Here is a 49,170-nt window from a genome sequence, read left to right as displayed (position 1 = left end):
CGGGCTCGATGACGAGCGGCGATGGGACGATATCGAGGCAGCGCTCGGGGCGATCCCCGACGAGGGCCACGAATGGGATGACGATCCCGGTGAATGGGTCCGCCGCCAACGCTCCGACCGGCGTCGCGTCGGCTGACGTGGGAAGGATACTGCTCGACTCGACCGTCCTTATCGACGCTCTACGTGGCCGTCCGGCGGGCGAGCGCCTACGCGCTCTGCGTCGCCAAGGTGACGAACCCTGGACTTGTGCGATCTCGATCGAGGAGATCTGGCGCGGACTGCTTCCCGGCGAAGAAGCCATAGCACACCGACTGATGCGGGGCTTACGGTGTGCACCGTTGGGTCCGTCGGAAGGAATTCGCGCTGGGCGGTGGCGCCGCCAGTTCGCCGGACGAGGGATCACACTTCACCAGGCCGACTGCCTGATTGCCGCGGCCACCGCTGGCATCGATGCTCGCTTGGCGACGGGCAACCCTGCCGATTTCCCCATGGACGACATCACAGTCGAGCACTGGCCCGTCGGGCGCTGAAGCGTATTCGCTAACGACAGGACTGCGGCACCCGACATATGTGCACTGGCATGAGCCTGCGCTGGCAGACGCAGCGCGCAGGTTGGCCCGCGTCGTCACGAATTCGTAGCAGCCATATCGAAGGGCCCTCGCAGTCACGGCAGGCGGCTTCAGCGGCTACCGATTGTTAGCTGAGTCGAACCGGTGTTCGCCCTACAGCGCCGCATAGTTAGCCGCGACTTGTGACAATCCGTGACAATTTCAATGTCGACGCAGAAAGCCGCGGCTCGACCAAAAATTACCGTCTGAACTCTGGTGGCAGGTACAGGATTCGAACCTGTGTAGGCGTAAGCCGACGGATTTACAGTCCGCTCCCATTGGCCGCTCGGGCAACCTGCCGCCAGACAGGTTACAACGAACGGGTAGACAAGGCACAAACGGCTAGCACCCAGAGGAAGGGACGGATCGGATGGCTGACTCATCGTTCGACATCGTCAGCAAGGTGGATCGGCAGGAGGTCGACAACGCGCTCAACCAGGCCGCAAAGGAGCTGGCCACGCGTTTCGACTTTCGCGGCACCGACACCAAGATCACATGGAAAGGCGACGAGGCCATCGAGCTGACCTCGTCGACGGAGGAGCGCGTCAAGGCCGCCGTCGACGTCTTCAAGGAGAAGCTGATCCGCCGCGACATCTCGATGAAGGCGTTCGACGCCGGCGAGCCGCAACCGTCCGGCAAGACCTACAGGGTCACCGGCACCCTGAAGCAGGGCATCAGCAGCGAGAACGCCAAGAAGATCACCAAGCTGATCCGCGACGAAGGACCCAAGAACGTCAAGACGCAGATCCAGGGCGACGAGGTGCGCGTCACCAGCAAGAGCCGCGACGACCTGCAGGCCGTCATCGCGATGCTCAAGCAGGCCGACCTTGACGTCGCGCTGCAGTTCGTCAACTACCGGTAGCTGGAAGCGAGGTTCTCTGATGACGCTGATTCCGCAGCAGGACGGCCACTTCGACGTCATCATCGTCGGCGCCGGCATCTCCGGCATCGACGCCGCCTACCGGATCGCCGAGCGCAACCCCGGCCTGACCTACACCATCCTGGAGCGGCGCGCGCAGATCGGCGGCACGTGGGACCTGTTCCGCTACCCCGGTGTTCGCTCCGACAGCAGCATCTTCACGCTCTCGTTCCCGTTCGAGCCCTGGACCCGGAAGGAAGGCATAGCCGACGGCGTTCACATCCGTGAGTACCTCACCGCCACGGCCCGCAAGTACGGCATCGACCGCCACATCCGGTTCAACAGCCACGTCCGGACGGCGGATTGGGATTCGTCCACCGACACCTGGACGGTCACCGTCGAAGAGGACGGCGCCGAGAAGCAGTACCGCGGCCGGTTCCTGTTCTTCGGCAGCGGCTACTACAGCTACGACGAGGGCTACACCCCCGACTTCCCCGGCATCGAACGGTTCGAGGGCACCGTCGTGCACCCCCAGCAGTGGCCCGAGGATTTGGACTACACCGGCAAGAGGATCGTCGTGATCGGCAGCGGTGCCACGGCCGTCACGCTTCTGCCGTCGCTGGCCGAGCGCGCCGAAAAGGTGACCATGCTGCAGCGCTCGCCGACGTATCTGATCTCGGCGTCCAAGTACGGCAAGGTCGCCGCCTTTGCCCGAAAACTGTTGCCGCGCAAGGCTGCTCACCTTGCGATCCGGATGTACAGCGCGTTGACCGAGGCGGTGTTCTTCTTCTTTTCCCGCACGGCACCGGGTTTGGTGAGGCGGCTGCTGCGTCAGCTCGCGATCAAGAACCTGCCCGCCGGCTATGACGTCGACGTCCACTTCAAGCCGCGGTACAACCCATGGGACCAGCGGATGTGCCTGATCCCCGACGCCGACCTCTACAACGCCGTCAGTGGCGGTCGCGCCGAGGTGGTGACCGACCACATCGATCGCTTCGACGCCACCGGCATCGTGCTCGAATCCGGCAAGCACCTCGATGCCGACATCATCGTCACCGCGACCGGCCTGCAGCTGCAGGCGCTGGGTGGGGCCGCGATCAGCCTGGACGGCGTCGCGATCGATCACCGCGACCGCTTCGTCTACAAGGCGCACATGCTCGAGGATGTGCCCAACCTGTTCTGGTGTGTGGGGTACACGAACGCGTCCTGGACGTTGCGGGCCGACATCACCGCGCGGGCCACGGCAAAACTGTTGGCACACATGGCGTCCCACGGCTACACGCACGCCTACCCGCACCTGGGCAATGAGCCGATGGACGTCAAGCCCTCGTGGGACATTCAGGCCAACTACGTGAAGCGGTCGGTTGACGCGCTGCCCAAGTCGGGCACCAAGCGGCCGTGGAATGTGCGCCAGAACTATCTCGCCGATGCGATCGACTACCGGTTCGACCGCATCGAGGAGGCGATGGTGTTCGGCCGCGTGGCCGACCGCGCAGCGCTGGCCGGGTAACCGGCGTCAGCTGCTTCGCTTGACCTCCACCGCCGACTCGGCGACGGGGATCCGCGTCCCGCAATTCGGGCAGAACTTTTCGGCGGGATGGTGTTCAGCCCCGCAGCTCGAACAGAAGTGCGGCTCGGCGGGCACCTCTTGGGTGTCTTCGGGCGCGGCCTCCGCAGCGGCCTGCCGGCGCGGGAAGGGCCGGAAGCCCGCCACCCTGGCCGGTGTCAGGAGGGGCCAACGCTTCCTCACGACCAGGAACGTGAAGGCCGCGCCCGCGGCAAGAACGACGGCGACGCCACCCGCGATATACCACACCAGGTTTGCGCCACTGAGCGCCGAGAAATCGCCGTTCTGCTGCCGCAGGTTGGCCGCGCTCGTCCTCAGGTCGACCAGCCCGGGATAATCCGGTGACATCGACAAGGTCTGGTCGAAATCGCCGATCGCTTCGGTGTATTGGCCCGCGTAGTAGTGCTTGAGCCCCTTGCGGTAGTACACGTCGGCGGGTCCCAGCGTCGCCTTGACGCCCTTGCTCGCCAATATCGCGGACAGGCCGTCGGCCGGTGCGACGAAGTTGAAGGGCTGCGGTTCGCCGACGGGGGCGAAGCTGTTCACGCCGATCACCTTGCCGTTGAGCTCGACGGTCGGGCCACCGCTCATGCCCTCGGATACCGCGGCGTCGATCTCATACTCGGCGGCCGAGCCCATCGTCGACTTCTTGCTGACCTTGCCGCTCTTGTTCGTCGGGTCCAGCGTGGGGCCGGTGACGTTCTCGGTGCTCTGCGAGAAGCCCACCGCGAGAACCGATGTGCCGATGCTGACGTCGGCGTCGGTGGCCAGCTCCGACGACGGCAGGTTGTGCTTGTCCACCTTGAGGAGCGCGACGTCGCCCTTGCCGATGGGCCGGAAATCCACGACGTTGGCCGCGGCCTTCCCGGCGACCTTGGTGCCGGTGCCGTATGTCAGCGCGAGGCCGACTTCGGGGCCCTTGTCGGGAGTGTCGCCTTCGACCTTCGCGTTCTTCTGCAGCCACTCCAGCGCCGCGGCCGGGTCGCGCGCTTCCGGCGCGTCGGGAAACTGCGTCATGTATTCCCTGGCGGCTCGTTTGAGGATCAGCAACTTGGCGCTGTCGGGATCGACGCAGTGACCGGCCGTCGCGACCCAGCCCTCGGGATTGATGACGAAGGCGGTGCACGCCCAAGTCGCGATGAACGGCATCGTCGTGCCCGGGCCGAACTGGGACAGGAGCTGGCCGTCGGGCAGCCGGACCGCGCCGTAACTCTGACCGGCCAGGTACATGACGGCCGGCCGTATCATGGCCGCCGCCTTTTCCTCCGGGTTGACCTGTGGGCGACCGCCGTCGGCGACGGCGATGCCTGGGGACCCTAGCGAAACCGCGAGAGCGGCCGCGGCCAGCGACGCCAATACACGGCCCCGGCGAGCGCGTCCGGGCATGAAACCTCCCTCGTGGCAGAACTGCACCTTGACGATCCGGCAGATCGGGCTGTGGAGGTAGGGGCGGAAGTCCCCTGCGCTGAGGCCGTTGGTTGCGTTACCGAGGTGAACTGCTTCTAAATCTCGGATGTCGGCAATACGCTGATCGCCATGGCAGCTGACAAGCGCGAACCCAACGTCGTTGTCTTCGGTGGGGGTTCCTGGGGAACGACCGTCGCGTCCATCTGCGCGCGCCGCGGGCCGACGCTGCAATGGGTGCGTTCCGAGGAGACCGCCAAGGACATCAACGAGGATCACCGCAACAGCCGCTATCTCGGCAACGACGTCATTCTGAGCGACACCCTTCGCGCCACCACCGACTTCGCGGAGGCCGCCAACTGCGCCGACGTCGTGGTCATGGGCGTGCCCTCGCACGGCTTCCGCGGCGTGCTGACCGAGCTGGCCAGGGAGCTGCGACCGTGGGTTCCGGTGGTGTCGCTGGTCAAGGGGCTCGAGCAGGGCACCAACATGCGGATGTCGCAGATCATCGAGGAGGTGCTGCCCGGTCATCCGGCGGGCATCCTGGCCGGCCCGAACATCGCGCGCGAGGTGGGCGAGGGCTACGCCGCCGCGGCGGTGCTGGCCATGCCCGACCAGCACCTGGCCACCCGGCTGTCGGGACTGTTCCGCACCCGGCGCTTCCGCGTGTACACCACCGACGACGTCGTCGGGGTCGAGATGGCCGGCGCGCTGAAGAACGTCTACGCCATTTCCGTCGGGATGGGCTATTCGCTGGGCATCGGGGAAAACACCCGCGCGCTGGTGATCGCGCGCGCGTTGCGGGAGATGACGAAGCTCGGCGTGGCGATGGGCGGTGACCCCGACACCTTCCCCGGGCTGGCTGGCCTGGGTGACCTGATCGTGACCTGCACCAGCCAGCGCAGCCGCAACCGCCACGTCGGCGAACAACTGGGCGCCGGCAAGCCGATCGACGAGATCATCGCCTCGATGAACCAGGTCGCCGAGGGCGTCAAGGCAGCCAGCGTGATCATGGAGTTCGCCGATGAATTTGGCCTGAACATGCCGATTGCGCGCGAGGTCGACGCCGTGATCAACCACGGCTCCACCGTCGAGCAGGCCTACCGTGGCCTGATGGTCGAGGTTCCCGGGCACGAGGTGCACGGCTCGGGCTTCTGAGCCGTCAACCAAACAACTCGTAAAGAAATATTTGCATTCGATATGGGCAAAGCCCGTCGCCTTGACCGGCGCTTTGCCCGCCCCCTACCGTCGGACCAGGTGGCCAGCCGTGGCCTGCCGATTCGCGCAGTCGTAATCCACTGTGCGCCAACAAGCTACGCCGACGTAGCGAAGTCCCCCGCTCACACTTGACGACGGAAGCGACCGATGCAAAACATCGAACGATCACGACGTGACCGGATACGATCGGTTGTCCGGCACGACTTGCCGTCGTCACTCGTGGTTTTCCTGGTCGCACTCCCGTTGTCACTGGGGATCGCGATCGCGTCGAACGCCCCGGTGCTCGCGGGCCTGATCGCCGCGATCGTCGGGGGAATCATCGTCGGAGCCATCGGCGGCTCACCGCTACAGGTCAGCGGCCCGGCCGCCGGGCTGACGGTGGTGGTCGCCGATCTGGTGTCCGATTTCGGTTGGGGCGTAACGTGTTTGATCACCCTCGCCGCGGGTGTCCTGCAGGTTCTGCTGGGGCTGAGCCGCGTCGCGCGGGCGGCGCTGGCGATCTCGCCCGTCGTGGTGCACGCCATGCTGGCCGGCATCGGGATCACGATCGCGTTGCAGCAGGCGCACGTCTTGCTGGGCGGAAAATCCAAAAGCTCGGCCTGGCACAACCTCATTGGCCTGCCGGGTCAGATCATCGACTCGCACCGGCCCGGAGTGCTGCTGGGTGCGCTGGTGATCGTCATCCTGGTCGGCTGGCGCTGGGCTCCGGCCCGGTTGCGCTTCGTCCCGGGCCCACTGGTCGCCATCGTGGCGGTGACGATCATCTCGGTGGTGTTCCCGTTTCACGTGCGACGGATCGACCTCGACGGGTCGCCGCTGGACGCGCTGCAGCTGCCCGACATTCCGCACGGCAACTGGGGCGCGGTGGCGATCGGCGTCATCACGGTCGCGCTGATCGCCAGCGTTGAGAGCCTGCTGTCGGCGGTGTCGGTCGACAGGATGCACAACGGGCCGCGCACCGACTTCAACCGCGAGTTAATCGGGCAGGGCACCGCCAATGTTGTGTCGGGCGCGATCGGCGGGCTGCCGGTCACCGGCGTAATCGTCCGCAGCTCAACCAATGTCAACGCGGGCGCGCGGTCACGCGCCTCGTCGCTTTTGCACGGTGTGTGGATCCTGTTGTTCACGGTTCCCTTCGCGGAGTTGGTCGAAGAGATCCCGACCGCGGCGCTGGCCGGCCTGCTGATCGTCATCGGCATCCAGCTGCTGAAGCCCGCACACATCGAAACGGCAATGAAGCACGGAGATCTCGCGGTCTACGTAGTGACCGCCGTCAGCGTCATCTTCCTCAACCTGCTGCACGGCGTGCTGATCGGACTCGCCCTGGCCATCGCGTTGACCGGATGGCGGGTGATCCGGGCCAGGGTCGAAGCCAAGCCCGTCGGGCGGGAATGGCAGGTGCTGATCGAGGGGCCGGCGTGCACCTTCCTGGCCCTGCCGCGGCTGACGCGCGTGCTGGCGTCGCTTCCCGCCGGCGCTGTTGTCACGGTTGACCTTTCGGTCAACTACCTCGATCACGCGGCGCAGCAGGCGATCAGCGACTGGCAACGCCAGTTCGAGGCCACCGGCGGCGCCGTCCGGATCCGGGGCATGCTCGAGACGGGGCACCTCGCGAGCCGGGGCGCGATTGACGATCGACGTGCGGCTTAATCGAAGCCGGACAGCCCGAAAGTGCTGCTCGGAGCACGCCCGCTGAGCTTTTGGACGATCCACTGGTTCATCGAGACGCCCTGCTCGATGGCCTCCAGCGCCAGCCGGGCATGCAGCTCCGGTGAGGTCCTGACGCTGAACGTCCCGCTATAGCTGCGTTCGGAAAGCGGCGCGGGGATCGGATCCCCGCATGCGCGCAGGGTGTGCAGGTGTTCCACGAGCGCCTCCTGGATGGCGGCGACGGCCTCCGGGGCGGTCGGCGCCTCGCGCCTCAAGTAAGGCAGTTCGACGCACACGCCGACGTACTCGTTGTAATGGGGCGACCATTCCGCGCGGTAGGTGTAGCGGTCCACGCGGGATTTGGTAGCACATGCGCAACCGGATTCGCGAGTCACCCATCCCCAGGGAGAGCGGCGCCTCTCCAGACCATATGACTCCCACCAGATTCGGTAGCACATGCGCTACCAAGTTGGGCAGTCACCACTCTCAGTCGACGTCGATCCTGATGTGCAACCGCTTGCCGCAGACCTGCGCAAGGCGTTCGAGCTCGTCCACGCGCGGCACCTCGGTGCCGCTCTCCCAGGCCGCAACCGCCGCCCGGCTGGTGCCCAGCGCTTCGGCCAGTTGGGCCTGGTTCATCCCCGCACCGACACGGGTCTCGAAGATCAAATCGGGCAGGTCGAGTGACAGTCCGGCTTCGTGAATGTCCATCAAATTTGATGGTACGTACGGTTCCGGCCGGGTGCATGCGGGCGCGGTACCGCGGCCGGATCAGCCCCGCGCCATCTCCTCCAGCCGGCGGATGCGGTCCTCGATCGGCGGGTGCGTCGAGAACAGCGAACCGATCCGCTCGCCCGCGCGGAACGGGTTGGCGATCATCAGGTGCGCCTGGCTGGCCAGCTGCGGCTCCGGGGGCAGCGGCGCGACCTGAACCCCGGCGGAGATCTTGCGCAGCGCCGACGCCAGGGCCAGCGGCTCGCCGGTCAGCACGGCGCCCGACTCGTCCGCCTGGTACTCCCGCGACCGGGACACGGCCAGCCGGACCACCGTCGCGGCGATCGGCCCGAGCATCGAAACCAGCAGCATCGCAAAGGGGTTGCCGCCCTCTCGGTTTCCGCCGCCGAAAAACATCGCCATGTAGGACAGCGCGGTGATCACCGACGCCATGGCCCCGGCGATGCAGGAGATCAGGATGTCGCGGTTGTAGACGTGTGAAAGCTCATGGCCCAGCACGGCGCGCAGCTCGTGCTCGTTGAGGATCCCCAGGATGCCCGTGGTGCAGCACACCGCCGCGTTGCGCGGGTTGCGTCCGGTGGCGAACGCGTTGGGCGCGTTGGTGTCGCTGATGTACAGCCTGGGCATCGGCTGGTGCGCGGCGGTGGCCAGCTCGCGCACGATCCGGTACATCACCGGTGCCTGCAGTTCGGAAACCGGTTGCGCATGCATCGCCCGCAGCGCCAGCTTGTCGCTGTTGAAGTAGGTGTAGGCGTTCATGCCGATGGCGAACAGCACCGCCACCCACATCGCCGTCCGGCCGAACAGCGAGCCGACGAACACGATCAACGCGGACATACCGACCAGCAGGGCGAAGGTCTTCAGCCTGTTGGCATGCGGATGCCAGGTCATCGGTGTCCTTTCCTCTCTTGGATCCTCTCTTGGAGCATCAACTACTGCCCATTGAACGCCTGAAACGGCCGTCGAGGTTCCGGGACGCGCTAACCCTGCCGGCTCACCGTGTAGTCGACCAGCGTCTCCAGCGCGCGCCTGCCCGGGACCTCGGGCAAAAGGTCCAGCTCCTGGCGCGCCCGCGCCGCATACTGCGCCAGGAAGTGCTTCGCCCTGGCCATGCCGGGTGACGCACGCAACAGCGCCAAAGCCTCGTCCACCGCCGCGTCGTCGTCGACCGGCCCGGACAGCAGCTCGCGCAGCCGCACGGCCTCGGGGCCCGGCTCGCGCAGCGCGTAGACCATCGGCAGGGTGTGCACCCCTTCGCGGATGTCGGTCCCGGGCAGCTTGCCGGACTCGCGCGAGTCGCTGTCGATGTCGATGATGTCGTCCGAGATCTGGAACGCGGTGCCCACGATGCCGCCCAGGCGGCTCAGCCGCTCCACCTGATCGCCGTCGGTGCCCGAGAACATCGCGCCGAACCGGCCCGCCGCGGAGATCAGGCACGCCGTCTTCTCGTACACCACCTTCAGGTAGTGCTCGACCGGATCCGCCCCCTCGGCGGCACCCCGGCCCTCGCGCATCTGCCCGGTCACCAGTTGCGCGAACGTCTCGGCGATGAGCCGCACCGCCTCGGGTCCCAGCCGCGACACCAGCCGCGACGCCGTCGCGAACAGATAGTCCCCGGCCAGGATCGCGACGTTGTTGCCCCAGCGCACGTTGGCGGTGGGCGTGCCGCGGCGGACCTCGGCCTCGTCCATCACGTCATCGTGATAAAGCGTGGCCAGGTGGACCAGTTCGATGACCGCGCCGGCGATCGTCACCTCCCCCGCGTCCGGGTTCGGCCCGATCTGCGCGGACAACACGGTGAACAGCGGCCGGAACCGCTTGCCGCCGGCCTCGAATAGGTACATCAGCGAGTCGGTCATCACCGCGTCCGCGCCGCGCAGCTCGGTGTCCATGAGCTGCTCGATCCGGCCCACACCGTCCCGCACGGTCGCGGCGAATTCGGCATCCCCGAAGTCAATGCCCGCCACCACCGTCTCCGGAGTCCTCACCCGACCAAACATACTGGTGGGCATGGAGACGAGAGCTATCGGAGCCGACCTGGTGGTCGTGGGCGCGGGACCGGCCGGTTCGGCGGCGGCCGCCTGGGCCGCCCGCGCCGGCTGCGACGTCCTGGTCATCGACTCCGCCGGCTTCCCCCGCGACAAGCCGTGCGGGGACGGGCTGACCCCGCGCGCCGTCGCCGAGCTCGAACGGCTCGGGCTCGGCGACTGGCTCGACACGCGCATCCGGCACCGCGGACTGCGGATGAGCGGGTTCGGCGGCGAGGTGGAAATCGACTGGCCGGGCCCGTCGTTCCCGTCGACCAGCAGCGCGGTGGCCCGCCTCGAACTCGACGACCGGATCCGCAAATGCGCCGAGGATTCCGGGGCCCGGATGTTGCTCGGGACCAAAGTGGTTGCCGCGCATCATGACTCGTCGCGACGCGTGATATCGCTGACGTTGGCCGACGGCACCGAGGCGGGGTGTGGCCGGTTGATCGTCGCCGACGGGGCCCGCTCGTCGCTGGGCCGCAAGCTCGGCCGGCGCTGGCATCAGGAGACGGTGTACGGCGTGGCCGCGCGGGGCTACCTGACCACCCCCCGCGCCGATGACCCCTGGCTGACCTCGCATCTGGAACTGCGCTCCCCCGACGGCGCCGTGTTGCCCGGCTACGGCTGGATCTTCCCGCTGGGCAACGGCGAGGTGAATATCGGCGTCGGAGCCCTGTCGACGTCGAGACGGCCGGCGGAGCTGGCGCTGCGACCCCTGATCTCCTACTACACCGACCTGCGCCGCGACGAGTGGGGCTTCACCGGCGACCCGCGGGCCGTGTCGTCGGCGCTGCTGCCGATGGGTGGCGCGGTCTCCGGGGTCGCCGGGCCCAACTGGGTGCTGATCGGCGACGCCGCGGCCTGCGTCAACCCGCTCAACGGCGAAGGCATCGACTACGGCCTGGAGACCGGGCGGCTGGCCGCCGAGCTGCTGGACTGCCGCGACTTGTCGTGCGTGTGGCCGTCGCTGCTGCAGCAACACTACGGCCGTGGATTCTCGGTCGCCCGCAGGCTCGCCTTGCTGCTGACCTTCCAGCGGTTCCTGCCCGCGACGGGCCCCGTCGCGATGCGCTCGACGCGGCTGATGACCATCGCCGTGCGGGTGATGGCCAACCTGGTCACCGACGAGGACGCCGACTGGGTTGCGCGGGCCTGGCGGGGCGGCGGGCGCCTGTCGCGGCTGGTCGATCGCCGAACACCGTTCAGCTGAGCCAACTTTGGCTAGCGCGACGATGCGCGAGTGCCACCCGGCTCGAGGTATCAACCCCGTTGACATATATCAGCAGGGTTGATATATCTGGAGCATGACTCAACCACTGGATTTCGAATTCGAGACCGCCTACCGCGGTGAATCCGCGCACTTTGGTGAGGGCACCCGCCCGCCCTGGAGCATCGGCGCCCCGCAGCCCGAGCTGGCCGCCCTGATCGAGCAGGGCAAGTTCCACGGCGACGTCCTCGACGTGGGCTGCGGGGAAGCGGCCATCTCGCTGACCCTGGCCGCCCGCGGGCACACGACGGTGGGGCTGGACCTCTCACCCACCGCGATCGCCCTGGCCCGGCGCGAGGCCGAGAAGAGGGGTCTGATTACCGCCACCTTCGAGGTGGCCGACATCAGCTCGTTCACCGGCTATGACGGCCGGTTCGGCACCATCGTCGACTCGACCCTGTTCCACTCGATCCCGGTCGAGGCCCGCGAGGGCTACCAGCAATCGATCAAGCGGGCCGCCGCACCCGGCGCCTCGTACTTCGCGTTGGTCTTCGACAAGGCCGCGGTGTCCGAGGGCCCGATCAACGCGGTCACCGCCGACGAACTGCGCGCGGTGGTGTCCGGGCACTGGGTCGTCGACGAAATCCGGCCGGCCCGCATCTACGCCAAGCTGCCCGACGGGCCGTTCGACGCGCCGTTCGGCGACGTCCGCGACGAGCCCGACGGCCTCAAGTCGGTCGGCGCCTGGCTGCTATCCGCGCACCTGGACTGAGGCGTATAGTCCGGCTAATGAAGGGCACGAGACTGGCTTCTCTGATCGCCATGGCGGGCGCCGCTGTCGCAGTGGCGGCGCCCGCGCAGGCCGACGATTACGACTACACGTTCAAGCAGACCGTCAACCACTTCGGCGTGTTCGGCCCGCAGGACCAGCTCGCGTGGCTGGCCAAGATCTCGTGTGACCGGATCGGCAAAGGCGTGGACGGCGACCCGTACAAGTCGGCGACGTTCATCCAGCGCAACCTGCCGCTGGGCACCACCGAGGGCCAGGCGTTCCAGTTCCTGGGCGCCGCGATCGACCACTACTGCCCCGACCAGGTCGGCTTCATCCAGCGGGCCGGCCGCTAGGTCTGCATCAGGCCTTGGGCTTGTAGCCGGCGTGCAGCGCCACGATCCCGCCGGTCAGGTTGCGCCAGCGCACCGCCGACCAGCCGGCCGCTGAAATCCGGTGCGCCAGCGTGGGCTGGTCGGGCCAGGCCCTGATCGACTCGGCGAGGTAGACGTAGGCGTCGGGGTTGCTCGACACCGCCCGCGCCACCCGCGGCAGGGCCCGCATCAGGTATTCCTTGTAGACGGTCGCGAACAGCGCGTTGGTGGGTGTAGAGAATTCGCACACCACCAGCCGGCCGCCCGGCCGGGTGACGCGGAACATCTCGCGCAGCGCCGCCTGCTGGTCGGCCACGTTGCGCAACCCGAAACTGATGGTGACCGCATCGAACACCCGGTCGCCGAAGGGCAGCTTGGTGGCGTCGCCGGCGACCTTCGGCACGTCGCGGCCGGCGCCCGCCGCAAGCATCCCGACCGAGAAATCGGCGGCCACACACCACGCCCCGGACTTGCGCAGCTCGACGGTCGACACCGCGGTGCCCGCGGCCAAGTCCAGCACCCTCTGACCCGGCCCGGTGGCCAGCGCCGAGCGGGTCGCCCGCCGCCAGTACCGGTCCTGCCCCAGCGACAGCACGGTGTTGGTCACGTCATACCGGCGGGCGACACCGTCGAACATCGACGCAACGTCCCGGGGATTCTTGTCCAAAGCCGCGCGACTCACGACGTCGACGCTACCGCCCGCCCGGCGACGATGCGGCCCGCGCAGCGGGGTGCGGAGAAGGCGCGGGAATGCGGTGGCCCTATCGGCGTTGCAACACTGCGTGACTGAAAAGGTTTGGTTTATCACCGGCACATCAAGGGGCTTCGGACGGGAATGGGCGATAGCCGCGCTGGAGCGCGGCGACAAGGTCGCCGCCACGGCACGCAACACGGCATCGCTGGACGACCTGGCCGAGAAATACGGCGACGCGCTGCTGCCGATTCGGTTGGACGTCACCGACCGCGCGGCCGATTTCGCAGCGGTCAAGCAGGCGCACGACCATTTCGGCCGCCTGGACATCGTGGTGAACAACGCCGGATACGGGCACTTCGGGTTCGTCGAGGAGCTCTCCGAGCAAGACGCGCGCGATCAGATCGAGACCAATGTGTTTGGCGCGCTGTGGGTTACGCAAGCCGCGTTGCCGTACCTGCGCGAGCAGCGCAGCGGCCACATCATTCAGGTGTCCTCGATCGGCGGCATCACCGCATTTCCGTTGGTCGGCATCTACCACGCGTCGAAGTGGGCGCTGGAGGGCTTCTCGCAGACGCTGGCCCAGGAGGTCGCGTCTTTCGGTGTGCACGTCACGCTGATCGAACCGGGCGGCTTCGACACCGACTGGAGCGGCGCGTCGGCCAAGCACTCCGATCCCCTGCCCGCATACGACGAGGTGCGCGCCGCGGTTCAGGCCGAACGCAGTAAGCGATGGGCCAGCCCGGGCGACCCGTCAGCGTCGGCGGCCGCGCTGCTGAAGGTGGTAGACGCGCAGGAGCCCCCGCTGCGGGTGTTCTTCGGCGCCTCCCCGCTGCAAACGGCCAGGGCCGACTACGAGAGCCGGTTACGCAACTGGGAGGAATGGCAGCCCGTCGCGGAGCTGGCGCAGGGGTGACCGCCCGGCGTCACTCGCCCTGGGCGTATCGCTTGGCGAACATTCGCCGCCGGGAAAAGGGCGGCAGCACCGCCTCGTAGTGACCGAGCAGCTCGTCGCAGATGACCGGCCAGCTGCGGCCGAGCACGCTGCGCCGGGCGGCCGGCGCGTAGCGGTGCCGCTCCGCGAGCAGGTGCGCGACCGCCTCCGGGAGCCGCGCCTCGAACTCGTTGACTTCCAAGAGCAGTCCGGTGCGGTACGGGGCCACCAGGTCTCGTGGGCCGCCGGCGTCGGGGGCGATCACCGGCAGCCCCGACGCCAGCGCTTCCTGCACGACTTGGCAAAACGTCTCGTGCTCACCGGGATGCACGAAGACGTCCATGCTGGCATACGCGGCGGCGAGCTCCTCGCCGTACAGCGCACCGGTGAAAACCGCTGCGGGCATGGCCGACTGGAGCTTCCGCTGATCGACGCCGTCGCCGACGATGACGAGCTGCACGGAATCGTTGGCGTGCAGCCCGATCAGCCGTTCGACGTGTTTCTCCGGCGCGAGCCGGCCCACGAACCCGACGATCGGCTTGCCGTCCGGCGACCACCGCCGCCTGAGCTCATCACTGCGGGCCGACGGCGCGAACCGCAGCACGTCTACCCCGCGCGCCCACCGGTGTACGCGCGGGAATCGTTGGTTGACAAGCGATTCCATTGTCACGCTGGAGGGCGCCAGGGTCCGGTCGGCCAGGGTGTGCAGGTGGCGGAACCACGCCCACGCCGCGCGCGTCGTCATCGGAATGCCGTAGCTGGCCGCGAAACCGGGGACGTCGGTTTGATACACCGCAACCGTCGGCACCCCGAGCCAGCGGGCGGCTTTCACGCCGCCGTATCCGAGCAACGCCGGCGACGCCAGGTGCACGACGTCGGGGTCGAATCCGCGTAGCACGCTGACCATCCGGGGCATGGGGAGCCCGAGCGGCAGCGTGGTCACCTTGGGGAACATCCGCGACGGCACCCGGTGCACCCGGATGCCGTCGTGAATCCGATCCGCGCGCGGCTGGCCCGGCGGGTTGTCGGGGGCGATGACGAGGGCTTCGTGGCCGGTGCGCCGCAGATGCTCGAGGACGCGCAGCACCGAGTTGCTGACACCGTTGACATTGGGGAGGAAGGATTCGGCGACGATGGCAACGCGCACAACACCACCATGTCAGCGTCGGCTGTCGGAAAGGTTGCCTACGGGCATACGTCATGCGAAATCTGCTGGTCGGACGCCTTGGCGCGGCGATCGAGCCACCTGTCCAGCAGCGCCAGGCCGATCAGGGCCGCCGCCGCGACCAGCCAGGCCACCACCGCGATGGAACCCGCCGGAATGATCGCCAGTCCGGCGTTGCGATGCTGCACCCGAACCAGGTTCGGGTCGTTCTTGTTGTATTCCACGTAGATCCGCATGCCCGTCGCCAGCTCGGACGGATACAGCACGCCGAGCTCGGGCCGGTAGGTGACGCGCTCGGGTGTGACGAATTCGATGGTGGAGCGCCGCGGCCCGGCGCTGAGCACCTCGGCCTGCGCCACGCCCATGTGGTGCCGGATCGCGAGGTCGTCGCGCCAGGCGCCGGCCACCAGCAGCACCGACTGCAGAGTGACGAGGCCGGCCAGGATCAACACGGCAATCCGCAACCACCGCAACGCAATCCTGGCCCGAGTCGTCGGCGGCTCGTCGCTGCGGCCATGAAGCAGGATGCGCAACAACGTTTTTGGCGATGTCACGGTGTTCGAATTTTCATAAAGCGGCCTTGATGGCGGCATGCAGCTGTCGCAGCGAGGAGCGGTCCGCCTTGACCTCCAGCACCCGCATGCCGGTCCCCGGTTCGTCGAGGGCCGCGTTGAGCTCGTCGACCTCGATCTGCCGGCTCTCCACGTGGTAGGCGCGGCACAGCGCGCCGACGTCGACATCGTGCGGGGTGCCGAAGATCCGCGAGGACACGTCGGAGAACCGTGGGTCGCCCTGCTCGAGCAGTTCGAAGATGCCGCCGCCGTTGTCGTTGGACACGACGATCGTCAGCCGCTGCGGCGTCGGTTCGGTGGGGCCGATCAGCAGTCCCGAGCTGTCGTGCACGAACGTCAGGTCGCCGATCAGCGCGACGGTGCGCCCCTCATGTGCCAAAGCGGCGCCGATCGCGGTGGACACCGTGCCGTCGATGCCGGCGACCCCGCGGTTGGACCGGACTGTGATCTGTCCGCGATGCCTCGCGGACCCGAGACCGACCAGTGCCGCGTCGCGGACCGGGTTGGACGCCCCGAGCACCAGCTGATCGCCCGGCCGCAGCGCGTCGGCCACGGCGGCGGCGACGTGCAGCCCGGTGGTCAGCGGGTGCGTTGCTAGCTGGCCGCGGACCGCGGAGACCGCGTGCCGGTTCATCTCCGCGCAGCGGTGCAGCCACGCCGGGTGGGGCTCCCCGCTGGTGACCGCCCGCGTGCCGGTGGCCTGCGAGTTGCCCGAGACGTCCGGCCACCGGGGCCCGGTGGTCAGCGCGTATACCGGCACGTTCGGGTCGGCCAGCAACGCCGACACCGGGCGGTGCAGCGTCGGGCGGCCCAACATGATCACCTGCTTCGGGCGCAGCAGCGGCAGCGCCAGCGGGTGCAGCGGGTTGGCCGGGGCCGGCGCCGTGGGCTCCGCGACGGTGGGCAGCCGCTCCAGGTTGGGCTGGGCGCCCGCGCCGTGTCCGGCGATGACGACCGTGTCCGGCGTCAGGTCGATGTCCAGCGGTTGGTCGAAGGTGACCGGCGGCGTGTACGTCCACGGCCTGCCGCCGGGCCGGCCCTGCGGGGTCGCGGCGCCGTGGGGTTCGCGATCGGGCACCAGCGGTTCGCGCAGCGGGATGTCGAACTGCACCGGGCCGGCGTTGGCCGTGCGCGATCCCGTCGCGGCCGCCAGCACGCGGCAGGTGGCCGACCGCCAGGTGGCGTTGAGCGAATCCAGCCGCTCGGGCCCGTCCTCGGCGAGGCCCAGGCTGATGGCGGCGCGGACCTGGGTGCCGAAGTAGCCCAGCTGCTCCATGGTCTGGTTGGCCCCGGTGCCCAGCAGCTCGTAGGGCCGGTTGGCCGACAGCACGATCAGCGGCACCCGCGCGTAGTTGGCCTCGACCACCGCCGGGCCCAGGTTGGCCACGGCGGTGCCCGACGTCATCGCGACACACACCGGCGCGCCGGCGCCGATCGCCAGCCCGATGGCCAGGTAGCCCGCGGTGCGCTCGTCGATGCGCACGTGCAGCCGGATCCTGCCGGACCGGTCCGCGTCCTGCAGCGCGAAGGCCAGCGGCGCGTTCCGTGACCCGGGGCACAGCACCACGTCGCGCACGCCGCCGCGAATCAGCTCGTCGACGACGACGCCGGCCTGTGTCGTCGAGGGGTTCACCACTACAGCGTGTCACAACCCACTGAATCAGGTCCCGGCGAAGAACTGCAGCGCCGCGGCGTTGACGGCCTGGGGGCGTTCCAGGAACCCGAGATGACCGGCGTCGGGTATTTGCAGGTACCGGCCGTTGGGGATCGCGTCGGCGACCTCCCGTCCCAGGTAGGCCGGCGTCACGATGTCGTCGGCGAAGCCGAGCACCAGCACCGGTGCGGCGATGCTGCGGTATGCGGCCAACCGATTGGTCTGCGGGGAGACATACATTTGGCAGCGCAGCCCCGGGGTCTGCTTGACCGGCCAGGTGGTGAACATCGCGATCCAGTCGTCGACGGCCGCGTCGTCGTTGAGCGTCTTGCGCGAAAAGCTTTCCAGCAGGCGGTTTCTCGCGTCCAGCATGGGCGGCACCTGGACCCCGGAGGCATGCAGCTCGACCTCGGCGTCGTGGAAGAACTGGCGGGCGCGGTCCAGCCGGCCCCGGGTGGCCATCAGCACCGCCGATTTGACCAGCTCGGGCCGCGCCACCATGAGTTCCTGCGCGATGAACCCGCCCATGGACACCCCGACGACCCGCGCCGGGGCGGCCCCCAGCGACTCGATCAGCGCGGCCGTGTCGGCGACCATGGTTTGCGTCGTGAATCCGTCGGCGTTTTCGGTGTCGCCGATCCCGCGGTTGTCGAAGGTGATGCAGCGGTACCCCGCGGCCAGGAAGGCCGGGACCTGATGCGGGTGCCAGGTGCGCCCGGCACCGCCGCGACCGGCGATGAAAACGACGGGCTCGCCCGACCCGCGATCGTCGTATGCCAGGTTGATCACCCGGACGACGGTACAAGGAGCGGATGGCAGGCCTTGATCCGGTCGATCCACCACTGCCGCCGCCCGGGTGGCGCGGCCAAGGCCCGCAGCCGCGCCGGGTCGGGCGTCACGGGCCCGACCGGAAGGAAGCCGTCGTGCGGCGCGCCGAAGTCTGCAACGTCTTCTAAGAACAGCCCCCCGGTGCCCAGCCCGCAGGCGTGCCGGAGCTGCGGCAGGGCGGCCGCGGCGGTCAGCCCGGCGGCGATGCCCACCGCCGAATCGAGCGCGCTGGAGACCACGACGGGGACGTCGATCTGGGCGGCGATGGCGAGCAGGGCCGAAATCCCGCCCAGCGGGGCGACTTTCAGCACGGCGATGTCGGCGGCGCGGGCGCGGACCACCGCGAGCGGGTCGTCGGCCTTGCGGATGCTTTCGTCGGCCGCGATCGGCACGTCGACCCGGGCGCGCAGCGCGGCGAGTTCGTTGACGGTCGCGCAGGGCTGTTCGAGGTACTCCAGCGGGCCGTCGGCGGTCAGGGCGGCCGCCGCGCGCGCCGCCTGCTCGACGGTCCAGCCGCCGTTGGCGTCCACCCGCACGGTCGGCACGAGTGCGCGGACGGCGTTGACCCGGTCGACGTCGTCCGCCAGGGTCTGCCCGGGCTCGGCGACCTTCACCTTGGCCGTGCGCGCGCCGGGGAACCGGGACAGCACCTCGCTCACCTGGGCGGCGGGAACGGCGGGCACGGTGGCGTTGATCGGGACGCGCTGGCGCAGCACCGGCGGCGGCGGCCGGTAGGCGCCCTCGATGGCCGACGCCAGCCAGTGCGCGGCCTCGGGCGGGCCGTATTCGAGGAACGCCCCGAATTCGCCCCAGCCGGCCGGGCCCTCGATCAGCGCGAGTTCGCGGGTGGTGATGCCGCGGAAGCGCAGCCGCATCGGCAGCGCCACCACGTGCACGCGGTCCAGCAGATCCTGGAGGGCCGGCCTCACTGGCCGTGAACCTGGCGGCCCGCCAGAAACGTCGCGCGCACCTCGAGGTCGGCGATGCGCTCCGGCGGGACGGTCCGGGGATCGGCCGACAGCACCACCATGTCGGCGTACTTGCCGACCTGTAGCGAGCCGATCACGTCGTCGGAGAACAGCTGCCAGGCGGCGTCGATGGTCTGCGCGCGGATCGCCTGGTCGACGGTCAACCGCTCCTCGGGCGCCAGCACGCGGCCGCTGGGCGCCGTGCGGGTCACGGCCACGCTGATGTTGCGCAGCGGCTCCTCGGGCGTGACCGGCGGGTCGTTGTGCAACGAGATCCGCATGCCGGTTGCCACCGCGGAACCCGCCGGCATCCAACGGGATCCGCGCTCGGGTCCGAACAGGCCGTCGACGATGATGTCACCCCAGTAGTGGATCTGGTCGACGAAGATGCTGCAGGTGACGCCCAGGTCGGCGGCCCTTCGCAGTTGGTCGGGCCGAATCGCGCCGACGTGCTCGAGGCGCAGCCGGTGGTCTCGACGAGGAAAGCGCCGCAGTGCTTCCTGGTAGACATCGAGGATGGTGTCGACGCCGGCGTCGCCCTGCACGTGGCACGCCATCGGCCAGCCCAGCGGGAAGTAGGCGCCGACGATCTCGGCGAGCTGCTCGCGCGTGTAGTTCGCGTGCCCGCACGAACCGGGCGGCACCCCGATGGCGCGGGTGGCTTCGGTGTCCAGGTACGGGAACGACAACGCGATGTTGCCCACCCACGGCGAGCCGTCCACCCAGATCTTGATGCCGACCTGGCGCAGCATGTCGTCACCCTGGCCGGGGGTGGCGTCGCTGCGCATCTGCGGGTTGGAGATCTCGTAGGTGCGCAGCCGTACCGTCAGCTCGTCGCGCAGCTGCTCGACCAGCGGCCGAAACGCCGGGTCGAAGGCCATTTCCGAGCAGGTGGTCAGCCCCGCGCGATTGAGCCGGACGCACTCGGCGCGCAGCATCGCCGGGTAGTCGCCGGGCTCGATGGCCCCGGCTAGCAGCGGGAACACCGCGCCCGTCTCCTCGGCGGTGCCGTCGAGTTCGCCGTGCGCGTCGCGGCCGAACCGGGCGCCCTTGGGGTCGGGGGTGTCCCGGGTCAGGCCGGCGCGCCGGGCGGCGTGGGAGTTGAAATACGCCTTGTGCCCGGAGTTGTGGATGATTACCAGCGGCCCGTCCGGCGCGACCCCGTCGAGCCACGCCAGCGTGGCGTCGGGAAGTCCGCGCTGCAGCAACGGATCCCAGCCGTTGAGGTAGGCGCCGGCGGCTCCCCGCGCTTTGACCTCGCGCCTCACCGCCGCCACGACGTCGTCGGCGCGGGGCAGCGTGACCGGGCGGATGTCGACGATGCGGTCCGACAGCGCCAAGGCCTCCATCAGCGGATGACCGTGCGCCTCAACGAATCCCGGCATGACGCAGCCTCCACCTAACGAGCCCACGTCGATGGTCCGGGTGCCGGCGCCGATGAGGTCGGCGACGTCGGATCGGGTGCCGACGGCGACGATGCGCCCATCGGCCACGGCGAGCGCCTCGGCCGTCGGGCGCGCCTCGTCGACGGTTAGTACGGTCCCGGTGACGACGAGATCGGCGGCGGCCATGTGCAGATGGTAATTCCGATCGCCCTCAATGCCGCATCACGGGCGTTCCAAATAGGACTGCAGCTTGAGGGCCTTCCACGGCCGCCGGCCGCCGACGATCATCAGCCCCCGTCGCGCGGCCGTGAGCGGCCCGATGCGCTGGTAAATCATGTCGCATAGCGTCGACGCGGGCATCCGCAGGACGGCATCCGGGCGATCGGCCGGCCGGCGCTCACGCATCTCCGCGGCGCCGTCGTGAATGTGTATCAGGTACGGGCGCGCGCCAGGGAGCTGGAACGCGATGCAGACGTCGGTGCCGGGCGGCAGCCCCGCGCGCAGGTAACCCGGCCCCTCGCCGTACTGCATGAGACCCCGTGCGATAAGCAGCATGTCGCGTTCGTCGATCTGCCAGGGCGCCCTGATCGCTCGCGCGACGTCCCTCCCGTGGAGAATCAACTCGCCCAGCCAGTTCGTCTGCCCCGCGATGCCGTCCAATAAGGCACCGCAATGGGCCTCGTACACACGGTCGTTCGAGCCGGCGTCGAAAAGTGCATCCATTACGGGTGCGAGGTCGTTGATTTGATCTGCGATCTCGGGGATGGGCGCCATCAGCGCCTCGAGCTCTGTGCGGTTTATTTCGTCCAACTCTCGCGCATATGTGGCGCGGCGGAAGTACCGCCCCTCCGCCAACGCCTGATAACAGTGCGCCATGGACAGCATGTGGGCGACGACCTGGTGAACGGTCCAGTCCAACCCGGGCACGCGCGCCTGCGGGTCGGCGGTGCGGATCAACCGGTCAAAGCGATGCCGCGCCCGCCCGATGCGATCCCGCAGTTCATCCCTGCCGGTGTCGACAAGCGCGACGTACTCGGTGTCGTTCACGATGCACCTCCCATACTCCAGTTTGGAGGTAAAATACTCCAGGATTGAGTATTGTCAAGGGATGGCCTCCCGACCGACCACCACATCTTTCGCGCTTCTCGGCTTGCTCGGCATCAAATCGTGGACGGCGTACGAGATCGTCGCGCAGATCAAACGCGGCGTGCATTTCTTCTGGCCGCGGTCGGAGGCCCACCTGTACGCGGAGCTCAAGCGGCTCGTCGAGCGCGGACACGCCACCGCCGAGACCGTCGACGGACCCCGCCGTCAGCGCACCCGTTACACCATCACCGCCGAAGGCCGTGCGGCACTTGAGGAATGGTTTGGCAGCGCGCCGGCCGCGCCCGTCATCGAAGCCGAGGGATTCCTGCGAATGTTCCTCGGGGACCAGGCGACAAAGGAAGATCTGCGCGACGCCCTGGAAGCCACCGCGAGCGAGGCTCGCGAGCTGCATGCCAAGGGCAGGGCGCTCATCGACGAGCTGCTGCACACCGGTGGTCCTTTCCCGGAGCGGCTGCACCTCGTCGAGCCCCTTGCCACGTTCATCGCCGAGTTCTACCGGAATCTCGTCGAATGGTGCCAGGAGACCCTCGCCGAAATCGAGGATTGGCCCGACACCCGTGGCATCGGCCTCACGCCGCGAGGGCGTGAGCGATGGGAGCGGATACTGGCCGAGCCCGACCCCTGAGCTTTCGCCGTGTTCTCGCCGAGGGTCCGCCTGACCGGAATTGCAACACGTTCTAGCCTTGCCCCATGACGGACGAGCTGTTGCGCAACCCGACCCATAACGGCCACATGTTGGTGGGCGCGCTCAAGCGCCACAAGAACAAGCCGGTGCTCTTCCTCGGCGACACCACGCTGACCGGCGGCCAGATGGCCGACAAGATCAGCCAGTACATCCAGGCGTTCGAGGCGCTGGGCGCGGGCACGGGCGTTGCCGTCGGCCTGCTGTCACTCAACCGGCCGGAGGTGCTGATGATCATCGGCGCCGGCCAGACGCAGGGCTACCGGCGCACCGCGCTGCACCCGCTCGGCTCGCTGGACGACCACGCCTACGTGCTGTCCGACGCCGGCATCAGTTCGCTGATCATCGACCCCAACCCGATGTTCGTGGAGCGTGCGCTGGGGCTGCTGGAAAAGGTGCCGTCGCTCAAGCAGATCCTCACCATCGGCCCGGTGCCCGAGGCGCTCAGGGGCGTGGCCGTGGATCTGTCGGCCGAAGCCGCGAAGTACGACCCACAGCCGCTGGCCGCCAAGGAGCTGCCGCCCGACCAGGTCATCGGCCTGACCTACACCGGTGGCACCACCGGCAAGCCCAAGGGCGTGATGGGCACCGCGCAGTCGATCTCGACCATGACGATGATCCAGCTCGCCGAATGGGAATGGCCGGAGGAGCCGCGGTTCTTGATGATCACGCCGCTGTCGCATGCCGGGGCGGCGTATTTCCTGCCCACCCTGGTCAAGGGCGGCCAGATGTATGTGCTTCCCAAGTTCGATCCCGCCGAGGTCCTGAAAACCATTGAGGAGAAGCGGATTACGGCCACGTTCGTGGTGCCGTCGATGCTGTACGCGCTGATGGACCACCCGGACTCGCACACCCGGGACCTCTCGTCGCTGGAGACCGTCTATTACGGCGCCTCGGCGATCAACCCGGTGCGGCTGGCCGAGGCGATCAGCCGGTTCGGCAAGATCTTCGCCCAGAACTACGGGCAGTCCGAGGCGCCGATGGCGATCACCTACCTGGCCAAGACGGACCACGACGAAAAGCGCCTCAACTCGTGCGGGCGGCCGACGCTGTTCGCCCGCGTGGCGCTGCTGGGCGAGGACGGCAAGCCGGTGCCGCAGGGCGAGCCGGGCGAGATCTGCGTCAGCGGGCCGCTGTTGGCCGGGGGTTACTGGAACCTGCCCGAAGAGACAGCCAAGACGTTCAAGGACGGCTGGCTGCACACCGGCGACATGGCCCGCGAGGACGAGGACGGCTTCTACTACATCGTCGACCGGGTCAAGGACATGATCGTTACCGGCGGCTTCAACGTGTTCCCCCGCGAGGTGGAGGACGTCGTCGCCGAGCACGTGGCCGTCGCGCAGGTGTGCGTGGTCGGGGCGCCGGACGAGAAGTGGGGCGAGGCCGTCACCGCGGTGGTGGTGCTGCGCGCCGACGCGCCGCGCGACGAAGCCGCGATCGAGGCCATGACCGCTGAGATCCAGGCCGCGGTCAAGGAGCGCAAGGGTTCGGTGCAGTCGCCTAAGCGGGTGGTGGTCGTCGACTCGCTGCCGCTGACCGGCCTGGGCAAGCCCGACAAGAAGTCGGTGCGGGCGCAGTTCTGGGAGGGTGCCAGCCGCGCGGTCGGCTAGTTGGCTCTCGGCGCCCGCTACTGTGGCAGGCGTGGGCAGTGACAAACCGGTCCGGCCGCCGTGGTGGCTGAAGCCGGCCAACCAGGTCTTCATCCAGATGTCGCGGCTCGGAATGAGTTTCGGTGGCGAGAGCCCGGTCGTGCTGACGGTGAAAGGGCGCAAGTCCGGACGCGACCGGTCGACGCCGGTGACCCCCATGACGGTCGACGGGGAACAGTTCGTCGTCGCCGGGTTTCCCGGTGCCGACTGGGTGGCCAACGTGCGCGCGGCCGAACAGGCGACGGTCGCCCGCGGCCGCCACGTCCAGAAGGTGCGGATGGTGGAGCTGTCGCCCGACGACGCGCGGCCGATTCTGCGGGCCTTCCCGACCGAGGTGCCTACGGGCGTCGGCTTCATGAAGCGGGCGGGACTGATCACCGACGGTCGCCCGGAGGAGTTCGAAGCCCTGGCCGGCCGCTGCGCGGTGTTCCGACTGGATCCGGTGTAGTCGCGATGCGGCGCGTGGTGCTGGCGGTGACGGTGCTCGTGGCCGTTTTGAGTGTTCCCCCGGCGCGCTCCTTCGCCACGACGGGCTGCGCGCCCGGCGGCACCCCTCCCCCCGCCGGCTCGGCCCAGCGGAAGGTCGGTGACCTCGACTGGGACGGTCAGCCGGACACGTTGTGGCTCGGGCAGTTTCGCGACGGCAGCGGACGCACCGATCGGGTCGTCGGCATCACGACGGCCAGCGGCGCCAACTCCGACGTGCAGGTGATGTCGGCTAGCCCAATACCGTTGAGCGCCTTGGCAATCGACGCTCAGCAGGACGGGCAGCACCAGATCATCGTCAGCGACGGCCGCAGCGCCCACCTGTACGTGTTCGCCGACTGCCGGCTACAGACCGTCGCCGACAATCAGGGCGCGCCGTTCCTGTTCGACCTGCAGGACTTGCGCGGCAACGGCACCGGAATCGGTTGCAGCAACCTCGGCCCGCCCTCGTCCGGTCGGCACCTGGTCGGGTTGCGGGCGTCGAACCAGGATGGCCAGTGGACGTTGCGCCGCACCGAGATCGACCTCAACGGCACGCTGGCTACCATCGGACAGTCCGACACCCTGACGGCCACCTCCGCGGACGACCCCGCGGTTGTCTCCGCGCGGACGATCAGCTGCGGCGACCTCACCATCACCAAGGACGGAGTTCAACAGCCTTGAGTGCCAACCCCTTTGATGCCCAGGCCTGGCGCCCCGTCGACGGATTCGGCGACCTGACCGACATCACCTACCACCGCCACGTCGAAGACGCCACTGTGCGGGTGGCGTTCGACCGTCCCGAGGTGCGCAACGCGTTTCGGCCGCACACTGTCGACGAGCTGTACCGGGCGCTGGATCACGCCCGGATGTCGCCCGATGTGGGCGTGGTGCTGCTGACCGGCAACGGCCCGTCGCCGAAGGACGGCGGCTGGGCGTTCTGCTCCGGCGGCGATCAGCGCATCCGCGGCCGGTCCGGCTATCAATATGCGAGCGGAGACACCGCGGACACCGTCGATGCCGCGCGCGCCGGGCGGCTGCACATCCTCGAGGTGCAACGGCTGATCCGGTTCATGCCCAAGGTGGTGATCTGCCTGGTCAACGGCTGGGCCGCCGGCGGTGGTCACAGCCTGCACGTGGTGTGCGATCTCACCCTGGCCAGTCGCGAGCACGCGCGCTTCAAGCAGACCGACGCCGACGTCGGCAGCTTCGACGGCGGTTACGGCAGCGCCTATTTGGCCCGGCAGGTGGGCCAGAAGTTCGCCCGCGAGATCTTCTTCCTGGGCCGGGAATACACGGCCGAGCAGATGCACCGCATGGGTGCGGTCAACGAGGTCGTGCAGCACGCCGATCTGGAGCGGGTTGGTGTCCAATGGGCGGCCGACATCAACGCGAAATCCCCTCAGGCGCAACGCATGCTGAAGTTTGCGTTCAACCTCCTCGACGACGGGCTGGTGGGCCAGCAGTTGTTCGCGGGGGAGGCCACCCGGCTGGCCTACATGACCGACGAGGCCGTGGAGGGCCGCGACGCGTTCCTGGAGAAGAGGCCGCCGGACTTCAGCCCCTTCCCCCGCTATTTCTGAGCGGCCGGCCTCCCGGGCGTCACGCCAGCGTGACCGCGGCCGGCTGGCGTCACGCTGGCGTGACGCTCGAGGGGCTAAGGCCCCGCCTAGACTCCCCCCGTGAGCAAGAGTCCCCTCAGCAGGTTCCGAGACCAGCTCGTGCTGGCGACCATGCGACCGCCCATGTCGCCGCAAATCCTGGTCAACCGGCCCGCGATCAAGCCGGTCGAACTCGACGGCAAGCGGATCCTGCTGACCGGGGCGTCGTCGGGCATCGGCGAGGCCGGGGCCGAGCAGCTGGCCCGCGAAGGCGCGACGGTGGTCGTCGTCGCCCGGCGCCGGGACCTGCTCGACGCCCTGGCGGACCGGATCACCAAGGCCGGCGGGGCCGCGATCTCGATCCCGTGCGACATCTCGGACATGGCCGCCGTCGACGCGCTGGTGGACGACGTCGAAAAGCGCCTCGGCGGCGTCGACATCCTGATCAACAACGCGGGCCGGTCCATCCGCCGGCCGCTGACCGAGTCGCTGGAACGCTGGCACGATGTCGAACGGACCATGGTGCTCAACTACTACGCGCCGCTGCGGCTGATCCGCGGGTTCGCGCCCGGGATGCTCGAGCGCGGCGACGGCCACATCATCAACGTCTCGACGTGGGGTGTGCTGTCCGAGGCTTCCCCGCTGTTCTCGGTGTACAACGCTTCGAAGGCCGCGCTGTCGACGGTGAGCCGGGTCATCGAAACCGAGTGGGGCCGCAGGGGCGTGCATTCGACGACGCTGTATTACCCGCTGGTGGCCACGCCGATGATCGCGCCGACGAAGGCCTACGACGGGATGCCCGCGCTGACGTCACGGGAGGCCGCCGAGTGGATGGTCACCGCGGCGCGCACCCGACCGGTGCGGATTGCACCGAGGATGGCGATCGCGGCCAAGGCGCTGGACACCTTCGGGCCCCGCTGGGTCAACACGCTCATGCAGCGGCAGACGATCCAGCCGAACCAGGAAGCCGGTGCCTGAGCCGGAACCCGCCGGCGACGTGATAGACACGACGCTATGGAGATCCTGGCCAGCCGGATGCTGCTCCGGCCGGCGGACTATCAGCGGTCGTTGAGCTTCTACCGCGACGAGATCGGCCTGGCGATAGCCCGCGAATACGGCGCGGGCACGGTGTTTTTCGCGGGCCAGTCGTTGCTGGAGCTGGCCGGTTACGGCTCCCCGGACCATTCCCGGGGGCCCTTCCCGGGTGCGCTGTGGCTGCAGGTCCGCGACGTCGCCGCGACCCAGGCCGAGCTGGAGGGCCGGGGGGTCCCGATCGCGCGCGAGGCGCGCCGCGAACCATGGGGCCTGCGCGAAATGCACGTGACCGATCCTGACGGCATCACGCTCATTTTCGTCGAGATCCCGGGGGATCATCCGCTGCGCCGCGACACCCGCGGAGATTGAGGGGAACGCCGGGTTAACGAGCGGCTAACATCTGACGACAAGTCAAGGTACACCTGCGGTTCGGCTATCCCTGCATTCGACAATTTAAGCCCCCTACTACGAGAATCAGGCGCTGTGAACATCGATTTGTTCCTCCTCATCATTGTCGTAATCACGGCACTCGCTTTCGATTTCACCAACGGCTTCCACGACACCGGCAACGCGATGGCGACGTCCATTGCCAGCGGCGCGCTGGCGCCCAAGGCCGCCGTGGCACTGTCCGCGGTGCTGAACCTGGTGGGCGCGTTCATGTCGACCGCCGTCGCGGCGACCATCGCCAAGGGCCTGATCGACGGGCACATCGTGACGCTCCAACTGGTGTTCGCCGGCCTGGTCGGCGGCATCGTCTGGAACCTGCTCACCTGGCTCCTCGGCATCCCCTCGAGCTCGTCGCACGCGCTGATCGGCGGCATCGTCGGCGCCACGCTCGCCGCCGTAGGTGCCCACGGGGTGATCTGGAAGGGCCTGGTGTCCAAGGTGCTGATCCCGGCCGTCGTCGCCGCGATCCTGGCCATCGCCGTCGGGGCGATCGCGACGTGGCTGGTCTACCGGATCACCCGCGGCATCCCGACCAAGCGCACCGAGGCCGGGTTCCGGTACGGGCAGTGGGGCTCGGCGTCGCTGGTCTCCCTGGCGCACGGCACGGGCGACGCGCAGAAGACGATGGGCATCATCTTCCTCGGGCTGATGTCCTACGGAGCGGTCAGCAAGTCCGATGCGTCGCCGCCGCTGTGGGTCATCGTCTGTTGTGCCCTGGCCATGGCGGCGGGCACCTACCTCGGCGGCTGGCGCATCATCCGCACCCTGGGCAAGGGTCTGGTCGAGATCAAGTCCCCGCAAGGCATGGCCGCGGAATCGTCCTCGGCGGCAGTCATTCTGCTGTCCACCCACTTCGGCTACGCGCTGTCGACGACGCAGGTCTGCACCGGTTCGGTGATGGGCAGCGGGCTGGGCAAGCCCGGCGGCGAGGTGCGCTGGGGTGTGGCAGGCCGGATGGGCGTCGCGTGGCTGATCACGCTTCCGTCGGCCGGGTTGGTCGGGGCGATCACCTACTGGATCGTGCACGTCATCGGCGGCTACCCCGGCGCGATCATCGGCTTCGGCCTGCTGGTCGCCGTCTCCGCGGCCATCTACATCCGGTCGCGGCGAGTCAAGGTCGACCACAAGAACGTCAACGCCGAATGGGAGGGCAGCCTCACCGCCGGTCTGGGAGGCTCGGGCGAACATCCGCCCTCTGATACCGGGCCCACCGTCGGCACCGGGGCCTCGCCCCGGTCCGGCTCGGGCCCCGACTCTCAAGACACGGTGAGCGCGGGGAACCCCTCATGAGCCACGTCAGCGACTGGTTCAACTACGAGGCCTCCCTGAAGATCCTGGTGTTCAGCATGCTGGCCGGTGCCGCGTTGCCGGCGCTGTTCGCCCTCGGGCTGCGGTGCCAGGCCGTCGGCAGCGGACAGGTCAGCACCGACGGCAGCCCGCCGCACAAGAATCCGGTGATGCTGGGCATCGCCTGGCTGATCTATGCGCTGGTGCTGGCCGTCATCCTCTTCGCGCTGCTGTACATCTCCCGCGACTTCATCGCGCACCAGATCAACCAGCCCTTTCTGGGCGCCAAGCCACCTCACAAGTAGCATCGAATCGTCCACCCAGCCGAACCCCCGCGCGGAGGGATAGCGACGTGAACGGATTCCTGAATTCGATCGTCTCGTGGCTGCGCGCGGGGTACCCGGAGGGCGTCCCGCCGACCGACACCTTCCCGGTGCTGGCGCTGCTGACCCGCCGTTTGGGCCATGACGAGGTCGTCGCCGTGGCGCACGAGCTCATGGCGCGCGGCGATTTCGACGACATCGACATCGGTGTGGCGATCACCCAGATCACCGACGAGCTGCCGTCGCAGGAAGACGTCGAGCGCGTGCGGGCGCGGCTGGCCGCCCACGGCTGGCCGTTCGACGAGCCACGCGACGCCGAGGACCCCGCATAGCCGTCCTGCGTGCGCTCGGCGTCCCGCCGGGTTCCGCCGCCGCGGTGTTGTTGCCCGCCCTGGAAGGGGTGCTGGACGGCCGTGATCCGGCGCTGGTCGCGGTGCCGGCCCACGACGACGGCACGCCGGGGGCCGTACGAGTAGGCGAAGAGATCGACGACGACGTGGCCCTAGTGGTGACCACGTCGGGAACCACGGGCGCGCCCAAGGGCGCGCTGCTGACTGCCGCTGCGCTGACTGCCGGCGCGGAGGCCACCCACGAGCGCCTCGGCGGCCCCGGCGCCTGGCTGCTGGCCGTGCCGCCCTATCACATCGCCGGGCTGCAGGTGCTGGTGCGCAGCGTGCTGGCCGGCTCGGCGCCGGTCGAGCTGGACGTCTCCCGGGGGTTCGATGTCGATGCATTGCCCGGCGCGATAAGGCGATTGGGGCCCGGCCGGCGCTACACGTCGCTGGTCGCCGCGCAGCTGGCCAAGGCGCTGGCCGAGCCGGCCGCGGCGGCCGCGCTCGGCGAACTGGACGCCGTGCTGCTCGGTGGCGGTCCGGCGCCGCGGCCGGTCCTGGACGCCGCGGCGGCGGCGGGCATCGCGGTGGTCCGCACCTACGGGATGAGCGAAACCGCGGGCGGCTGCGTATACGACGGCGTCCCGCTGGGCGGGGTGGCGCTGCGGGTGGGGGCCGACGGGCGCATCGTCATCGGCGGCACGACGCTGGCGAAGGGCTACCGGAACCCGGTCGATCCCGACCCGTTCGCCGACCCGGGCTGGTTTCGCACCGACGACCTGGGCAGCCTCGACGAGGCGGGCGTGCTGACCGTGCTGGGCCGCGCCGACGACGCGATCAGCACGGGCGGGTTGACCGTGCTCCCCCAGCCGGTCGAGGCCGCGCTGTGTACCCATCCCGCGGTCGGCGACTGCGCGGTGTTCGGTCTCCCCGACGACCGGCTGGGACAGCGGGTGGCCGCCGCGGTCGTGGTGCGCGATGCCAGCGCGGCGCCGACGTTGGAGGCGCTGCGCAGTTACGTGACCCGCACCCTGGACGCCACCGCCGCCCCGCGCGAGCTGCACATCGTCGAGGCGCTGCCGCGACGCGGCATCGGCAAGGTCGACCGGGCCGCCCTGGTGCGCCGGTTCGCCGGTACGGGCGAGCAATAGGCTGGTCGATCGTGAGCGTCGCGCGGCGGGAGTTGTCAGCCGTCGCGGTCGGGATCGCCCTCGTGGTGGCGGCGTTCGTGCTGCCGCATCTGAACTGGGGCGTGCGGCCACGCACGGACATCGGCCCCGAGCCACTCGCCACGCACGCCGGCTCCCCGCCGATCTTCGGGGCGTGGGAGGTCCACGCCAGCTGGGGCACCGGGCCCGCCATCCTCATCGCGGTGGCGGCGGTGATCTGGGGGCCGACCGTTGCCCGTCGGCTGTCGTGGCGGGCGCTAACGCTGGGCACCTGGGCCACCGCCTGCGCGTGGGCGTTCGCGCTGGCGATGATCGACGGCTGGCAACGCGGCTTCGCCGGGCGATTGACCACCCGCGACGAGTACCTGTCGCAGGTGTCGACCATCACCGACATCCCGGCCGCCGTCCGGACGTTCTCGAGCCGGATCCTCGACTACCAGCCCAACTCGTGGACCACCCACGTCTCGGGACATCCACCGGGCGCGCTCCTGACCTTCGTGTGGCTGGACCGGCTCGGGCTGCACGGCGGCGCCTGGGCGGGTCTGCTGTGCCTGCTGGCCGGATCCAGCGCGGCGGCGGCCGTGGTGATCGCCGTGCGCGCGCTCGCCGACGAACGGACGGCGCGCCGGGCCGCGCCGTTCGTAGCGGTCGCGCCGACGGCGATCTGGGTGGCGGTCTCGGCCGACGGTTACTTCGCCGGGGTCGCGGCGTGGGGCCTCGCGCTGCTGGCCATGGCGGTGCACCGTCCCGTGCGGTTCCCCGCGCTGGTCGCGGCCGGGGCGGGCCTGTTGCTGGGCTGGTGCGTCTTCCTCAGCTACGGCCTGGTCTTGCTGGGGCTGCCGGCATTGGCGGTGCTGGTCTCGGCCTCCGACTGGCGCGCGGTGCTGCGCGCGCTGGGCCCCGCGGCCCTGACCTCGCTGGCGGTGGCGGTGACGTTCGCCGTGGCCGGATTCTACTGGTTCGACGGCTATACCCTTGTGCAGCAACGCTATTGGCAGGGGATCGCCAAGGACCGACCCTTCACGTACTGGGGCTGGGCCAATCTGGCGTGCGTGGTGTGCGCGATCGGACTGGGCAGCGTCGCCGGGATCAGCCGGGTGTTCGACTTTCGGGCCATCCGTCGCCGCTCCGGTTTCCACCTGGTGCTGCTGGCGATGCTGGCCGCCATCGTCTGCGCGGACCTGAGCATCCTCAGCAAGGCCGAGGTCGAACGCATCTGGCTGCCTTTCACCGTGTGGCTCACCGCGGCGCCCGCGCTGCTGCCGGTCCCCTCACACCGTTGGTGGCTGGCGGTCAACGCCGCCGGGGCTTTGCTGATCAACACCGTGATGGTCACCAACTGGTAACGGTTGGCTCAGAGCCCGGCCGCGCGGGTGACCCGCGCGAAGCGGCTCGCCGGGCCGCACGCGTCGCGGACCGCGGCGACGTCGTCGACGACGTCGATGTCGGCCAGGCGCTGCACCGCCGTCACACCAATGCCGTTGTCGCGCAACGCCTTCAGCGTGAGCTTCCCGGTGTCTGGCTGTGACATCGGCACCGCGCGCAGGCATTCGGCCATCGTCGGCGCCCCCACGCCGAGCACCCACCAGCCGCCGTCGTGGGCCAAGCCGAGGATCGCCGGCGCATCCAGCAGCCGCCGCGCGCACTCGGTCAACAGCTCGGCGGTCACCTGCGGGGTGTCCATCCCGATCTGCAGGATCGGATAACCGTCAGCCGAGTCCGCGTGGGCGTTGGCCAGCCGGTCGGCGAAGTCGGCGCCGCGCTGCGGTATCACGGCGAAGGACTCGAGCCGGTGCCGGATCTCGGCGGCGCGGGCCGCGGCGTCGAGGTCGCCGGTGAGGGCCACCACCCGCGCCACCACCGGCGCGGCGGCCACCGCGTCCAGCGTGTCCAGCAGCGCGGCGGCCGCGATGTCGGCGGCGACCCGGTCCCCGACCGTGGCCGCCAGCCGCGTCTTGGCGCGGCCGGGTTCCGGCGCCTTCGCGACCACCAGCACGGTCACCGGCAGCACGCTCACGAGATCACCTTCCAGAAGTCCAGGATCGCCGTGATGCTGCCCCGCAGCGAGCCGCTGACCTTCGACTTGCCGCCCGTGCGGGGCCCGTAGCTGACGTCGAGTTCGACCACGCGCCAACCCGCGGCCGCCGCCCGCACCAACAGTTCCAGCGGGTAACCCGAACGCCGGTCGGCGACACCGAGATTCAGCAGCGCGTCCCGGCGCGCGACCCGCATGGGCGCGATGTCGTGCACCGGCAGGCCGTGGCGGGTGCGCAGCCGCCAGCTCATCACCACGGTCCCCACCCGGGCGACCCACGGCCAGTGCAACCCGGGCACCGGTCGGCGCCGGCCGGTCACCAGGTCGGCGCCCCGGTCGAGCGCCTCGACCAGGCGGGGCAGGTCGCCGGGGTCCATCGAGCCGTCGGCGTCGATGACCGCCACGATCGGGGTCGTCGCGGCCGCCACGCCCGCGTGCACTGCCGACCCATAGCCGGCGCGCGGTTCCGCGACCACCCGGGCGCCGTGCCGGGCCGCCACCGCCGCGGTGGCATCGGTGCTGTTGTTGTCGACCACCAGCGCCCGATAGCCGGCCGGAATGGCGGCCAGCACCGCCGGCAGCGACTCCTCCTCGTTGAGACACGGCAGCACGACCGTGACCGCGTCCTGGAGCATCGGGGGCAGGCTCAGTGCTGGGTATGGGGCAGTAGCGGTTTCAGCGGTTGCTGCGGGGTAACCGGCTGCTGCGTGTGGGGCTGCGTCGGAATCGATTGCGTTTGCGTGTGCGGCGCCTGCGTCGTCGGCGGCGCCTGCGTCGTCGGCGCCTGCGTGGTGGTGTGCGGCGCCTGCGTCGTGGTCGGTGCCTGCGTCGTCGTCGGCGGGGTGGTCGGCGGCGTCGTGGGCGGGGTGGTCGGCGGGGTCGTCGGCGGCGTGGTCGGCGGGGTCGTGGGCGGCGTGGTCGGCGGGGTCGTGGGCGGCGTCGTGGAAGGCGGATACGGGTTCGGGTATGGGTACGGGGGCCGCCAGCCCGGGTACGGGACGATGATCGGCACCGGGACCGGCACAGCCGGGTTCGGATTCGGCACGAAACCGGGCACGCCCGGTGCCGGATTGACCGGGGCAGGACCGCCCCCGCCGGGCGACATCAGCTGGGGCGGAATGTAGCCGTTGGAGTCCGGGATGACGCCGCCCTGGAAGCCGGCGTTGGGCTGATCGGGTGGCGGCGGTGGTACCGGGGCCTGCTGCTGCGTCGGCAACAGCGGCATGAATTTGCCCGGGGCGGCGTTCTGGTGGCCCACCACGGGTTGCTGGCTCGCGGTGGGCCGAATGGCGATGGCCACCGCGGCGGCCAGCGACGCGAACCCGATGACGGCGAAGGCGATGACGGCGTTGCCGAGCACCAATGACCGCCTGCTCAACGGCGCCCGGCCGGTCGCGGTTTCGTCTTCACCGGAGTCACCGAAATCTTCGTATTCGGGCCCGAACTCGTCCATCCCGAGCGGCTCGCCCTCGTCGGCCATCGAATAGGCCAACTGCGGCTCCTCCGCGGCCGCGGGCGCGAACGCCGTCTCGTCCCCGGCAAGCCCGGCCGCCGGCGCCATCGCGGTGGCATCCCCAGCCGCGGGCGCGACGGGCAGCGCGGCCATCGCCGCGCCGCGGGCGAGCGCAAACGTGGGGTCCTCGGGAACCTCCACCCGCATGGTCGACGTGTCGCGGAGCCGGTCGGCGACCCCGGCCAGGTTCGACGACGCGCCGACGAGATAGAGCTCGGTCGGGGCGCCGGGCTGGTCGCTGAGCCGGGCCATCATCGTGTCCAACGCGGTAGTGGCCTCGGGGCCCGAGCCGCCCGTCAGGGGCTGCGTCGCCAGCATGGTCGGCGGCGCGTCCGGTTCTCCGTCCGAGTCCACGAGCGACAGCGTCGCCGTCTCGTCGTCAACCACGAGCACACCGCCGGCGCGCCCCGCCGCGCGCATCAACGCCGTCACCGCCTGCGACTGCGAGAGCACCGCGACGTTGTGCACGCCGGAGTCTTCGAGCGCCCGGCGCAGCCGGTCGGCCTGGGCGGCGTCGGGCCAGCACAGCCGTGTGGCGACCAGCCGGTGGTTCTCGTCGGCCAGCAGCCGATCCGTCCCGACGACGGTCTGGGTCAGGGTGCCGACCGGGTGGTCAGCCAGGTCGACGACGGATTGGTCGAGCACGTCCGAACCTTGCGCGCCCGACCCGACAAGCGCCAGGCGGGCAAAGGGGCCCGTGACCGCGATCCCCAAAACGACGTCCATCCAGGCTCTCCTTCGGCTGGCCACCCCGCAACCAGCATGTCCCGGCATCATTACACTGCGATACCGTCGGCAGTAACAGTAATTCGGGCGACACGTTCGCCTGTGAGCGCAGCGTAACCGGGTTGGCAAACCGCGAAACCGCACTCGTTCTCAGCACTGCCGCGTCGTCCGAACGGAGATTATGTTTCCAAGTGAGCAACGAAGTCGGCGCGGCAGGGGGTTCCCCCGCCCCGCAAAGCACGTTGCGCCGCAAGTGACCGTCCTCGACAGCCGGGGGGAACCGTGAGTCAGATCGGCGACGACGCCCCCACCGGCCCCATCCGCGGGCAGCTCCGGCCGCCGCCCCCGGGCCGCCGCCGGTCCGCGGCCGGCGATGTCGGGGCGCCGACGCGGCGGTGGAGCATCGCCGGCGACCTGATCGCGGCCGCCCTGCTCGTCGTCGCGCTGCTGTTCCCGTGGAACCTGTATTTCGGTGTGGGAATCCCCGGCAGCAACATGCCGCTGCTGGGGGTGCTGTTCGCCGTGACGCTGCTGTCCCTCCTTTCGATCGCGCTGGCCGGTTCCTGGAGGTCGCAGAGCGCGCGGTTCAACGCCGCGCTGGCCGGGCGGCTTCGGCGGGCGCTCAACCTCCCCTACGCGCTGCTCGTCCTCGGGTTCGTCGCGTTCGACGTGTTCGAGACCGTCCGTTTCGGTGGCACCGTGAACGTCCCGGGCGGCGTCGGGCCGGGCGCGTGGCTGGGCATCGCCGGCGCACTGCTGAGCGCGCGACCGGTGACACCGGCGCAGGACGCGGGTGATCATGTCAGGTCCGTGCGCATCATCGGCTACGCCTCGATGGTGGGTGCGGCGCTGAGCTTCGCGTTCAACCTGTTCTGGCGGGTGCGATACGCGCTGCAGAGCTCGGGCGGTTCGGACTTCGGCAAGCAGAACGTCGCGGTCATCGCGACGGCGGTGGTGTACGGCGTGGTGGCGTTGGTCGCCGTCGTGGTGGGGTCGCGGTGGCTGCTGCGCAGCACCAGGGCCGCTCGGCTGGCGACCGTGGCGCTCGGGGTGTCGACGCTGGTCGCCGGGAGCCTCGTGTGGATCCTTCCGGTGGGTCGTGACATCGACGCCTTCCACGGCATAGCGCAGAACACGTCGACGGCGGGGGTCGGGTTCGAGGGCTATCTGGCGTGGGCGGCCGCCGCGGCGATCGTCGCGCCAGCCACACTGTTGGCCCGGCGGGATCCGTCGGCGACCGAGGAGAACGCGTGGCGGGCGGCGGCGCGAAATGGCTTGCTGCTCATCATCATTTGGTGCCTGGGATCGATGGTCATGAGGATCACCGACCTGGTCGTCGGCGTGAGCCTCAACTACCCCTTCTCGCGCTACGACAGCATGGTGCTGGCCGCCTTCGACCTCGTCACCGCGCTGCTGGCGGTCTGGCTGCGCATCAACCTCGGCAACGACGCGGTGTCGGCCCGGCTGATCTCGTCGCTGTGCGGACTCGTCGCCACCCTGAGCGTCTCCCGCGTCGTCGTGGGCGTCGCGCTGGCGCCACGGTTCGAGGAGTCGCCCAACGCGCCGGCGCCAAACCCGGTGTACGGCAACAACCTTGCCCAGCAGATCACCAGCACCTTCGACGTCGTGTTGTGCGTGTTGGCCTTGTGCATCCTCGCGGCGGCGATCATCACCGGGCACCTCAGCGTGCGACGGCTGCGACGCCGGCGGCGCCCCGCCGCCCACAAGCGGGGCGCTCCCCCGGGCTCGGCGGCGCCGACGACGCGAATCCCCGTCGGCCACGCCGGCCCGCCGTCGGCCGCGGCGACGACGCGGATTCCGACCCACGGCGGGGAAGCCCCCACCACCGCGATGCCGCAGCTCGCCCGCTCGCCGCGGATCTTCCGGGGGGACGACTCGGCCACCCGGCAGATCCCCACCCAGAAGCCCAGGATCTTCCGGCCTCCGCAGGATTCGCGTTAACGCAAAGGGGCGAAGGCGAATTCGCGCAAGCCCTGCAGCGGATCGACGGCCGCGCGGAAGCCCAGCACCTCGGCGGCGCGGGCGGGATCGGCCACGATATGCCGCACGTCCCCGCTGCGGGACTGCCCGGTGACCACCGGGGAGACCGAACCGTCTCGGGCGTCGCACAGCGCGGCGGCGACCTCCAGGATCGAGATCGGCCGCCCGGAGCAGACGTTGAACGCCGAGAAGCCGTCGGCCACCGCGGACGCGGCGGCGAGGTTGGCCGCGGCCACGTCGTCGACGTGGACGAAATCGCGCATCTGGCCGCCGTCCTCGAAAACCCTTGGCGGCTCGCCCTTTTCCAGTGACGAGCGGAATATCGCCGCCACCCCGGAGTATGGCGTGTCGCGGGGCATCCCGGGGCCGTAGACGTTGTGGTAGCGCAGCGCCACCACCGAGCCGGCCGTCGCCTCCGACCACGCCAGCGCGTAGTGCTCCTGCGCGGTCTTGCTGGCCGCGTACAGGCTGCGCGGTCGCAGGGCGGCATCCTCGTTGACCGACCGCCACGTCACGCCGAGTCCGCATCGCGGGCAACGGTGTTCGAACACCCGGGCGTCCAGGTCGGCGCGGCGTCGTGGCGGCGGGTCGATGAGTCCGTGGTCGGGGCAGGCATAGTGGCCCTGCCCGTAGACCACCATCGACGACGCCAGCACAAAACGGCGTACCCCCGCGGCGAACATCCGCGCCAGCAACACCGTGGTGGCGAAGTCGTTGTGGCTGCCGTAGGCGGGCGCGTCGGCGGCGTCGACGCCGGCACCGACCATCGCCGCCTGGTGACAGACGACGTCCACGCCGTCCAGCAGCGGGGCCAGCGCATCGCCATCGCGGACGTCCACCCGTCGGCATCCCGGCGGCAGCGTCGCATTCGGGCCGTGCGCGGCGGGCAGCAGCGCGTCGACGGCGAGCACGTCGTGACCCGCGGCACGCAGCGCCGCATCCACCCGCGAGCCGATGAAGCCGGCCGCACCGGTGAGCAACACCCTCATGGCAGCTCCACCGGCAGGGTGACGCCGGTGTGCGGTTGGCAGCGGGTGCACGTGTGCTCGACGGCGACGCGGCCGATCGCCGCGCGCACCAGCTCCTTGAAAAGCTCCATATTCCTTTCGAACTGCGCGAACACGTCGACGGTCTTCACTCCCTGGCCGGCTTCGACTCCAGCGTCCAGGTCCGTCACTAAAGCGATTGCCGCGTAACACATTTCGAGCTCACGCGCCAACACGGCCTCCGGGTAGCCGGTCATGTTGACCAGGCTGAAGCCGGCCGAGGCGAACCACTGGCTTTCCGCCCGGGTGGAAAAGCGCGGCCCCTGGATCACCACCATGGTGCCGCCGTCGACCACATTGGGCTGGCCGGCGGCCGCCGCCCGCAGAGTCGGGCAGTACGGATCGGCGAAGTCGACGTGGATGGCGCCGGAGTCGAAGTAAGTGTCGGCGCGGCCACTGGTGCGATCCACCAGCTGGTCGGGCACCACCACCGCGCCCGGGCCGTTGTTGAGGTTCAGACTGCCGGCGGCGCACGGGCCGAAGACTTGCCGCACGCCGAGCTTGCGCAGCGCCCACATGTTCGCCCGATACGGCACCGTGTGCGCCGAGAATTGGTGGGTTGGGCCGTGCCGGGGCAGGAAGGCGACCTCGTGGTCGCCGACGCGGCCCACCGTGACCGGGGCGCTCGGCGGCCCATAGGGGGTGTCGACGTCGATGTTGCGGACGGACGATTCGAAGAAGGTGTAGAAGCCGCTGCCGCCGATGACTCCGAGCATCCACCCATTCTGGCCCATAAGGCAGGATGCCCTCGTGGCCAGTTTCGCGCAGTGGGTCGAAGGCGCCCGGCCCAGGACGCTGCCCAACGCGGTGGCGCCGGTCGTGGCGGGCACCGGCGCCGCCGCATGGCTGCACTCCGCGGTGTGGTGGAAGGCGCTGCTGGCGCTGGCCGTCGCGGTGGCGCTGATCGTCGGCGTCAACTACGCCAACGACTACTCCGACGGGATCCGCGGCACCGACGACGACCGCGCCGGCCCCGTGCGGCTGGTGGGCTCGCGGCTGGCCAGCCCGCGGTCGGTGCTGACCGCGGCGGTGACGAGCCTGTCGGTGGCCGCGGTGGCCGGGCTGGCGCTGGCGCTGCTGAGCGCGCCGTGGCTGATCGCGGTCGGCGCGGCCTGCATCGCCGGGGCTTGGCTGTACACCGGCGGGTCAAAACCGTACGGCTACGCGGGTTTTGGCGAGGTGGCGGTGTTCGTGTTCTTCGGCCTGGTCGCCGTGCTGGGCACCGAGTACACCCAGGCGCTGCGGGTGGACTGGGTCGGGTTGGTGCTGGCGGTGTCGATCGGCGCGCTGTCGTCGTCGGTGCTGGTGGCCAACAACCTGCGAGACATCCCGACCGACGCGCAGTCTCACAAGATGACGTTGGCGGTGCGGCTGGGCGATGCCCGCACCCGGGTGCTCTACCAGGTGCTGCTGGTGACCGCCGCGCTGCTGACCCTGGTGCTCATGGCGGCGACCCCGTGGTGCGCCGTGGGACTGGTGGCCACCCCGCTGGCGCTACGCGCGCTCGCGCCCGTGCGCTCCGGCCGCGGCGGGCGCGAATTGATCCCGGTGCTGCGGGACACCGGGCTGGCGATGATCGTGTGGGCGGTCGCGGTCGCGGCCGCGCTGGCGCTCGCGAGCTGAACGGCTTTGACTGTGCGCTGAGGGCTTTTGACCGTGCTCTGAGGGCGGCCGCTGTCGGCGTGTCGGCGCCGTGACTGCACACGGCGCGGAGAGCTACGCGTCGGGCTCCTCACCCGGCGGCTGCTCCCCGCGCAGCCGGGCCTGCAATTGTTCGCGTTCCCGGCGCCGCCGTTCGGCGGCGATGGCCAGCCCGGCGGTGGCGCGCCGGCGCAGCGGGGCAAACAGCCAGATGCCCAAAGGCATCGCGATGATCAGAGCGAACAACGCCGCCACGATGACGGGGAACTGGGTGATCCCCAGCAGTCGCGCGACCCCGTAGATCGCGCCGCTGAGCGCGACCACCAGCACCAACCGCGCCGCCGCGTAGAGCAAAACGTCGCCGGCTGTGCTAGTCCGCGGATGCCCGCGTGCCTGCTCCCCAGTGGCGTTGTCGCCGGGCTCTTCTGACACAGGTCGAGCCTACGGGGCGCGTATATTCGCTCGAAGGAGGTGTTGAGTGCTCTACCTGCTGCTCGTCCTGATCCTGGGGACGCTGATCTATGTTGGCTGGCGTGCGGCGCGGTCACAGGCCCACCGGCCCAAGACGCGCGTCATCGGACCCGACGACGATCCGGACTTCCTCCGGCGGCTAGGTCACGGGGACAACAACCCCCGCTAAGCGACACCCGGGTTGCGCTGATCGCCGGGGAACCCGTCGGCCACGACGGCCGCCAGTTCGGTGAGCGCCTCGCGTGTCCCGCGCCGCAACCGATCCAGCTCGATCTCGGCGCCCTCCTCCAGGTGAGGGTCGAACGGGATCAGGCGCACGGCGCGGCAGCGGCGCGAGAAGTGATCGATCACCTTGTTCATGTCGACCTTGCCGGGGCGCGGCCGCACGGCGTTGATGACCGCGATCGAGTTGCGCACCAGCTCCTGGTGTCCGTGCGCGTCCAGCCAGTCCAGCGTCGCCGACGCGCTGCGCGCGCCGTCGATGGACCCCGAGGCGACCACCAGCAACACGTCGGCCTTGTCCAGCACCGACGACATCACCGAGTGCAGCAGCCCGGGGCCGCAGTCGGTGAGCACCAGGCCGTAGAACCGCTCCAGGATGTCCAGGACGCGGGCGTAGTCGTCGGCGCCGAACGCCTCGGAGACGGCCGGGTCGGTTTCCGACGCCAGGACCTCCAGCCCGCTCGGGCCCTTCGATGTGTAGCGGCGCACGTCGCTGTAGCGCTCGATGGTCGCGGCGTCGTGCAGCAGCTGACGCACCGTCGCCGCCGTCTCCAACGGGATCTTCTGGCTCAGGGTGCCGCGGTCGGGGTTGGCGTCGACCGCCACCACCCGGTCGCCGCGGATGGAGGAGAAGGTCGAGCCCAGCATCGCGGTGATCGTGGTCTTCCCGACGCCACCCTTCAGCGACAGCAGGGCGATCCGGTAGCTGCCCCGCAGCGGCCGGTTGACCTGGGCCACCAGGTTGTTGTGGCGCAAGGCGCGGGGGCTCTCGCCCAGGTTGATCAGGTGACCGGACAGGTCGTAGACCAACCGGCGCCAACCCTCCGATGGCGGGGGCTTGACCGGTCGCAACAGCATGCCGGTGGACAGCTCCGGGTAGGGCGTGTGCGGCAGGTACTCGGGCCGGTACGGGGGCGGCTGGCCTTCCGGGGTTCCAGTGGGAGGCGCTTCGGCCGGCCCGTTGTAGTAGGCGCCGTAGGCGGTCGGGTCGACGCGGGGGATGCCCGTGACCGGGGTGGAATCCCAGGGCGGCATTCCCGCGCGCGCCGGTGCGGGTCCGGGTGCGGTGGGCGGTGCCGCCTCCCGCCTCTCGGGTGCGGGAGCCCGCCGCTCGGTGCGGAATCCGGCGAAGGCGCGGGTCGGCGCGTCGCCCTCCGGCTCCGCCGGTTCGTTGGACTGGTGCTGCGGGGGCATCTCCGTGGTCTGTGGCTCCTTGGGCGCACCCACGCCCGTCGTTGGATGGTCGGACACCTGTGCTCCCCCTCGTTGCGATTACTTAGGTCGGTTGCTCATTGTCATCCCACGCCCGCATACGAATGCAGGCCCACGGTCACCAGGTTAACGAAGAACAAGTTGAAGACCATGGCCACGAACCCCACGACGTTGATCCACGCCGACTTCCTGTCCCGCCAGCCCGCGGTTGACCTGGCATGCAGATAGGCGGCATATACCACCCACGCGATGAACGAAACGGTCTCCTTGGGATCCCAGCCCCAGTACCGGCCCCAGGCTTCCTCGGCCCAGATGGCGCCGAAGATCACCCCGAAACCGAACACGGGAAACGCGAAGATCGTGGTGCGGTAGGCGACGCGGTCCAGGGTCTGCGCGTCGGGCAGGCGCTGCACCATCCCGGCCGGCGCGCCGTCGGCGGCGTCATCACTCAGCCGCGACGTGCGCAGCAGGAACAGGATGCTGGCGATGCCGGCGACCATGAATACCCCGGAACCAAGGCTCACCACCGACACGTGGATGGGCAGCCAGTAGGACTGCAGCGCGGGCATCACCGGCGCGGCGTTGGCGTAGAGCCAGCGCCCGGAAACCGTGAGCAGGATCAGCACCGGCACCAGCAGGAACACCCATAGGGGGCGGTATTGGGGCCGGCGCAACACGATCGCGCCGGCGACCAGGCCACAGAAGCAGGTCAGGTTGATGAACTCGTACATGTTGCCCCACGGCACCCGCAGGGTCGCCAGGCCGCGCAGCACGATGCAGGCCGCCAGTAGCCCGATGCCGAGATAGACCACGGCCAGCCCGGCCCGGCCGACGCGCTCGTCGAAGGGGCGCTGGTCCGTGTCCTCCACGATGCCGGGGACGGCGCTGTCGGGGGCGACCGAGCCGGCCGGGACGCGCCGGTCCACGCGGCGGCCCCCGACGTAGGCCAGCTCGAAGGCCAGCAGCAACATGGCCACCACCAGGGCCACCACCGCCGAGGTGAACGCCCAGTCGGAGCAGCGCGCCAGCCCGATGTTGACGTGCAGGGTATTCATGTGACGTCCACCTGAGAACTCCTTCTGGACGCGGCGGGTTTGCCCAGTCCGTCGAGCAAGCGCTCGGTCAGCCGCTCGAACTCGTCGCCCCACCCGGAGTTGTCGGTGCGCGCCAGCCCGCCCAGTTCGACGTTCACCGTACCGGCCCCGGGAATCAGCCGGACCCACACCCTGCGGCGGCGCACCAGCAGCGACACCAGCAGCCCGGCCATCATCGTGACGGCGAAGACGAGCACCCAGGTCTGGCCCGGGTCGCGGGAGACCTGCAGGTTGACGAACGGCACGGCCCCGTCGAAGCGGACGACGGTGCCGGCGGCCGGACCCTGCTCGAGCCGCACCTGTTGCCCGGCGCGCAGGTTGACCCGCTTCTCCCTGGTCAGCCGGCCCTGCTCGATCAGCCGGGGATCCAGCGTGAACAACGACTGCGGCCGCCCGGTGTCCAGGCCGGTGTCGCCGCGGTAGATGTCGACGGCCACCGCGGGGGCGTTGAGCGCGGGGAAGCGGGACGACAACAGGGTCCCGTCGAGTTGCTCGGTGGGCGCCAGCAGGCCCTGGATCGCGATCTCGTGCTGGCGGCGCTCGGCCGCGTTGGGATAGCTGCCGGCGGGCGGGTCGATCCGCGCCACTCCCGAACTGAGCAGGGTCTGCGGGTTGTCGGGCCGCCATTGCACGGTCGAGGTGCGCGTCTGTCCGTCCGGGAAGGTCACGGTGAACGTGGGCGCGTAGCCGTGGCCCTGTAGGTACACCCGGTCGCCGCCGACCCGCAGCGGGTGGTTGACCTCCAGCAGGTAGTGCCGCCAGCTATTGGCGGCCAGGTCGCGACCGGCCTGGTAATCGATGTCCGCAGCGAACGAGGTGGCCTGCCCCGACGGTAGGTAGTGGGCCTGAAAGTCGTTGACCCGGACGCAGATCGGGTGCAGCGACGTGCCGTCGACGGTGTTGCCGGCGCGGAACGAATCGAAGGCGGCCGGCGACGCCGAGCAGAAGCCGGGGCCGCCGTCGGCGATGACGATGACGTTGCCCTCGTAGCCGAACAGCTTGCCGACGGCCACCGCGACCAGCAGCCCCAGCAACGAGAAGTGGAAGACGATGTTGCCGAATTCGCGCAGGTAGCCCTTCTCGGCCGAGACCTCCACGGCTTGGCCTTCATGCCGGATGGCCGTGCGCCAGCCGCGGAGCCGGCCGGCGATCGTGTTCGCGAGGGCGTTCAGCTCCGCGGCGTCGCCGGGCAGCTGGGCGCTGGCGTGCTTGGGCAGCCGGGCCAGGTTCCGCGGAGCGGGCACCGGGGTGGCGCGCAGGCTGCGCGCGTGTTCGATCATCCGCGGGGTCAGGCAGCCGACCAGGGAGACGAACAGCAGCACGTAGATGGCGGTGAACCAGAAGCTGGAGAACACGTCGAACGCCTGCAGCCGGTTCAGCCAGGGGCCGATCACGCGATGGCCGGCCAGGTACTCGTCGACCTTGCCGGCGTTGAGGCTGCGCTGCGGCAGCAGCGCGCCGGGTATCGCGCCCAGCGCGAGCAGGAACAACAGCACCAGCGCGGTCCCCATCGAGGTCAGCGCGCGCCAGGTGTTGCGCCCCTTTTGCGCGAGCCACATCAAATCGGCAGCCTCACGTCGGACACGAACGCGTCGCGCAGCCAGGAGATGAAGTCGTTCCACATCCCGGTGACCAGCAGGGCACCGACCGCGATCAGCAGCGCGCCGCCGAACACCTGGATGGCCCGGGTGTGCCGCCGCAGCCAGCCCAGGGCCCCCACCGCGCCCGCCGAGCCGAACGCCAGCAACACGAACGGGATGCCCAGCCCCAGGCAGTAGGCGATCACCAGCGCGACGCCGCGCGCGACGTTGGCGCCCTCGGTGGCCGACGCGACGGTGATCACCCCGGTCAGCGTCGGCCCCAGGCACGGCGTCCAGCCGAGCGCGAACACCGCGCCCAGCACCGGCGCGCCCGCGACCGTGGTCAGCTGTCGCGGGCTGAACCGCGCCTGCCGCTGCAGCGCCGGGATGAGGCCCACGAACACCAGCCCCATCACTATGGTCAGCACGCCCCCCACCCGCTGCAGGGCCAACTGGTTGGTGATCAGCGTGGTGGTCATGCCGAGAACGGCAACGGTGCCGAGGACGAACACCGTGGTGAACCCGGCGACGAACAACGCCGCCGACCCCGCGACCCGCCACCGGGCCGAACTCGCGGGGCGCCAGAAGGCACCGTGCGCGCCCGGGGGCGGCTGCTCGTCCACCCCGACGACCGCGGCCAGATAGGACAGGTAGCCGGGCACCAGCGGCACCACGCACGGGGAGGCGAACGACACCAGCCCGGCCAGCAGGCACACCCCCAGCGCCACCAACAGCGGTCCGGCGGCGGCGATCTCGGTGAAGCCGGTCACTCGCGGGCCACCCGCTGCACCACCGGCTGCAGGTCCGGGGCCAGCAGCTCGCGCAGGAAGACGGCCGCGACCCGGTGCTGGCGGTCCAGCACCAGCGTGGACGGGATGACGGTGGTGGGGTACTTTCCACCGAACGCGATCAGGGTGCGCATCGCCGGATCGTAAAGGGACGGGTAGCTCACGTGGTGATCGTCGACGAAGTCCAGGGCAGCCTGGCGGTTGTTGTCCCGGACGTCGATGCCGAGAAAAGACACCCCGGCGCCGCGGGTGGCGTCGTAGACCTGCTGCAGCTGGCCGACCTCGGCGCGGCACGGCCCACACCATTGTCCCCAGATGTTGACGACGACGACCTGGCCGTCGAAGTCGTCGAGCGATCGGGTGTGCGCGGGGTCGGCCAGGTCCGGTCCGGACAGCGGACCGGGCCGGCCGCGGCTGGCGGGCGGGTCGTAGTAGATGTCGGTTTTGCCGCCGGGCGAGACGAATTCGAAGGTGCCGCCCTGGGCCACCGCGTCGCGACCGGAACAGCCGACGAGAACGGTCGTCAGCACCACCCCGGCGATCGCCAGCCGCCGCATGCTCAGGCGCCCGCCGGTTGGGAGTACTCGATGTCGACCAGGCGGTCGCCGTCGTAGATCAGGGTGGTGACCGAGCACAACCCGCATTCGCGCCGGCGCGGGTCATGCCAGAGCCGCCTGCCGCTGAGGTGCAGCCGCAGCGTCCACACCGGCAGTTGGTGGCTGACGCACACCACCTCTTGGCCGGTACCCCGGGCGCGCGCCTTGTCCACGGCGGTCGTCATCCGGTCCGCGATCTCGGCGTAGGGCTCGCCCCACGAGGGGGTGAACGGGTTGCGCAGCTGCCACCAGAACCGCGGGTCGCGCCACGCGCCGTCGCCGGGGCCGACGCGGCGGCCCTCGAAGAAGTTGGCCGACTCGATCAGGTCGGGGTCGGTGTCCACGGCCAGGTCGTGCTTGGCGGCGATGGGCGCGGCGGTCTCCTGGGCGCGCTGCAACGGGGAGGCGATGACGGCGACGATGTCGCGGCCCGCCAGCGCCTCGGCGACCGCATCCGCCTGCGCCCTGCCCTTCTCGGACAGGTGGAATCCGGGCAGCCGCCCGTACAGGACGCCGCTGGGGTTGTGCACCTCGCCGTGGCGCACCACGTGGACCCTGGTCTCGTTGGCCATCACGGCTTGTCCTCCCGGGCGGCCGCGGCGGCCCGACGGGCCGCATCGGGCAGCGCCTCGGCGACCCGGGCGAACGCGTCGTCGTCCAGGGCGGTCGAGACGAACCACGCCTCGAAGGCGCTGCACGGCGGGTAGACGCCCGCGTCCAGCAGGGCGTGAAAAAACGGTGGGTAGCGCCAGGTCGCACTCGCCCGGGCCGACGCGAAGTCGGTCACCGGAGTCTCGGAGAAGAACACGCTGAGCATGTTTCCGGCCCGCGGGATCTGATGGGGCACACCGGCTTTCGTCAGCGCCTCGGATAGCAGCCCGGCCAGGCCGTCCGCGTTGGCGTCCAGCGCCGCGTAGGCGACGTCGTCGGCCGCGCGCAGCGTGGCCAGCCCGGCGGCCACCGCCACCGGGTTCCCCGACAACGTCCCGGCCTGATAGACCGGCCCCAGCGGCGCCAGCCGCTCCATCACGTCGGCCCGCCCGCCGAACGCGGCGGCCGGCAACCCTCCACTCATCACCTTGCCGAAGGTGAACAGGTCGGCGGCGACCGGATCGATTCCGTACCAACCGCTTCGGCTGACCCGGAAGCCCGTCATCACCTCGTCGACGATCAGCAGCGCGCCGTGCTCGGCGGTGATCGCGCGCAGCCCCTGGTTGTAGCCCGGCGCGGGCGGGACGACTCCCATGTTTCCCGGGCTGGCTTCGGTGATCACCGCGGCGATCTGGTCGCCGAAGCTCGCGAAAGTCTGGCGCACGGCCTCGACGTCGTTGTAGGGCAACACGATTGTGTCTGCCGCGGCCGCACCGGTCACGCCCGGCGAGGACGGCAGGCCCAGGGTCGCTACGCCGGAGCCCGCGTCGGCGAGCAACGCGTCGACATGGCCGTGGTAGCAACCGGAGAACTTGACGATCTTGGCCCTGCCGGTGAACCCGCGGGCCAACCGGACCGCGCTCATGGTGGCCTCGGTGCCGGAGTTCACCAGCCGGACCCGCTCGACCGGGGCGATCCGCCCGATGATCTCGGCGGCAAGCTCGCTCTCGCCCGGTGTCGGCGCCCCGAACGACAGGCCGGAGGCGGCGGCCTCGGCGACGGCGTCGACAACGGCCGGGTGGGCGTGGCCCAGGATCATCGGCCCCCAGGAGCAGACCAGGTCGACGTAGCGGTTGCCGTCGGCGTCGGTGAGCCGGCACCCGCGTGCCTCGGTGATGAACCGCGGGGTGCCCCCCACCGCCGTGAACGCCCGCACCGGGGAGTTCACCCCGCCCGGAATCACCGTGCAGGCAGCCTCGAACAACTTCGCCGACGCCGCTGTGGCCCTTGCCGCGGCCGGGGCGGGCGCGGTCGCCTGGTCACTGCTACCCATGCCGACCAGTGTCCCAGCCTCCGCAAATCGTTCAACTACAGGGTGTAGCAGATGTGCGTATCAGGCGTCTTGGTTGTCGGCTTGCTGGGCGGCCTGCAGGTCGCGCCGCGCGGCCTCTCGCTCCCTTTCGGCCGCGCGCCGGTGAGCGTCGACGTCGCCGAGGCCCTCCTCGACCGCGAGTTCGTGGACTTCGGCGGCGCGTTCGTGGGCGGCGCCGGCCTCCCAATGGCGGCGCAGGTCGCGTTGACGCGCCTCCTGGTCACGCTCGTGCGCACGCTCGGCGGACTCGGCGGCACGCTTGACGTCTTCCTCGGTGACGGCCTTCCGGGCGGCGAGTTCGGTACCCCGACGAAGCAGCTCCTGGGCGCGCTGGGCGGCCTGTTCACCTGGTGAAACGGCCATGAGCCGACATTACGCCTGCGGTTGCGAATCCGGGCGGCGACCGGCGAGCCGCGCCGCGACGCGCCGTGCGGCCTTGAAGTCGCCCGGACCCGGCGACTTGGATGAAAGCATGGAATTCCCGCAAGGGCTCGCACGGTTCAACCGGCACGTCACCAACCCCGTCCAGCGGCTGTGGGCGGGTTGGCTTCCACCGTTCGGCATCGTCGAACACGTCGGCCGGCGTTCGGGCAAGCAGTATCGCACCCCGGTGAATGTGTTCAGCGCCACCGTTGACGGCAAACCCGGGGTGGCGGTCCCCCTGGCCTACGGCCCCGACCGTGACTGGCTGAAGAATCTCAAGGCCGCCGGTGGCGGGCGGATGCAGCGCTACGGCAAGACCTTTGGCGTCGCCGACCCTCAGGTGGTCACCCAGGCCGAGGCGGCGACGCACGTGACCAGCGGCATACGGCCGATTTTCGCGAGGCTGCCGTTCGAGCAAGCCGTGCTGCTGACCAGGACCGGCTGACCGCCTACGCGACATACTCGGGCAGCGCGACGTCGTCGACGAATTCGCGCCGGATGGCCCAGTCGGCCAGCCCGGGGATGTTTAGCAGCTTGGTCGCCTGATTGCGGGTCCACAGCCCGAGCTTCGTCTTCGGCGCGAACATCGCGGCGAAGCCGCGCGCCGAACGCTGCCGGGCCTCGACGATCGGACGCATCCGGCGCTCATAGCGACCAAACGCATCCCGATGATCGGCTCCGGCGCCGTTGAGCTCGCCCGCCAGGATGTAGGCCTGCACCATCGCCAGACCCGTCCCCTCACCCGCCAGCAGAGAGACCGCGGCCGCGGCGTCGCCGATGAGCGCAACCCGCCCATCCGACCAGTGGTCCAGGACGATCTGGCTCGCGCGGTCGAAGTACACATCGGACACCCCGTCGAGCGCGCGCAGGATCTCGGGGCATTCCCAGCCGGCGTCGCCGAAGACCCGCCGCAGGACGGACTTGGCGTGCGAAACATCCTGTGGGTCCGGGCCGCTCATGTAGTTGGTGGCGAAAACGAAGAGGAACAGTGTCTTCTCGTCGCGCATCGCGAATCTCGCGATCATGCGCCCGGGAGTCGTGTAGGCGAGGTAGACGAGTTCGTCGCGCGGCTGATAGCCTCGGGCTTCGAATGCCGCGACCCGGTAGCCGAGATCGGTCTCGAATCGAGATTCCGGGCCAAATA

Annotated in this window: 52 protein-coding genes, 1 tRNA gene and 1 pseudogene (1 of these 54 running past the window's edge); 25 read left to right on the top strand and 29 right to left on the bottom strand. The window is 69.8% G+C overall.

What is annotated here, in order from left to right; genetic code table 11:
- Nucleotides 1–8 precede the first annotated feature (8 nt).
- Nucleotides 9–530, top strand: a complete 522-nt coding sequence (locus VMD50_RS29935; protein ID WP_414686179.1) for a PIN domain-containing protein — start codon at nt 9–11, stop codon at nt 528–530.
- Between the two features lie 292 nt (nt 531–822).
- Here the strand turns inward: VMD50_RS29935 and VMD50_RS26020 are convergent.
- Nucleotides 823–908 (bottom strand) — tRNA-Tyr (locus VMD50_RS26020).
- A gap of 70 nt (nt 909–978) precedes the next feature.
- Here VMD50_RS26020 and VMD50_RS26015 point away from each other — a divergent pair.
- Nucleotides 979–1,470 (top strand): YajQ family cyclic di-GMP-binding protein, encoded by a 492-nt coding sequence (locus tag VMD50_RS26015; RefSeq protein ID WP_325432170.1) that lies wholly within the window; start codon nt 979–981, stop codon nt 1,468–1,470.
- Between the two features lie 19 nt (nt 1,471–1,489).
- A complete protein-coding gene (locus tag VMD50_RS26010; RefSeq protein ID WP_325432168.1) occupies nt 1,490–2,977 on the top strand; it encodes a flavin-containing monooxygenase in 1,488 nt (495 codons plus the stop codon).
- 6 nt (nt 2,978–2,983) lie between these two features.
- Here the strand turns inward: VMD50_RS26010 and VMD50_RS26005 are convergent, their stop codons facing one another.
- Entirely contained in the window at nt 2,984–4,420 is a 1,437-nt protein-coding gene (locus VMD50_RS26005) for a trypsin-like peptidase domain-containing protein (RefSeq protein ID WP_325432166.1), read from the bottom strand.
- 150 nt (nt 4,421–4,570) lie between these two features.
- Here VMD50_RS26005 and VMD50_RS26000 point away from each other — a divergent pair, with 150 nt between their 5' ends.
- Both VMD50_RS26000 and VMD50_RS25995 read left to right on the top strand, forming a co-directional pair.
- On the top strand, nt 4,571–5,596 hold the full coding sequence (locus VMD50_RS26000) for an NAD(P)H-dependent glycerol-3-phosphate dehydrogenase (protein WP_325432164.1): 1,026 nt from the start codon (nt 4,571–4,573) through the stop codon (nt 5,594–5,596).
- 207 nt (nt 5,597–5,803) lie between these two features.
- Nucleotides 5,804–7,306 (top strand): SulP family inorganic anion transporter, encoded by a 1,503-nt coding sequence (locus VMD50_RS25995; protein WP_325432162.1) that lies wholly within the window; start codon nt 5,804–5,806, stop codon nt 7,304–7,306.
- Here VMD50_RS25995 and VMD50_RS25990 read toward each other — a convergent pair.
- From VMD50_RS25990 to grcC1, 4 genes are all read right to left on the bottom strand, one after another.
- Nucleotides 7,303–7,659 carry a type II toxin-antitoxin system HicB family antitoxin gene (locus VMD50_RS25990; RefSeq protein WP_325432160.1) on the bottom strand — a complete coding sequence of 119 codons (357 nt, stop codon included), beginning with the start codon at nt 7,657–7,659 and terminating at the stop codon, nt 7,303–7,305. The two genes, VMD50_RS25995 and VMD50_RS25990, sit on opposite strands and share 4 nt — an antisense overlap.
- A 133-nt stretch (nt 7,660–7,792) precedes the next feature.
- Complete coding sequence (locus VMD50_RS25985) at nt 7,793–8,017, bottom strand: helix-turn-helix transcriptional regulator (protein WP_325432158.1); 225 nt, start codon at nt 8,015–8,017, stop codon at nt 7,793–7,795.
- Between the two features lie 60 nt (nt 8,018–8,077).
- Nucleotides 8,078–8,932, bottom strand: a complete 855-nt coding sequence (gene htpX, locus VMD50_RS25980; protein WP_325432156.1) for a zinc metalloprotease HtpX — start codon at nt 8,930–8,932, stop codon at nt 8,078–8,080.
- 89 nt (nt 8,933–9,021) lie between these two features.
- Nucleotides 9,022–10,029, bottom strand: a complete 1,008-nt coding sequence (grcC1, locus tag VMD50_RS25975; RefSeq protein WP_325432154.1) for a nonaprenyl/(2E,6E)-farnesyl/geranylgeranyl diphosphat synthase — start codon at nt 10,027–10,029, stop codon at nt 9,022–9,024.
- Nucleotides 10,030–10,051: 22 nt separating this feature from the next.
- Between grcC1 and menJ the strand changes: the two genes are divergently transcribed.
- From menJ to VMD50_RS25960, 3 genes are all read left to right on the top strand, one after another.
- Nucleotides 10,052–11,281, top strand: coding sequence for a menaquinone reductase (menJ, locus tag VMD50_RS25970; protein ID WP_325432153.1), 1,230 nt, complete (start codon nt 10,052–10,054; stop codon nt 11,279–11,281).
- A gap of 94 nt (nt 11,282–11,375) precedes the next feature.
- Nucleotides 11,376–12,050, top strand: coding sequence for a class I SAM-dependent methyltransferase (locus VMD50_RS25965; RefSeq protein ID WP_325432150.1), 675 nt, complete (start codon nt 11,376–11,378; stop codon nt 12,048–12,050).
- Between the two features lie 17 nt (nt 12,051–12,067).
- The gene (locus VMD50_RS25960; RefSeq protein WP_325432148.1) at nt 12,068–12,403 is read left to right on the top strand and encodes a DUF732 domain-containing protein; all 336 of its coding nucleotides are present in this window, start codon (nt 12,068–12,070) and stop codon (nt 12,401–12,403) included.
- A gap of 7 nt (nt 12,404–12,410) precedes the next feature.
- On the opposite strand, the gene VMD50_RS25955 is transcribed toward VMD50_RS25960, so the two are convergent.
- Nucleotides 12,411–13,103, bottom strand: coding sequence for a demethylmenaquinone methyltransferase (locus tag VMD50_RS25955; RefSeq protein ID WP_325432146.1), 693 nt, complete (start codon nt 13,101–13,103; stop codon nt 12,411–12,413).
- Nucleotides 13,104–13,203: 100 nt separating this feature from the next.
- On the opposite strand from VMD50_RS25955, the gene VMD50_RS25950 reads away from it, so the two are divergent.
- Nucleotides 13,204–14,028 (top strand): SDR family oxidoreductase, encoded by an 825-nt coding sequence (locus VMD50_RS25950; RefSeq protein WP_325432144.1) that lies wholly within the window; start codon nt 13,204–13,206, stop codon nt 14,026–14,028.
- 10 nt (nt 14,029–14,038) lie between these two features.
- Here VMD50_RS25950 and VMD50_RS25945 read toward each other — a convergent pair whose 3' ends face one another.
- Genes VMD50_RS25945 through VMD50_RS25915 form a run of 7 tightly spaced genes read right to left on the bottom strand, consistent with a single transcriptional unit; the run spans nt 14,039 to nt 21,665 of the window.
- The gene (locus tag VMD50_RS25945; RefSeq protein WP_325432142.1) at nt 14,039–15,193 is read right to left on the bottom strand and encodes a glycosyltransferase family 4 protein; all 1,155 of its coding nucleotides are present in this window, start codon (nt 15,191–15,193) and stop codon (nt 14,039–14,041) included.
- 38 nt (nt 15,194–15,231) lie between these two features.
- Nucleotides 15,232–15,765 carry a DUF3592 domain-containing protein gene (locus VMD50_RS25940; protein ID WP_325432141.1) on the bottom strand — a complete coding sequence of 178 codons (534 nt, stop codon included), beginning with the start codon at nt 15,763–15,765 and terminating at the stop codon, nt 15,232–15,234.
- 13 nt (nt 15,766–15,778) lie between these two features.
- Nucleotides 15,779–17,416 carry a 2-succinyl-5-enolpyruvyl-6-hydroxy-3-cyclohexene-1-carboxylic-acid synthase gene (gene menD, locus VMD50_RS25935; protein ID WP_325432139.1) on the bottom strand — a complete coding sequence of 546 codons (1,638 nt, stop codon included), beginning with the start codon at nt 17,414–17,416 and terminating at the stop codon, nt 15,779–15,781.
- A 27-nt stretch (nt 17,417–17,443) separates the two neighbouring features.
- Complete coding sequence (locus VMD50_RS25930; protein ID WP_325432137.1) at nt 17,444–18,226, bottom strand: alpha/beta fold hydrolase; 783 nt, start codon at nt 18,224–18,226, stop codon at nt 17,444–17,446.
- On the bottom strand, nt 18,223–19,194 hold the full coding sequence (locus VMD50_RS25925) for an o-succinylbenzoate synthase (RefSeq protein ID WP_325432135.1): 972 nt from the start codon (nt 19,192–19,194) through the stop codon (nt 18,223–18,225). The genes VMD50_RS25930 and VMD50_RS25925 overlap by 4 nt, the downstream gene beginning before the upstream one ends.
- Entirely contained in the window at nt 19,191–20,804 is a 1,614-nt protein-coding gene (locus VMD50_RS25920) for an amidohydrolase (protein WP_325432133.1), read from the bottom strand. The genes VMD50_RS25925 and VMD50_RS25920 overlap by 4 nt, the downstream gene beginning before the upstream one ends.
- A 36-nt stretch (nt 20,805–20,840) precedes the next feature.
- Entirely contained in the window at nt 20,841–21,665 is an 825-nt protein-coding gene (locus VMD50_RS25915) for a maleylpyruvate isomerase N-terminal domain-containing protein (protein WP_325432131.1), read from the bottom strand.
- Nucleotides 21,666–21,726: 61 nt separating this feature from the next.
- On the opposite strand from VMD50_RS25915, the gene VMD50_RS25910 reads away from it, so the two are divergent.
- From VMD50_RS25910 to VMD50_RS25855, 12 genes and pseudogenes are all read left to right on the top strand, one after another.
- Nucleotides 21,727–22,350 carry a PadR family transcriptional regulator gene (locus VMD50_RS25910; protein ID WP_325432129.1) on the top strand — a complete coding sequence of 208 codons (624 nt, stop codon included), beginning with the start codon at nt 21,727–21,729 and terminating at the stop codon, nt 22,348–22,350.
- 65 nt (nt 22,351–22,415) lie between these two features.
- Nucleotides 22,416–24,017: a fatty-acid--CoA ligase FadD8 gene (gene fadD8 / locus VMD50_RS25905; RefSeq protein ID WP_325432127.1), complete on the top strand. Its 1,602-nt coding sequence runs from the start codon at nt 22,416–22,418 to the stop codon at nt 24,015–24,017.
- Between the two features lie 31 nt (nt 24,018–24,048).
- On the top strand, nt 24,049–24,504 hold the full coding sequence (locus tag VMD50_RS25900; protein ID WP_325432125.1) for a nitroreductase family deazaflavin-dependent oxidoreductase: 456 nt from the start codon (nt 24,049–24,051) through the stop codon (nt 24,502–24,504).
- Between the two features lie 5 nt (nt 24,505–24,509).
- On the top strand, nt 24,510–25,205 hold the full coding sequence (locus tag VMD50_RS25895; RefSeq protein ID WP_325432123.1) for a hypothetical protein: 696 nt from the start codon (nt 24,510–24,512) through the stop codon (nt 25,203–25,205).
- Complete coding sequence (locus tag VMD50_RS25890; protein WP_325432121.1) at nt 25,202–26,104, top strand: 1,4-dihydroxy-2-naphthoyl-CoA synthase; 903 nt, start codon at nt 25,202–25,204, stop codon at nt 26,102–26,104. Before VMD50_RS25895 ends, VMD50_RS25890 begins: the two co-directional genes overlap by 4 nt.
- Nucleotides 26,105–26,203: 99 nt before the next feature.
- Nucleotides 26,204–27,100 (top strand): SDR family oxidoreductase, encoded by an 897-nt coding sequence (locus VMD50_RS25885; protein ID WP_325432119.1) that lies wholly within the window; start codon nt 26,204–26,206, stop codon nt 27,098–27,100.
- Nucleotides 27,101–27,136: 36 nt separating this feature from the next.
- Nucleotides 27,137–27,526: a VOC family protein gene (locus tag VMD50_RS25880; RefSeq protein ID WP_325432117.1), complete on the top strand. Its 390-nt coding sequence runs from the start codon at nt 27,137–27,139 to the stop codon at nt 27,524–27,526.
- Nucleotides 27,527–27,640: 114 nt separating this feature from the next.
- Nucleotides 27,641–28,874: pseudogene (locus VMD50_RS25875) on the top strand (inorganic phosphate transporter).
- A gap of 16 nt (nt 28,875–28,890) precedes the next feature.
- Complete coding sequence (locus tag VMD50_RS25870) at nt 28,891–29,196, top strand: hypothetical protein (RefSeq protein ID WP_325432115.1); 306 nt, start codon at nt 28,891–28,893, stop codon at nt 29,194–29,196.
- Nucleotides 29,197–29,243: 47 nt separating this feature from the next.
- Nucleotides 29,244–29,546, top strand: coding sequence for a DUF3349 domain-containing protein (locus VMD50_RS25865; protein WP_325432113.1), 303 nt, complete (start codon nt 29,244–29,246; stop codon nt 29,544–29,546).
- Nucleotides 29,547–29,590: 44 nt separating this feature from the next.
- A complete protein-coding gene (gene menE / locus VMD50_RS25860) occupies nt 29,591–30,697 on the top strand; it encodes an o-succinylbenzoate--CoA ligase (protein ID WP_414686175.1) in 1,107 nt (368 codons plus the stop codon).
- A gap of 11 nt (nt 30,698–30,708) precedes the next feature.
- Complete coding sequence (locus VMD50_RS25855) at nt 30,709–32,061, top strand: hypothetical protein (RefSeq protein WP_325432111.1); 1,353 nt, start codon at nt 30,709–30,711, stop codon at nt 32,059–32,061.
- 8 nt (nt 32,062–32,069) lie between these two features.
- On the opposite strand, the gene VMD50_RS25850 is transcribed toward VMD50_RS25855, so the two are convergent.
- The 3 genes from VMD50_RS25850 to VMD50_RS25840 are packed head-to-tail and all read right to left on the bottom strand — an operon-like array spanning nt 32,070 to nt 34,989.
- A complete protein-coding gene (locus tag VMD50_RS25850; protein ID WP_325432109.1) occupies nt 32,070–32,732 on the bottom strand; it encodes a TIGR04282 family arsenosugar biosynthesis glycosyltransferase in 663 nt (220 codons plus the stop codon).
- A complete protein-coding gene (locus tag VMD50_RS25845; RefSeq protein WP_325432107.1) occupies nt 32,729–33,385 on the bottom strand; it encodes a glycosyltransferase family 2 protein in 657 nt (218 codons plus the stop codon). Before VMD50_RS25845 ends, VMD50_RS25850 begins: the two co-directional genes overlap by 4 nt.
- Nucleotides 33,386–33,396: 11 nt before the next feature.
- Entirely contained in the window at nt 33,397–34,989 is a 1,593-nt protein-coding gene (locus VMD50_RS25840) for a DUF7159 family protein (protein WP_325432105.1), read from the bottom strand.
- A gap of 282 nt (nt 34,990–35,271) precedes the next feature.
- On the opposite strand from VMD50_RS25840, the gene VMD50_RS25835 reads away from it, so the two are divergent.
- A complete protein-coding gene (locus VMD50_RS25835) occupies nt 35,272–36,951 on the top strand; it encodes a DUF7937 domain-containing protein (RefSeq protein WP_414686174.1) in 1,680 nt (559 codons plus the stop codon).
- On the opposite strand, the gene VMD50_RS25830 is transcribed toward VMD50_RS25835, so the two are convergent.
- Entirely contained in the window at nt 36,948–37,979 is a 1,032-nt protein-coding gene (locus tag VMD50_RS25830) for an NAD-dependent epimerase/dehydratase family protein (protein ID WP_325432103.1), read from the bottom strand. The genes VMD50_RS25835 and VMD50_RS25830 overlap by 4 nt on opposite strands.
- Nucleotides 37,976–38,752, bottom strand: coding sequence for an S-methyl-5'-thioadenosine phosphorylase (locus tag VMD50_RS25825; RefSeq protein ID WP_325432101.1), 777 nt, complete (start codon nt 38,750–38,752; stop codon nt 37,976–37,978). The genes VMD50_RS25830 and VMD50_RS25825 overlap by 4 nt, the downstream gene beginning before the upstream one ends.
- Before the next feature lie 34 nt (nt 38,753–38,786).
- On the opposite strand from VMD50_RS25825, the gene VMD50_RS25820 reads away from it, so the two are divergent.
- Nucleotides 38,787–39,659: a 1,4-dihydroxy-2-naphthoate polyprenyltransferase gene (locus VMD50_RS25820; protein ID WP_325432099.1), complete on the top strand. Its 873-nt coding sequence runs from the start codon at nt 38,787–38,789 to the stop codon at nt 39,657–39,659.
- A 93-nt stretch (nt 39,660–39,752) separates the two neighbouring features.
- Here VMD50_RS25820 and VMD50_RS25815 read toward each other — a convergent pair whose 3' ends face one another.
- Entirely contained in the window at nt 39,753–40,109 is a 357-nt protein-coding gene (locus VMD50_RS25815; RefSeq protein ID WP_414686173.1) for a DUF4229 domain-containing protein, read from the bottom strand.
- Nucleotides 40,110–40,155: 46 nt separating this feature from the next.
- On the opposite strand from VMD50_RS25815, the gene VMD50_RS25810 reads away from it, so the two are divergent.
- Nucleotides 40,156–40,317 carry a hypothetical protein gene (locus VMD50_RS25810; protein ID WP_096866246.1) on the top strand — a complete coding sequence of 54 codons (162 nt, stop codon included), beginning with the start codon at nt 40,156–40,158 and terminating at the stop codon, nt 40,315–40,317.
- On the opposite strand, the gene VMD50_RS25805 is transcribed toward VMD50_RS25810, so the two are convergent.
- From VMD50_RS25805 to VMD50_RS25770, 8 genes are read right to left on the bottom strand one after another with little or no spacing between them, the layout of a single operon-like run.
- Nucleotides 40,314–41,621 (bottom strand): MinD/ParA family ATP-binding protein, encoded by a 1,308-nt coding sequence (locus VMD50_RS25805; protein ID WP_414686172.1) that lies wholly within the window; start codon nt 41,619–41,621, stop codon nt 40,314–40,316. The two genes, VMD50_RS25810 and VMD50_RS25805, sit on opposite strands and share 4 nt — an antisense overlap.
- Before the next feature lie 44 nt (nt 41,622–41,665).
- The gene (ccsB, locus tag VMD50_RS25800) at nt 41,666–42,637 is read right to left on the bottom strand and encodes a c-type cytochrome biogenesis protein CcsB (protein ID WP_325432095.1); all 972 of its coding nucleotides are present in this window, start codon (nt 42,635–42,637) and stop codon (nt 41,666–41,668) included.
- A complete protein-coding gene (gene resB, locus VMD50_RS25795) occupies nt 42,634–44,235 on the bottom strand; it encodes a cytochrome c biogenesis protein ResB (RefSeq protein WP_325432093.1) in 1,602 nt (533 codons plus the stop codon). Before resB ends, ccsB begins: the two co-directional genes overlap by 4 nt.
- A complete protein-coding gene (locus VMD50_RS25790) occupies nt 44,235–45,026 on the bottom strand; it encodes a cytochrome c biogenesis CcdA family protein (protein WP_325432091.1) in 792 nt (263 codons plus the stop codon). The genes resB and VMD50_RS25790 overlap by 1 nt, the downstream gene beginning before the upstream one ends.
- The gene (locus VMD50_RS25785; protein ID WP_414686171.1) at nt 45,023–45,601 is read right to left on the bottom strand and encodes a TlpA disulfide reductase family protein; all 579 of its coding nucleotides are present in this window, start codon (nt 45,599–45,601) and stop codon (nt 45,023–45,025) included. The genes VMD50_RS25790 and VMD50_RS25785 overlap by 4 nt, the downstream gene beginning before the upstream one ends.
- A 2-nt stretch (nt 45,602–45,603) precedes the next feature.
- Nucleotides 45,604–46,212, bottom strand: coding sequence for a histidine phosphatase family protein (locus VMD50_RS25780; protein ID WP_325432089.1), 609 nt, complete (start codon nt 46,210–46,212; stop codon nt 45,604–45,606).
- Nucleotides 46,212–47,564 (bottom strand): glutamate-1-semialdehyde 2,1-aminomutase, encoded by a 1,353-nt coding sequence (hemL, locus tag VMD50_RS25775; RefSeq protein ID WP_325432087.1) that lies wholly within the window; start codon nt 47,562–47,564, stop codon nt 46,212–46,214. The genes VMD50_RS25780 and hemL overlap by 1 nt, the downstream gene beginning before the upstream one ends.
- A 60-nt stretch (nt 47,565–47,624) precedes the next feature.
- Nucleotides 47,625–47,966, bottom strand: a complete 342-nt coding sequence (locus tag VMD50_RS25770) for a hypothetical protein (protein ID WP_325432085.1) — start codon at nt 47,964–47,966, stop codon at nt 47,625–47,627.
- Nucleotides 47,967–48,075: 109 nt separating this feature from the next.
- Between VMD50_RS25770 and VMD50_RS25765 the strand changes: the two genes are divergently transcribed.
- Nucleotides 48,076–48,471 carry a nitroreductase family deazaflavin-dependent oxidoreductase gene (locus tag VMD50_RS25765; RefSeq protein WP_325432083.1) on the top strand — a complete coding sequence of 132 codons (396 nt, stop codon included), beginning with the start codon at nt 48,076–48,078 and terminating at the stop codon, nt 48,469–48,471.
- 4 nt (nt 48,472–48,475) lie between these two features.
- Here VMD50_RS25765 and VMD50_RS25760 read toward each other — a convergent pair whose 3' ends face one another.
- Nucleotides 48,476–49,170, bottom strand: partial view of an FAD-binding domain gene (locus tag VMD50_RS25760; protein WP_325432081.1) — the 3' portion only. 490 nt of this gene lie beyond the right edge of the window; the window shows 695 of its 1,185 coding nt (coding positions 491–1,185); its start codon lies beyond the right edge, outside the window — the gene reads right to left on this strand; its stop codon occupies nt 48,476–48,478.

Origin of the sequence: Mycobacterium sp., from assembly GCF_035506235.1 — a bacterium.
Lineage (GTDB): Bacteria > Actinomycetota > Actinomycetes > Mycobacteriales > Mycobacteriaceae > Mycobacterium.
This window is presented reverse-complemented; position numbering and strand designations above follow the sequence as displayed.

Excerpts from the sequence above, each read along its gene's own strand:
- resB (WP_325432093.1), bottom strand. The coding sequence starts at position 44,235 with ATGTGGCTCGCGCAAAAGGGGCGCAACACCTGGCGCGCGCTGACCTCG.
- VMD50_RS25995 (WP_325432162.1), top strand. The coding sequence starts at position 5,804 with ATGCAAAACATCGAACGATCACGACGTGACCGGATACGATCGGTTGTC.
- VMD50_RS25765 (WP_325432083.1), top strand. The coding sequence starts at position 48,076 with ATGGAATTCCCGCAAGGGCTCGCACGGTTCAACCGGCACGTCACCAAC.
- fadD8 (WP_325432127.1), top strand. The coding sequence starts at position 22,416 with ATGACGGACGAGCTGTTGCGCAACCCGACCCATAACGGCCACATGTTG.
- VMD50_RS25960 (WP_325432148.1), top strand. The coding sequence starts at position 12,068 with ATGAAGGGCACGAGACTGGCTTCTCTGATCGCCATGGCGGGCGCCGCT.
- VMD50_RS25985 (WP_325432158.1), bottom strand. The coding sequence starts at position 8,017 with ATGGACATTCACGAAGCCGGACTGTCACTCGACCTGCCCGATTTGATC.
- VMD50_RS25845 (WP_325432107.1), bottom strand. The coding sequence starts at position 33,385 with ATGCTCCAGGACGCGGTCACGGTCGTGCTGCCGTGTCTCAACGAGGAG.
- VMD50_RS25870 (WP_325432115.1), top strand. The coding sequence starts at position 28,891 with ATGAGCCACGTCAGCGACTGGTTCAACTACGAGGCCTCCCTGAAGATC.
- VMD50_RS25840 (WP_325432105.1), bottom strand. The coding sequence starts at position 34,989 with ATGGACGTCGTTTTGGGGATCGCGGTCACGGGCCCCTTTGCCCGCCTG.
- ccsB (WP_325432095.1), bottom strand. The coding sequence starts at position 42,637 with ATGAATACCCTGCACGTCAACATCGGGCTGGCGCGCTGCTCCGACTGG.
- hemL (WP_325432087.1), bottom strand. The coding sequence starts at position 47,564 with ATGGGTAGCAGTGACCAGGCGACCGCGCCCGCCCCGGCCGCGGCAAGG.
- VMD50_RS25785 (WP_414686171.1), bottom strand. The coding sequence starts at position 45,601 with ATGCGGCGGCTGGCGATCGCCGGGGTGGTGCTGACGACCGTTCTCGTC.
- VMD50_RS25825 (WP_325432101.1), bottom strand. The coding sequence starts at position 38,752 with ATGCTCGGAGTCATCGGCGGCAGCGGCTTCTACACCTTCTTCGAATCG.
- VMD50_RS26005 (WP_325432166.1), bottom strand. The coding sequence starts at position 4,420 with ATGCCCGGACGCGCTCGCCGGGGCCGTGTATTGGCGTCGCTGGCCGCG.
- VMD50_RS25895 (WP_325432123.1), top strand. The coding sequence starts at position 24,510 with ATGCGGCGCGTGGTGCTGGCGGTGACGGTGCTCGTGGCCGTTTTGAGT.
- VMD50_RS25920 (WP_325432133.1), bottom strand. The coding sequence starts at position 20,804 with ATGGCCGCCGCCGATCTCGTCGTCACCGGGACCGTACTAACCGTCGAC.
- VMD50_RS25770 (WP_325432085.1), bottom strand. The coding sequence starts at position 47,966 with ATGGCCGTTTCACCAGGTGAACAGGCCGCCCAGCGCGCCCAGGAGCTG.
- VMD50_RS25880 (WP_325432117.1), top strand. The coding sequence starts at position 27,137 with ATGGAGATCCTGGCCAGCCGGATGCTGCTCCGGCCGGCGGACTATCAG.
- VMD50_RS25780 (WP_325432089.1), bottom strand. The coding sequence starts at position 46,212 with ATGGCCAACGAGACCAGGGTCCACGTGGTGCGCCACGGCGAGGTGCAC.
- VMD50_RS25830 (WP_325432103.1), bottom strand. The coding sequence starts at position 37,979 with ATGAGGGTGTTGCTCACCGGTGCGGCCGGCTTCATCGGCTCGCGGGTG.
- htpX (WP_325432156.1), bottom strand. The coding sequence starts at position 8,932 with ATGACCTGGCATCCGCATGCCAACAGGCTGAAGACCTTCGCCCTGCTG.
- VMD50_RS26010 (WP_325432168.1), top strand. The coding sequence starts at position 1,490 with ATGACGCTGATTCCGCAGCAGGACGGCCACTTCGACGTCATCATCGTC.
- VMD50_RS26015 (WP_325432170.1), top strand. The coding sequence starts at position 979 with ATGGCTGACTCATCGTTCGACATCGTCAGCAAGGTGGATCGGCAGGAG.
- VMD50_RS25910 (WP_325432129.1), top strand. The coding sequence starts at position 21,727 with ATGGCCTCCCGACCGACCACCACATCTTTCGCGCTTCTCGGCTTGCTC.
- VMD50_RS25965 (WP_325432150.1), top strand. The coding sequence starts at position 11,376 with ATGACTCAACCACTGGATTTCGAATTCGAGACCGCCTACCGCGGTGAA.
- menJ (WP_325432153.1), top strand. The coding sequence starts at position 10,052 with ATGGAGACGAGAGCTATCGGAGCCGACCTGGTGGTCGTGGGCGCGGGA.
- VMD50_RS26000 (WP_325432164.1), top strand. The coding sequence starts at position 4,571 with ATGGCAGCTGACAAGCGCGAACCCAACGTCGTTGTCTTCGGTGGGGGT.
- VMD50_RS29935 (WP_414686179.1), top strand. The coding sequence starts at position 9 with ATGACGAGCGGCGATGGGACGATATCGAGGCAGCGCTCGGGGCGATCC.